This is a genomic window from Pauljensenia sp. OF14-1SRA, assembly GCF_027694595.1.
Taxonomy (GTDB): domain Bacteria; phylum Actinomycetota; class Actinomycetes; order Actinomycetales; family Actinomycetaceae; genus Pauljensenia; species Pauljensenia turicensis_B.
Map to the genome: position 1 here is coordinate 57,672 of NZ_JAQEVQ010000001.1, position 57,671 is coordinate 115,342.

The 57,671-nt window shown below is 57.3% G+C and carries 52 protein-coding genes (2 of these 52 cut by a window edge); 38 read left to right on the forward strand and 14 right to left on the reverse strand.

The genetic code is table 11. From position 1 onward, the window contains the following. The 3 genes from PG731_RS00240 to PG731_RS00250 form a co-directional block, all read right to left on the reverse strand. Positions 1-307 carry the 5' end (the start) of a carbohydrate ABC transporter permease gene (locus tag PG731_RS00240; RefSeq protein ID WP_101627363.1) on the reverse strand. Its footprint begins 569 nt before the window's first position, so the window shows 307 of its 876 coding nt (coding positions 1-307); the start codon lies at positions 305-307; its stop codon lies beyond the left edge, outside the window. After that, positions 304-1,149 (reverse strand): carbohydrate ABC transporter permease, encoded by an 846-nt coding sequence (locus PG731_RS00245; protein WP_270771383.1) that lies wholly within the window; start codon positions 1,147-1,149, stop codon positions 304-306. The genes PG731_RS00240 and PG731_RS00245 overlap by 4 nt, the downstream gene beginning before the upstream one ends. 95 nt (positions 1,150-1,244) lie before the next feature. After that, positions 1,245-2,579: an ABC transporter substrate-binding protein gene (locus PG731_RS00250; RefSeq protein WP_270771385.1), complete on the reverse strand. Its 1,335-nt coding sequence runs from the start codon at positions 2,577-2,579 to the stop codon at positions 1,245-1,247. 362 nt (positions 2,580-2,941) lie between these two features. Between PG731_RS00250 and argS the strand changes: the two genes are divergently transcribed. Together argS and lysA are read left to right on the forward strand one after the other, a co-directional pair. Continuing rightward, entirely contained in the window at positions 2,942-4,621 is a 1,680-nt protein-coding gene (gene argS, locus PG731_RS00255; RefSeq protein WP_270771386.1) for an arginine--tRNA ligase, read from the forward strand. A 1-nt stretch (position 4,622) separates the two neighbouring features. Continuing rightward, positions 4,623-6,074, forward strand: a complete 1,452-nt coding sequence (lysA, locus tag PG731_RS00260; RefSeq protein ID WP_270771387.1) for a diaminopimelate decarboxylase — start codon at positions 4,623-4,625, stop codon at positions 6,072-6,074. Between the two features lie 203 nt (positions 6,075-6,277). Here lysA and hrpB read toward each other — a convergent pair whose 3' ends face one another. Then, complete coding sequence (gene hrpB / locus PG731_RS00265) at positions 6,278-8,824, reverse strand: ATP-dependent helicase HrpB (RefSeq protein ID WP_270771389.1); 2,547 nt, start codon at positions 8,822-8,824, stop codon at positions 6,278-6,280. A 135-nt stretch (positions 8,825-8,959) separates the two neighbouring features. Here hrpB and PG731_RS00270 point away from each other — a divergent pair, with 135 nt between their 5' ends. The 9 genes from PG731_RS00270 to PG731_RS00310 all read left to right on the forward strand — a co-directional run bounded on the left by PG731_RS00270 (position 8,960) and on the right by PG731_RS00310 (position 18,045). After that, a complete protein-coding gene (locus tag PG731_RS00270) occupies positions 8,960-9,985 on the forward strand; it encodes a PhoH family protein (RefSeq protein ID WP_270771648.1) in 1,026 nt (341 codons plus the stop codon). Next, positions 9,978-10,427: an rRNA maturation RNase YbeY gene (gene ybeY, locus PG731_RS00275; RefSeq protein WP_101627356.1), complete on the forward strand. Its 450-nt coding sequence runs from the start codon at positions 9,978-9,980 to the stop codon at positions 10,425-10,427. The genes PG731_RS00270 and ybeY overlap by 8 nt, the downstream gene beginning before the upstream one ends. Continuing rightward, a complete protein-coding gene (locus tag PG731_RS00280; RefSeq protein WP_270771394.1) occupies positions 10,424-11,743 on the forward strand; it encodes a hemolysin family protein in 1,320 nt (439 codons plus the stop codon). The genes ybeY and PG731_RS00280 overlap by 4 nt, the downstream gene beginning before the upstream one ends. After that, entirely contained in the window at positions 11,743-12,942 is a 1,200-nt protein-coding gene (gene era, locus PG731_RS00285; protein ID WP_270771397.1) for a GTPase Era, read from the forward strand. Before PG731_RS00280 ends, era begins: the two co-directional genes overlap by 1 nt. After that, a complete protein-coding gene (locus PG731_RS00290; RefSeq protein ID WP_270771400.1) occupies positions 12,943-13,908 on the forward strand; it encodes an amino acid kinase family protein in 966 nt (321 codons plus the stop codon). Positions 13,909-13,963: 55 nt separating this feature from the next. Next, positions 13,964-14,320, forward strand: a complete 357-nt coding sequence (locus tag PG731_RS00295) for a DUF1304 family protein (RefSeq protein WP_270771403.1) — start codon at positions 13,964-13,966, stop codon at positions 14,318-14,320. 241 nt (positions 14,321-14,561) lie between these two features. Continuing rightward, positions 14,562-16,316: a 2-isopropylmalate synthase gene (gene leuA / locus PG731_RS00300; protein ID WP_270771405.1), complete on the forward strand. Its 1,755-nt coding sequence runs from the start codon at positions 14,562-14,564 to the stop codon at positions 16,314-16,316. Positions 16,317-16,480: 164 nt separating this feature from the next. After that, the gene (gene recO / locus PG731_RS00305) at positions 16,481-17,215 is read left to right on the forward strand and encodes a DNA repair protein RecO (protein WP_270771650.1); all 735 of its coding nucleotides are present in this window, start codon (positions 16,481-16,483) and stop codon (positions 17,213-17,215) included. Then, complete coding sequence (locus PG731_RS00310) at positions 17,215-18,045, forward strand: isoprenyl transferase (protein ID WP_270771407.1); 831 nt, start codon at positions 17,215-17,217, stop codon at positions 18,043-18,045. The genes recO and PG731_RS00310 overlap by 1 nt, the downstream gene beginning before the upstream one ends. A gap of 7 nt (positions 18,046-18,052) precedes the next feature. Here the strand turns inward: PG731_RS00310 and PG731_RS00315 are convergent, their stop codons facing one another. From PG731_RS00315 to PG731_RS00335, 5 genes are all read right to left on the reverse strand, one after another. Further along, positions 18,053-18,562: a VTT domain-containing protein gene (locus tag PG731_RS00315; protein WP_101627349.1), complete on the reverse strand. Its 510-nt coding sequence runs from the start codon at positions 18,560-18,562 to the stop codon at positions 18,053-18,055. Further along, positions 18,559-18,996, reverse strand: a complete 438-nt coding sequence (locus PG731_RS00320; protein ID WP_270771410.1) for a Fur family transcriptional regulator — start codon at positions 18,994-18,996, stop codon at positions 18,559-18,561. The genes PG731_RS00315 and PG731_RS00320 overlap by 4 nt, the downstream gene beginning before the upstream one ends. A 117-nt stretch (positions 18,997-19,113) precedes the next feature. Beyond that, positions 19,114-20,076: a metal ABC transporter permease gene (locus PG731_RS00325; RefSeq protein ID WP_270771412.1), complete on the reverse strand. Its 963-nt coding sequence runs from the start codon at positions 20,074-20,076 to the stop codon at positions 19,114-19,116. Beyond that, positions 20,073-20,852 carry a metal ABC transporter ATP-binding protein gene (locus PG731_RS00330; RefSeq protein WP_270771651.1) on the reverse strand — a complete coding sequence of 260 codons (780 nt, stop codon included), beginning with the start codon at positions 20,850-20,852 and terminating at the stop codon, positions 20,073-20,075. The genes PG731_RS00325 and PG731_RS00330 overlap by 4 nt, the downstream gene beginning before the upstream one ends. A gap of 35 nt (positions 20,853-20,887) precedes the next feature. Further along, positions 20,888-21,943, reverse strand: coding sequence for a metal ABC transporter substrate-binding protein (locus PG731_RS00335; RefSeq protein WP_270771413.1), 1,056 nt, complete (start codon positions 21,941-21,943; stop codon positions 20,888-20,890). 156 nt (positions 21,944-22,099) lie between these two features. Here PG731_RS00335 and PG731_RS00340 point away from each other — a divergent pair, with 156 nt between their 5' ends. Further along, positions 22,100-23,491, forward strand: coding sequence for a glycine--tRNA ligase (locus PG731_RS00340; protein WP_270771414.1), 1,392 nt, complete (start codon positions 22,100-22,102; stop codon positions 23,489-23,491). A 159-nt stretch (positions 23,492-23,650) separates the two neighbouring features. Here the strand turns inward: PG731_RS00340 and PG731_RS00345 are convergent, their stop codons facing one another. Beyond that, positions 23,651-24,931, reverse strand: a complete 1,281-nt coding sequence (locus PG731_RS00345) for a hypothetical protein (RefSeq protein WP_270771416.1) — start codon at positions 24,929-24,931, stop codon at positions 23,651-23,653. A gap of 167 nt (positions 24,932-25,098) precedes the next feature. Next, positions 25,099-25,395, reverse strand: a complete 297-nt coding sequence (locus PG731_RS00350; protein ID WP_270771676.1) for a hypothetical protein — start codon at positions 25,393-25,395, stop codon at positions 25,099-25,101. Positions 25,396-25,408: 13 nt separating this feature from the next. Between PG731_RS00350 and dusB the strand changes: the two genes are divergently transcribed. Beyond that, complete coding sequence (dusB, locus tag PG731_RS00355) at positions 25,409-26,581, forward strand: tRNA dihydrouridine synthase DusB (RefSeq protein WP_270771652.1); 1,173 nt, start codon at positions 25,409-25,411, stop codon at positions 26,579-26,581. A gap of 1 nt (position 26,582) precedes the next feature. Next, entirely contained in the window at positions 26,583-27,383 is an 801-nt protein-coding gene (gene aroD, locus PG731_RS00360) for a type I 3-dehydroquinate dehydratase (protein ID WP_270771418.1), read from the forward strand. 45 nt (positions 27,384-27,428) lie between these two features. On the opposite strand, the gene PG731_RS00365 is transcribed toward aroD, so the two are convergent. Next, positions 27,429-28,556, reverse strand: a complete 1,128-nt coding sequence (locus PG731_RS00365; protein WP_270771419.1) for a hypothetical protein — start codon at positions 28,554-28,556, stop codon at positions 27,429-27,431. 96 nt (positions 28,557-28,652) lie between these two features. Between PG731_RS00365 and PG731_RS00370 the strand changes: the two genes are divergently transcribed. The 3 genes from PG731_RS00370 (at position 28,653) to PG731_RS00380 (ending at position 32,475) form a co-directional block, all read left to right on the forward strand. Continuing rightward, positions 28,653-29,918: a deoxyguanosinetriphosphate triphosphohydrolase gene (locus PG731_RS00370; RefSeq protein ID WP_270771654.1), complete on the forward strand. Its 1,266-nt coding sequence runs from the start codon at positions 28,653-28,655 to the stop codon at positions 29,916-29,918. A 40-nt stretch (positions 29,919-29,958) separates the two neighbouring features. Next, positions 29,959-31,923 (forward strand): DNA primase, encoded by a 1,965-nt coding sequence (gene dnaG, locus PG731_RS00375; protein ID WP_270771420.1) that lies wholly within the window; start codon positions 29,959-29,961, stop codon positions 31,921-31,923. 72 nt (positions 31,924-31,995) lie between these two features. Continuing rightward, positions 31,996-32,475 carry an S-ribosylhomocysteine lyase gene (locus PG731_RS00380; protein ID WP_101627340.1) on the forward strand — a complete coding sequence of 160 codons (480 nt, stop codon included), beginning with the start codon at positions 31,996-31,998 and terminating at the stop codon, positions 32,473-32,475. A 77-nt stretch (positions 32,476-32,552) separates the two neighbouring features. Here PG731_RS00380 and PG731_RS00385 read toward each other — a convergent pair whose 3' ends face one another. Further along, positions 32,553-33,038: a hypothetical protein gene (locus PG731_RS00385; protein WP_270771422.1), complete on the reverse strand. Its 486-nt coding sequence runs from the start codon at positions 33,036-33,038 to the stop codon at positions 32,553-32,555. Between the two features lie 124 nt (positions 33,039-33,162). Next, positions 33,163-34,287, reverse strand: coding sequence for a hypothetical protein (locus tag PG731_RS00390; protein ID WP_270771423.1), 1,125 nt, complete (start codon positions 34,285-34,287; stop codon positions 33,163-33,165). A 69-nt stretch (positions 34,288-34,356) separates the two neighbouring features. On the opposite strand from PG731_RS00390, the gene rimP reads away from it, so the two are divergent. The 21 genes from rimP to PG731_RS00495 all read left to right on the forward strand — a co-directional run. After that, positions 34,357-34,833: a ribosome maturation factor RimP gene (gene rimP / locus PG731_RS00395; RefSeq protein ID WP_270771425.1), complete on the forward strand. Its 477-nt coding sequence runs from the start codon at positions 34,357-34,359 to the stop codon at positions 34,831-34,833. 5 nt (positions 34,834-34,838) lie between these two features. Then, a complete protein-coding gene (nusA, locus tag PG731_RS00400) occupies positions 34,839-35,885 on the forward strand; it encodes a transcription termination factor NusA (RefSeq protein ID WP_270771427.1) in 1,047 nt (348 codons plus the stop codon). A 72-nt stretch (positions 35,886-35,957) separates the two neighbouring features. Next, positions 35,958-36,233 carry a YlxR family protein gene (locus PG731_RS00405; RefSeq protein ID WP_270771657.1) on the forward strand — a complete coding sequence of 92 codons (276 nt, stop codon included), beginning with the start codon at positions 35,958-35,960 and terminating at the stop codon, positions 36,231-36,233. A 107-nt stretch (positions 36,234-36,340) separates the two neighbouring features. After that, positions 36,341-39,124, forward strand: coding sequence for a translation initiation factor IF-2 (infB, locus tag PG731_RS00410; RefSeq protein WP_270771428.1), 2,784 nt, complete (start codon positions 36,341-36,343; stop codon positions 39,122-39,124). Positions 39,125-39,362: 238 nt separating this feature from the next. Next, the gene (gene rbfA, locus PG731_RS00415; protein WP_101627333.1) at positions 39,363-39,839 is read left to right on the forward strand and encodes a 30S ribosome-binding factor RbfA; all 477 of its coding nucleotides are present in this window, start codon (positions 39,363-39,365) and stop codon (positions 39,837-39,839) included. Between the two features lies 1 nt (position 39,840). Next, positions 39,841-40,869, forward strand: coding sequence for a tRNA pseudouridine(55) synthase TruB (gene truB, locus PG731_RS00420; protein ID WP_270771431.1), 1,029 nt, complete (start codon positions 39,841-39,843; stop codon positions 40,867-40,869). Next, positions 40,866-41,855 carry a bifunctional riboflavin kinase/FAD synthetase gene (locus PG731_RS00425; RefSeq protein ID WP_270771433.1) on the forward strand — a complete coding sequence of 330 codons (990 nt, stop codon included), beginning with the start codon at positions 40,866-40,868 and terminating at the stop codon, positions 41,853-41,855. The genes truB and PG731_RS00425 overlap by 4 nt, the downstream gene beginning before the upstream one ends. A 177-nt stretch (positions 41,856-42,032) precedes the next feature. Continuing rightward, on the forward strand, positions 42,033-42,302 hold the full coding sequence (gene rpsO, locus PG731_RS00430; RefSeq protein ID WP_006681724.1) for a 30S ribosomal protein S15: 270 nt from the start codon (positions 42,033-42,035) through the stop codon (positions 42,300-42,302). 227 nt (positions 42,303-42,529) lie between these two features. After that, the gene (locus tag PG731_RS00435; RefSeq protein ID WP_270771436.1) at positions 42,530-44,902 is read left to right on the forward strand and encodes a polyribonucleotide nucleotidyltransferase; all 2,373 of its coding nucleotides are present in this window, start codon (positions 42,530-42,532) and stop codon (positions 44,900-44,902) included. 200 nt (positions 44,903-45,102) lie between these two features. Continuing rightward, the gene (locus PG731_RS00440) at positions 45,103-46,422 is read left to right on the forward strand and encodes a M16 family metallopeptidase (RefSeq protein ID WP_270771437.1); all 1,320 of its coding nucleotides are present in this window, start codon (positions 45,103-45,105) and stop codon (positions 46,420-46,422) included. 22 nt (positions 46,423-46,444) lie between these two features. Then, positions 46,445-47,197, forward strand: a complete 753-nt coding sequence (gene dapB / locus PG731_RS00445; protein ID WP_270771438.1) for a 4-hydroxy-tetrahydrodipicolinate reductase — start codon at positions 46,445-46,447, stop codon at positions 47,195-47,197. After that, the gene (locus PG731_RS00450) at positions 47,194-47,769 is read left to right on the forward strand and encodes a GNAT family N-acetyltransferase (RefSeq protein ID WP_270771440.1); all 576 of its coding nucleotides are present in this window, start codon (positions 47,194-47,196) and stop codon (positions 47,767-47,769) included. The genes dapB and PG731_RS00450 overlap by 4 nt, the downstream gene beginning before the upstream one ends. Positions 47,770-47,829: 60 nt before the next feature. After that, a complete protein-coding gene (gene dapA, locus PG731_RS00455) occupies positions 47,830-48,726 on the forward strand; it encodes a 4-hydroxy-tetrahydrodipicolinate synthase (RefSeq protein ID WP_270771441.1) in 897 nt (298 codons plus the stop codon). 53 nt (positions 48,727-48,779) lie between these two features. Beyond that, positions 48,780-50,471 (forward strand): ribonuclease J, encoded by a 1,692-nt coding sequence (locus tag PG731_RS00460; protein WP_101627326.1) that lies wholly within the window; start codon positions 48,780-48,782, stop codon positions 50,469-50,471. Between the two features lie 113 nt (positions 50,472-50,584). Beyond that, the gene (locus PG731_RS00465; protein WP_270771444.1) at positions 50,585-51,535 is read left to right on the forward strand and encodes a PfkB family carbohydrate kinase; all 951 of its coding nucleotides are present in this window, start codon (positions 50,585-50,587) and stop codon (positions 51,533-51,535) included. 125 nt (positions 51,536-51,660) lie between these two features. Then, positions 51,661-54,438: an FtsK/SpoIIIE family DNA translocase gene (locus PG731_RS00470; RefSeq protein ID WP_270771445.1), complete on the forward strand. Its 2,778-nt coding sequence runs from the start codon at positions 51,661-51,663 to the stop codon at positions 54,436-54,438. A 19-nt stretch (positions 54,439-54,457) separates the two neighbouring features. Continuing rightward, a complete protein-coding gene (gene pgsA, locus PG731_RS00475) occupies positions 54,458-55,096 on the forward strand; it encodes a CDP-diacylglycerol--glycerol-3-phosphate 3-phosphatidyltransferase (RefSeq protein WP_270771446.1) in 639 nt (212 codons plus the stop codon). 158 nt (positions 55,097-55,254) lie between these two features. Further along, a complete protein-coding gene (locus PG731_RS00480; protein ID WP_006681714.1) occupies positions 55,255-55,569 on the forward strand; it encodes a helix-turn-helix domain-containing protein in 315 nt (104 codons plus the stop codon). A gap of 3 nt (positions 55,570-55,572) precedes the next feature. After that, positions 55,573-55,809, forward strand: coding sequence for a DUF3046 domain-containing protein (locus PG731_RS00485; protein WP_270771449.1), 237 nt, complete (start codon positions 55,573-55,575; stop codon positions 55,807-55,809). Positions 55,810-56,026: 217 nt separating this feature from the next. Continuing rightward, entirely contained in the window at positions 56,027-57,121 is a 1,095-nt protein-coding gene (recA, locus tag PG731_RS00490) for a recombinase RecA (RefSeq protein ID WP_101627322.1), read from the forward strand. Positions 57,122-57,126: 5 nt separating this feature from the next. Then, positions 57,127-57,671 carry the 5' portion of a regulatory protein RecX gene (locus PG731_RS00495; RefSeq protein WP_101627321.1) on the forward strand. Its footprint extends 58 nt past the window's final position, so only the first 545 of its 603 coding nucleotides appear in the window; it begins with the start codon at positions 57,127-57,129; its stop codon lies off the right edge, out of view.

Consider the following 57,671-nt stretch of genomic DNA (forward strand, 5'->3'; position numbering starts at 1 on the left):
CGCAGAAGAAGACGATCAGAATCAAAGAACCAATCGTGATGAAGAAGGACCAGCCTGCGGCGGCCAAGAACCCGGTCTGCTCGAGGCCCGTCACGTAGTTCTGAATACCGGCGAAGTAATCGCCCAGTGGCAGAGCAAACGGGTTATCAGAGATGAACAGACGGCCCTTGAACGAGTTCATCAAGATGAAGAACAGAGGGCCAAGGAACACCAGAGTCAGTGCGATCAAAACGATGTAGAGAATCGCCTTGCTGACAGGGTTAGAGCGTTCTTCCGTGGCAACGATGGGGGCAGCCTTTGTGCTCACGCTTCGACCTCCTTGCTACGGGTTGCGCGCAACTGAATGAATGCGATCACGGAAACGATGAGGAAGAAGATCACGGCCTTGGCTTGACCAACGCCCTCGAAACCGACGCGCGAGTAGAATGTGTTAACGATGTTCAGAGCAACCATCTCGGTCATGTCGAGTGGCTGGCCGTTCGTCAATGCGAGGTTCTGGTCGTAGAGCTTGAACGAGTTGGACAGCGTCAGGAACAAGCAGATGGTGATTGACGGCATGACCATCGGGATGGTCACGTTACGAAGAATCGTCCATTTTCCTGCGCCATCGATTTCGGCTGCTTCAATGAGTTCCTTCGGAACACCTTGAAGACCAGCGATGTAGATGATCATCATGTAGCCGACCATCTGCCAGTTGATCAGGATGATCAAACCGACGAAGCCGTAGGTGGCATTGGTGACCAGCGTGGTTTGCCAGTGCAGCAAGATTGCGTTCAGAATTGTCTGCCAGGTGTAGCCCAAGACGATGCCGCCGATCAGGTTCGGCATGAAGAAGACGGTACGGAAGAAGTTCGTACCCTTGAGCTTGCGGGTCAGTGCGTATGCGATTGCGAATGCAAACACGTTGACCGTAATGATGGAAACAATTGTGATGGCGGCGGTGAAGAGCAGAGCACTAACGAAGCCCTGCTTGTCGCTGAATGCATCAATGTAGTTCTGAACGCCGACAAACGTCGCGTTGGTGACGGTCGTGAACTTCGCGAAGGACAGGTACAGACCGATTGCGAACGGGGCAAGGAATGCCAGCGTGTACGCAAGGAATGTGGGTCCGACGAAGAGCAACCCAAATTTCTTAAGAGCTTTAATCATGAAAAGTTCTTCCTTGAACTATGCGAAGGCGGGTGTGCGGGACCCGGTTGGTTCCCGCACACCCGTATTCGGCAGATGAGTGCGGAGCGTTAAGCTCAGGCGCCCTTCTCAGCTGCCCATCCGGTGGTGAAGGTCTCGACGACCTTGTCCCAATCCATCTGGCCTGCTGCGTACTGCGACAGGGCAGCACCGAAGTCATCCTTGAAGGTCTGGCTCGGGAAGGTGGTGAAGACCCACGGAATCGTGGTCAGCTTGGTGTTGGACAGGTAGGAAACAACTTCCTTTGCCAACGGATCGGCCGGCTGCTCAGCATCGGTGAAGGTGTTGAACGGCGGGATGAAGCCGAGGTCTTCGACCATGTACTTCTTGCCCTTTTCGGAGTTGATCAACCAGTTGACGAAGTCGATCGAAGCCTTCTGCTTGGCCTCGGAAACCTTCGAGTTGATCGAGAAGAAGTTCTCGGTGCCGATGTTCAAGCCCTGGGTTTCTTCGCCCTTGTGTCCGGTGTAGATCGGGAGCATCTTGACATCTTCAGGCTTGACAGTGTTGCCTTCAATGTCAGAAATCTGGCCGTATGCCCAGTTGCCATTCTGAACCATAGCGGCCTTGCCGAGGGCGAATTCAGCCATGGAGTCGTTGACTGCCTTGGAGGAAGCGAGCTCGGGAGCAATGGTGGAATTCTGCAGGTAGAGATCGAAGATGTTCTTGAACTCATTGCCGTGCGAGAAGGTCATTTCTGCCTTGTCGTCCACGCCGTCGTCCTGGTACTCGAAGTAGACGGGAAGGTCGGCGAGGTGCGTCTGCCAGCGCCAGTCTTCACCGGGCTTGAGTGAGGTTGAAGCAAAGACACCGTCGATGCCGAGCTCGTCCTTGCGAGCCTGCATGTCCTCAACAACAGTCTTCAGCATGGCGAAGTTGTTGATTTCTTCCATCGAGGTGGCCTTCGCGCCGGAGAGGGCGAAGTACTTGTCCATGATGGACTGGTTGTAGATGATGCCATAGCCTTCGACGACGTAAGGAACGCCGTAGACCTTGCCATCTTCACCCTTGACTGCCATTGAGGGGTCAAGGAGAGCCTTGTTGAAGTCGGTGTCGGTCAGGTCGGCGGTGTAGTCCTGCCAGTTCTTCAGGCCGATGGGGCCGTTGATCTGGAACAGGGTTGGAGCGTCCGACTTGGCAATTTCAGACTTGAGGGTCTGCTCGTAGGTGCCGGAGGCGGCCGTGACAACCTTGACCTCGACGCCGGTTTCCTCGGTGTAAGCCTTGGCGATTTCGTGCCAGGTGGCATCGGATTCAGGCTTGAAGTTCAGGTAGTAGACGGAGCCGGTGGTGTCATCGGCTGAATCTGAACCTGACGAGCAAGCTGCCAGAGTAGAAAGGGCTGCGGCTGCTGCAACAGATGCTGCGGCGACCTTCATGAACTTCGACATCGCAGATGTCCTCCTTTGGACGCTTCGAGTTCGTGACGCTACCTGAAGTGCGTCAAGTTGATGCGATAACGGGGTCACCTCTGAAGAATTTACATCTCCGTCGGTAACGTTTCCGGTGATAGTGAGCATAGGACGATGAAGGCGTTTGCGTCCACATTTTTAAAAGATTGTCAGGTCACAATTTGGTGACGAAAAAATGGCGTGGTTGAGTCATTTAATGGCTGTTGGGTTGTTTTTAAATCATTTACGGATACGTTACCGGTAACGATTCCGTTCCTGACCTGCAGATTTGCTTTCAATTCGTCCTATTTCACCTCGGCGCGCGTAGCTAATCGGGGACGAAAACAACTACCCTAGAAGGCGTGACTCCAGAAGAACTTGCACTCGTTATTCGTCAGGCCATCATCGCTGCTATCGATAATGGTTCGCTTGCTCTGAACGCTGAAGACGTTCCCGACCCTGTGAAGGTTGAGCGTCCGCGCAACCGCGACCACGGCGATTGGGCAACCAACATCGCGATGCAGCTGGGTAAGAAGGCCGGCATGGCGCCTCGTGACTTCGCGCAGCTTCTCACTTCCGCTCTTGTTTCAGTTGAGGGAATCGACGAGGCCGAGATCGCAGGACCGGGCTTTATCAACATTCGGCTCGGTGCCGCATCTGCTGGTGAACTTGCTCGAACGATCATCGAAGCTGGCGATGCCTATGGCACCGGAGACAAGCTTGCTGGCAAGCACGTGAACCTCGAATACGTGTCCGCAAACCCGACCGGTCCGGTTCACCTTGGCGGTGCTCGCTGGGCGGCTGTTGGTGACTCGCTTGCTCGTCTGATGGTTGCAGCGGGTGCACAGGTGACCCGCGAGTACTACTTCAACGATCACGGTTCGCAGATTGATCGCTTCGCGCGTTCCCTCTATGCCCGTGCAATGGGTCAAGAAGCGCCTGAAGACGGCTACGGTGGCCAGTACATCGCCGATATTGCTGCCCAGGTGCGTGCCGATGCGGCTACGGCCGGTCAGCCTGATCCTGTCACCCTCGAAACCGAAGAGGCTGTTGAAGCCTTCCGCGCTCGTGGCGTAGAGCTGATGTTCGCCGAGATCAAACAGCGCTTGTCCGACTTCCGTTCTGAGTTCGATGTGTTCTTCCACGAAGACTCTCTCCACGAATCAGGGGCAGTCGCTCGTGCGATTGAAACCCTGCGCGAACGCGGAGAGGTCTTCGACCAGGATGGCGCCGTGTGGTTGCGCACCACTAAATACGGTGACGACAAGGATCGTGTCCTCATTAAATCGGATGGTCAGGCCGCCTACTTCGCCGGTGACGTTGCCTACTACTTAGATAAGCGCCAGCGTGGCGCAGACGTCGCAATCTACCTGCTCGGTGCTGACCACCACGGTTACATCGGTCGCATGATGGCAATGTGTGAAGCCTTCGGTGATAAGCCGGGTGAAAACATGCAGATCCTCATCGGTCAGATGGTGAACTTGGTGAAGGAGGGCAAGCCGGTTCGTATGTCGAAGCGTGCGGGCACGATCGTGACCCTTGATGACCTTGTTGACGCTGTGGGCGTCGATGCGGCCCGCTATTCGCTGGTCCGCGTGTCGATGGACTCCAACCTCGACATCGACCTTGATCTGCTGTCATCGCGCACGAATGAAAACCCCGTCTACTACGTCCAGTACGCCCATGCTCGTACTCGTAACGTTGCGCGCAATGCCACCGAACACGGCGTGACGCGCGAAGCTGGATTCGAGCCCGCAGCTCTCGATACACAGGCGGATTCGGATCTTCTGGGTGTGCTTGCTCAGTTCCCTGCCCAGGTCGCCCAGGCTGCTGAGCTACGTGAACCGCACCGTGTCGCCCGCTACCTCGAGGGCCTCGCTGCTGCATACCACACGTGGTACGGCCAGTGTCGAGTTACTCCTCGTGGAGATGATCCAGTCGATGCTGGTCACGTTGCCCGCCTCTGGCTAAATGATGCCGTGGCACAAGTTCTGCGTACCGGCCTTGGCTTGCTGGGCGTTGCTGCTCCGGAACGGATGTGACGTGGGGGAAGCGCCAGCATCGTTTGACGCCCGCCCAGTCGGGGATCTGATTTGCCCAGAGCCCGATCAACGGCCCGACATCTGGCCGTGGTCAGCCAAGCGCCTCGACAATGGCGTTCTAGAAATCGGTGGAGTTTCTTTGACGGATCTTGCCGATGACTTTGCCACGCCCGCGTTTGTCCTCGATCGCGCTGATCTTGCTGGACGCGCGAATGTCTGGGCGACCGCGATGGCCGAAGAATTCTGGGACGGCTACGGAATGAATGGTGGCGACGCTTTCTACGCCGGCAAGGCATTCCTTTCATCCGACGTAGTCCGCGTCGTCACGGATGCCGGGATGGGAGTCGACACGGCTTCCCTTGGCGAACTGACAATGGCGTTGCGCTCCGGCGCAAACCCCGCCAAAGTGGGATTGCACGGGAACAACAAGCTTGATAGTGAAATTGAATGTGCGCTGTTGGCAGGCAACAAAGAAGGTATCGAACGAATCTTCATCGATTCCCTCTACGAAGTCGGCCAGCTCGAACGCATCGCCAAGAAGCTGGGTGTCATCGCACGCGTCATGGTGCGCGTGAAGACGGGTGTGCATGCGGGCGGGAACGAATACATTTCCACCGGACACGAGGATCAGAAGTTCGGCGTTGGCGCCTTCGATGGTCAGCTTGACGAGGTTATTGACGCGATTGCCTCCTCGGATCATCTTGAGTTGCGAGGCCTGCATTCGCATATCGGCTCACAGATCATCGGCATTGATGCATTCGTTGAAGCGGCTACGATTATCTGCCGGCTGGCGAAGCAGATCCAGGGGCGTACCGGCCTGACAATTCCCGATATTGATCTTGGCGGCGGGGCTGGCGTTGCCTACACGGGTGATGACGAAACACCGACTTCGCCGCTTGAGGTAGCGCGCGCGATTGCGGGTGCTGTGCGTGACGCGTGCGCTGAGCTGGATTTCCCTGTTCCGCACGTTTCAGTTGAGCCTGGGCGTTCGGTTGTTGGACCCGCGATGGTGAGCCTCTATCGCGTTGGGGCCGTAAAAGACGCGACCCTAGGAGATGGCCTGAAGCGTCGCTACATCGCGGTTGATGGGGGGATGGCTGACAATATTCGACCGGCTTTATACGGGGCACGCTACACGGCGACGCTCGCGAATCGTGTTTCCGATGTCGAACCGGTGCGCTCGCGAATCGTGGGCAAGCACTGCGAAAGTGGCGACGTTATCGTCTGGGATGTTGATCTTCCGAGCGATGTGCAAGCCGGTGACCTTCTCGTCATCCCGGTGACCGGTGCCTACGGTTATTCGATGGCATCGAACTACAACATGGCGACCAAACCGGGTGTCATTGCTGTTGAAAGCGGTCAGGCGAGTTGGATCATGCGTCCTCAAACCATTGATGACCTGCTGGAACTCGATACTGGGCTTGCCAGCCTTGCCGTTGCCAACGACGAGTAGGGGCGAATTCTTCAGCGTATGTTGTTCAGGTTTCTCCCTGAAGAAGATCAGTTAACTGTTGAGCCACGCACTTGAAAAGGAAAGGATGCGCAGTGCGTTCCTGATCGGCCTGTTCAACGTCTGCTACGACGGTTTTCAATCCCGATTTCATCATTTGGTGGTGCGAGTCATGCCTGCGCCTCGTTGAGCACCTTGAGTGGGAACTATCGACGAGGTTTCGCGCGCGACGTCGGCTTCGCACTCATCGGGTCTTCAGGCCATAAATGCTTGGGATAACGACCCCGTAGCTGGGATCGCACCTGCTGGTAAGGCCCTGCCCAAAAACTTGCGAGGTCTGAGGTGACGGCAGTGGGTCTGCCCGCGGGGTCCGTCAGGTGAATAAGAAGGGGAAGACGCCCGTTGGCGAAGGTGGGTGTTGCAGTCCAACCGAAGGCTTCCTGTACCCGCAGTGTCACCGTTGGAGTGCCAGTTGACCAGTCGATTTTCCTTCGCTCTCCGGTGGGAATCTCAATGTCGGCGGGAGCCCACTCATCGAAAGAACCCGCATGTTGCCAAGGGATCAAGCTCCTGATGAGCGACGCAGTGTCAATTCTGGCGATCGATTCGCCCTCTGCCAACGCGGAAATGAAGGGAGCGCACCACGAGTCAGCGTCTCCAATCAGCGCATCATCGCTCACGTCGGGCCACATATCGGGCGCTACCGCGTGCAATGCTGTAAGACGAGCGCGCATATGTGTCGCAGACTCGGTCCACTTCAGCATTGAAAGACCGTGAGTGGCGAACTCATTGGTGAGTAGGCGCATGACATTTTCAGGGCTGGGCTTCACATTGCGTGGTTGCCCAAGTGCAATGGCGCCAAGCATTGTGGTTGCGGTTGCGCGGAAACATCCACCGCTGAACGTGCAGTCCGTGCGCTCCGTGATAAGTGAGTGTCCTAGGGATAGTGCGTCTTCGGCGCTAATCGGAACAGCCGCTCGGATGAGTCCATCGGCCCGACCGACACTGCGCGTCACATCCGTGATTGCCAGCCATTCGCTTCCCGCCAGCAAAGACGAGGGTGGGAGGCAAGCTCCCTGCCCGTCAGCAAAAAGGTAGGTTCCGCTTTGTCCACCTCGAGCGCGAGCAATCCACGTTGGATGAGCAAGCCCAGCAACAAGACCGATTGCCTCGTCGTCAGAGAGCCTACCGGGGTCGGAATGAGGATCCGCCCAGCGTTCGAGGCGCTGTGAAGACTGACGTACCCGACGGGCAATATCGGCGTGCTCCGCCTTCAATCGCCGGGCAAAATGTGCCAGGTCACCGTCGCCAACTCGAGGATTCTCACCGAGAAGAGCGACAAAGTATGCGGCGCGTTTACTCCCGATCAGTGGTGAAGCGGCAATCAAAGCCTTCCCGAGGAAAGGGGAAACAGGCAGTCGAGCAACGCGACGACCAAGTGTCGTCGGAGAATAATCATCGTCTACAAGGTCTGCGGCGTGGAGGCGCTCGCGGGCGCGCTTTAACGCCCCAGGTGGGGCTGGGTCAATAAGTTCCAACGCGTCCAAACCGCCGCTGGTCCAGCAACGTGCTTGAAGCTCAGCGTCTGCAAGATCCGTCGACAGGATTTCCGGGGTGATCTGGTCGGGTCTGCGCGCGAAACTCACCTGATCAAAGCACCGATAAACCGTGCCCGGTCCGAGCCTGGCAGAGCGTCCAGCACGCTGATCGCAACTCGCGCGAGGCGCTGGAACTGTTATCAATGAACCTGCATCGCGTTGAACGTCATACGACGGAACGCGTGCAAGACCAGAATCCACAACACATCCAATGCCCGGTACGGTCAAAGACGACTCTGCGATCGACGTTGTAATAATGATCCGTCGGGCTTTCTGACTATCGTCGACGCTCAGAATCACGTCTTGCTGTCCGGGAGCGAGGTGCCCGTGCAGGCCCCGCACATCCATCATGACCCCGCTAACTTCGTGGGGGCCGAACCCTCCTAAAGCCTGGGCGGCCTCGTCGATTTCTTTGGCGCCGGGCACGAAAACGAGGATGTCGGAATTGGTTTGGCTGACCGCTTGGCGCGTGACTGTCGCGATGTGCGAGATGAACTCACGCGCGACTACCACATTCCCGCTACTTGTCGTTGCAAGCGGTTGGGCAGACGGCGCCATCCAATGCGTCGTGATTGGATGCAGTGCTCCGGGAACATCAACAACGTCGACCTCATTGAGGACGCCACCAAGGAACGAAGCCAAACGCTCAGCATTCAAAGTTGCTGACGTGAGAGTCAGGTGAAGATCTGGGCGTAGGACGCTCATCGTGTCCAAGATGAACGCAAGCGACAGATCCGTTTCAAGATGGCGCTCGTGGAACTCATCGATGACCACGGCGCCAACGCCTTCAAGCTCCGGATCGCCCTGCAGGCGACGAAGCATAATACCGGGCGTGACAAATTCGACCCGAGTACGGTCGGAGACCTTGACGTCGCCTCGTACTCGATATCCGGACGTGTCACCCACCTTTTCGCCGAGGAGCCAGGCAAGACGGCGAGCGGCACTCCGCACCGCGATCTGGCGTGGGGCACAGACGATCACACGAGTATCGAGGCTCGCTTCAAGAAGAGGAGGAAGCACAGTCGTCTTACCCGAGCCAGGCGGAGAAGAAAGAACTAGGGCATGACCTGGCTTGATTGAAGGTGCAATACGATTTAAGGCGTCGGCGATAGGCAGGCGTGGCAGGTTAGCCAGAAGGGGATCGCACGCGCTCATGGGATAAGTATGACGTGAAGTCGCTAGACTGTGGAATACGAAGAAAGAAACGGAGCATCAGTGGCAGACCCCGACGTTGCGCGAATTGTCGCATCAACCCGTCACATTTCAATCCCTGCTGACCTTGATCCTCTGATGCTGCTTGGCACATCAGATCAGGTGTTGCGCGCTCTGGAACACGGTTTCCCGCGCGTGAACTTCCACGTCATTGGCCGCGATATTTCGCTCACCGGCTTTTCTGCGGATCTTGGTGTTGCCGGCGACTTGATCGAAGAACTGATTTCTTTGGCGAAGAAGGGTCAGCCATTGGATGCGCAGGCAGTCGAGCACGCCATCTCACTGCTCACCCGAACATTCGCAACGCCCGCTGTTTCCGACGAAATTCTTTCCGTCCGTGGTCGTTCTATCCGCCCGAAGTCTGCTGGTCAGAAGGCCTATGTTGATGCGATTGATCGGTCGACGATCGTCTTCGGACTCGGCCCGGCGGGTACGGGTAAGACCTATCTTGCGATGGCAGCCGGCGTGCAACGTCTGCTTTCCGGGCAGGTCAAGCGCATTGTGCTGACCCGTCCTGCGGTGGAAGCGGGGGAGAACCTCGGTTTCTTGCCCGGTTCCCTGACCGACAAGATCGACCCGTACCTGCGTCCGCTCTACGATGCGCTGAAAGACATGCTCGATCCCGAGGTCCTGCCAAAACTCATGGCTGCGGGCACAATCGAAGTGGCCCCTCTGGCGTACATGCGCGGTCGCACGCTGAACGACTCCTTCATCATCTTGGATGAGGCGCAGAATACGACGCCGAACCAGATGAAAATGTTTTTGACGAGGCTCGGATTCAACTCTCAGATTGTTGTCACTGGCGACGCGTCTCAGGTGGATTTACCGGGTGCTGGTCAATCCGGTCTTGCGGTCATCTCGAAGATCCTGAGTGACATCGACGGAATTGAATTCTGCTACCTGACCAGCGCAGACGTAGTGCGTCATCAGCTGGTCGGAGAAATCATAGACGCCTACGAGCGTTGGGAAGACCGACTGAGTGCTCAACGCTCCACATCTGGGCGAACACGTACGAATGTTTCACGCTCACGTGCAGCTCGGACGAGAAGGCCGTCATCTGATCGATCACGCACTGGTCGCTACCAGGGAGGAACCGATGACTGAAGTCATCAACGAAACTGATTTCGTCATTGACGGGAGCGAATTCGCAGCTCTTGCTGACCACGTGCTCACGCAGATGCACGTCGCCACCGACGTCGAACTGAACATTCTGTTCATCAATCCCGAACCGATGGAAGACCTGCATTTGCGCTGGCTTGATCTTCCTGGACCGACTGACGTTATGAGCTTCCCGATGGATGAGCTCCGCCCGGGAAGTGCCGACAACCCGACTTTGTCGGGGACGCTTGGTGATATCTGTATTTGCCCGCAGGTCGCCCAGAAACAGGCCCTTGAAGCCGGTCACGCGATGGTTGAAGAAATGCTGATGCTGGCCACCCACGGTATGTTGCATCTGCTCGGCTACGATCACGCCGAAGAAGATGAAAAGAAAGTCATGTTTGACCTGCAACGTAAGCTACTGCTGACTTTCCTGGCAACTCGATGATCTCTTCTACCGCCTCACTTCCTCTTCCTGCTCTGATCATCATTGCGGTTGTCGGGCTTTTCTTAGCTGCGATGCTTCAGTCGATCGAGGTTGCGTTTTCTCGTATGTCGATTGCGCGTGCAACGGATCTGGTTGAGGAAGAACGCCAGAATGCTTCCACACTGTTGACTCTACTGGGCCATCGCAGGCGGGCGACGCTTGTTTTGCGTGGTTTTCGCACGTTTTCCCAAGTGATTGTTGCCGTCTCATTGACGCTTGCGTTTTCTTCGATGTCGTTGGCGTGGTGGGCGACAGCTCTCGTTGCTTTACTAGCGATCACCTTCGTCCATTTCGTCTTCATTTCGCTTGTTCCTTCCCGTTGGGGACAGCGTAGTCCAGAGAAGATTGCTCTGTCGGGAGCACCGTTGGTGTCCTCCCTCGTTACTCTGACAAGATTCCTCGACCCTCTTGTTGAGGCCATCCGTGGGCGTCTTCCCGCATCTGACCTGACGGAAGCCGAAGCACGCGCCGAAATGGCAAATGACCTGCGCGAAATGGTCGACCAGGTGGGTGAAACCGAAGGACTTGAAGACGAGGATCGCGAAATGTTGCGATCCGTTCTGGACCTGGGGCATACGCTTGTCCGCGAAGTGATGGTTCCCAGAACTGAAATGGTGACCGCCCCGGCGGATCTTCCCGCTCATAAAGCCTTGCGCCTGTTTGTCCGCTCGGGCTTTTCACGCATTCCTGTTGAAGGTGACGATGTCGATGACATTCGTGGCATCCTCTATTTCAAGGATGTTGTTGCCCGCTTGCAGACCTACGGGGCGGACATGGACCAGGTGGCAGAGCAGATGATGCGCCCGGTCGAGTTCACCGTCGAAATGAAGCCCGCAGACGATCTGCTTCGTCTGATGCAAGCAGACCACTTCCATATGGCGATCGTCATCGATGAATACGGTGGCGTAGCGGGGCTGGTGACCCTTGAGGACCTCATTGAAGAAGTCGTCGGTGACCTCACCGACGAACATGACAAGGGAATTATTGAGCCCGAACAACGTGACGACGGATCGTGGCGTGTACCTGCACGCTATCCAATTACCGAGCTCGGCGAGCTCTTCGACCTTGAACTTGAAGATGACGACGTGGACTCTGTCGGTGGTTTGCTCGCAAAGGCATTGGGGCGCGTCCCTCTTCCCGGGGCGCAGGGTGACGCATTAGGCATCCACATGCTCGCCGAAGAAGCACGAGGACGCCGTCGCCAAGTTGGTACGATTGTGTGTTCGCTACTCGTGGCGAGCGATGAATCGACCGAAGAAACCAGTGAGGACGCATAATGCATTTCCCCAGCGATGACGAGCTGATGGCAGGCCCAAACGCGTTCGAAAGCGATGAAGTGTTCGTCGATGACAGTGACATTGATGCTGGCGAACTTGGCGCATTAGGGGACGAGGTCGCGCACACCACTGAGTTCGATGATGTTGATGACGCAGATAGCCAGGCCTTCGATGACGTCGATCTCGACGACGCAAGTGACATTGACCCCGAAGATGTGTTCGCTGTCGTCGAGGGGATGAAAGCTCTGCGCGACGAAACGAACGCGGGCGCCGGCCTGATGATCCCAGACTTTCCTCAGGACTTCCGCGCGGGATTCGTCTCTATCGTGGGTCGTCCGAACGTAGGTAAATCAACGCTGACAAACGCGCTCGTCGGCCAGAAGATTGCGATTACATCGGGTCGTCCTGAAACGACGCGTCACAATATTCGTGGCATCGTCCACGGTGAAAAGAGCCAGCTGGTTCTGGTTGATACCCCCGGATATCATCGTCCGCGAACGCTTTTGGGCAAACGCCTGAATGACATGGTTCGCGAGGCGCTCGCGGAAGTTGATGTCGTCGTCTTCTGTTTGCCTGCTGACCAGCGTATTGGTCCTGGCGACAAGTTCATTGCTCGCGAATTGAAGGACGTTCGTCGTCCGATTATTGCTGTTGCGACGAAGTGTGATCTGGTCAGTCGAGAGCGCCTGATGAAGCATCTGCTGTCGATTGACAAGATGGGTGATTTCGCGGCGATCGTTCCCGTCAGTGCTTTTGACGGAAATGGCGTTGACCAGCTGCTTGATGTGCTGACGAAGGCGGTTCCGCTCTCCCCACCGCTCTACCCGGATGGGGATGTGACCGATGAATCGCGTGACACTCTGATTGCAGAGTTCATTCGCGAAGCTGCACTTGAAGGGGTCCGTGATGAGCTTCCGCACTCACTTGCAGTTCAGGTTGAAGAGATCGTTGCCAGGCCTCGTCGCGAGGGTGATACTCGTCCACCGCTGATGAATGTGCACGTCAACGTTTATGTTGAACGCGATTCTCAGAAGGCCATCATCATTGGTAAGAAAGGATCGCGCCTGAAAGAGATTGGCTCAAAATCACGTCCTTTGATCGAGGACTTGCTGAAAGCGCGTGTGTATTTGGATCTGCATGTGCGAACGGCGAAAGACTGGCAGTCAGATCCGAAAATGTTGGGACGTCTCGGGTTCTAGATGAAGAGCGATTACTCTTCTAGTTCCACGACGGTTGTTGCTCTAGGAGGTAATGCTCTAGGGCAGACACCCGACGATCAGTTGCACCTGTTGCGTCAGGCTGCGCCAGTCTTGGTGAGTTTGGCTGATGCGGGCCCTCTTGTGATCGCTCACGGGAATGGGCCCCAGGTTGGTCAGATCACGCGCGCGTTTTCCCTGGGAGTTGCAGCTGACCCCGGTGTGCCCGACGTTGATCTTCCAGAGATGGTTGCGATGAGCCAGGGGTACATTGGCGAGCACCTGGTGCGTTCAATCGACGAGGCTGGGGCGACTCGCGGGTATTCCGGCAAAGTAGCCGGTCTTCTGACTCGTGTGGAAGTAGATCCCAATGATCCAGCATTCGCTGACCCGACCAAACCGATCGGTCAGTTTCTGACTCGGGAAATGGCGGAACAGCGGATGAAGGAAGAGCCCGGATCCGTGTACCGCGAGGATGCTGGGCGTGGATTTAGGAAGTATGTTGCTTCTCCATTGCCACGTCGGATCGTTGAAATTGAGGCGATTCAAGCTCTGGCAAACGCCGGCTTCATCGTCATCGCTTCAGGCGGTGGCGGTATCCCAGTTATTCGCACCGACTATGAAATGAAAGCCGTGGACGCGGTTATCGACAAGGACCGAAGCGCAGCTCTCATGGCTGATGAGTTGGGAGCCTCTGCTCTGGTCATCCTGACTGCAGTTCCGGCGGTTGCCACGGGGTGGGGAACACCAATGCAACACTGGCTTCACCGCATTTCTTTGGATGAAGGACGTGCTCTGATTGAGTCGGGGGAACTTGCTGAAGGTTCCATGCGCCCCAAAGTTGAAGCAATCGTTGACTTCGTATCGAAGGCCCCGGCTGGTACGGGTCGCCGTGGTGTTATTTGCGCGTTGGCGGATGCTGATAGAGCTCTGAGCGGTGAAGTGGGAACAACCATCACCTCGGTGTGACCAATGGTTAAACGCGCGTTGCTACGAAGCGCGGGACAATAGAACCAAGACATCTTTGACGATTATTGGTCTTGCTACGACGATCTATGCTGGTCTTCTGCACTGTTTCAATGTGGAAGCCTTTGCGTGGGAAGAGCCGACCGCGCGTTCAATCTTCGGCGATAGCGCTGAAGAAGCGCGAAAGCACGTGTTCTACGCCTCCAACCAGGGCGTCTACACTCTTTTCTTCGCTCTTGATGGCCTGATTGGTGCCATTCTTGCGTGTGTATCGCATGGTGAGGGCACGCTGTTTGTCGTGGGCAATACACTCGCCATCTTTGCTACCGCTTCCATGCTGCGCTCGCACTCGTTCTGTTTATCACATCCGAGGAGCACCACAGCGCAGCCATCAAACAAGGCATGTCCCCCTTGATTGCGGTGGTCGGCCTCGTGATTGGGCTGGCGATCTGAAAGGCGAAACGTCCACATAACGAAGTGGACGCCTACGCTTACCCCGTCTGTCATACGCTACGAGGCATGAGCCGAAAATGGATGCTCCTGCTTCTTTGCCGTGACGAGGCCTGAAAGGGTCGAAACCTCGCCACGGCTCAACGTGTTTCGACCCGACGCCCACCGATAACCGGGCGAATCAGGATAGCGAAGAAAGAAACACAATGAAGACGACTGGAAACGTCCCCACTCCTTCTGGCTCGCACATGCCGATTGCAAAGTACAAGCCGTTCCTCGACACGAACCCCGTTGTTCTGGACGACCGCACGTGGCCCTCGAATCGGATTACTCACGCACCTCGCTGGATGTCGACGGACCTGCGTGACGGTAACCAGGCACTGATTGAGCCGATGGACCCGAGTCGTAAGCGCAAGATGTTCGACCTGTTGGTCAGTCGCGGATACAAGGAGATAGAAATCGGCTTCCCCGCAGCATCGCAGACTGACTTTGATTTCGTACGATCCCTGATTGACGAAGATGCAGTGCCGGACGATGTGACGATCTCGGTTCTGACCCAGTCTCGCCCTGAAATCATTGAGCGCACCCTTGAAGCCCTCGTCGGTTTCCCGCGCGCGACCGTCCACCTGTACAACGCGACGTCGCCGCTGTTCCGCGAGCTCGTCTTCGGCAACGACAAGGCGCAAACGATCGACTTGGCTGTCTGCGGTGCACGCGAAGTGGTGGCGCAGGCAGAAAAGCGTCTGGGCGACGAAACGATCTTCGGCTTCGAATATTCGCCCGAAATCTTCGTGGATACCGAACTCGACTTTGCTCTCGAAATCTGCGAATCCGTCATGGATATTTGGCAGCCCGAAGACGACCGCGAAATCATTGTGAACCTGCCGGCAACCGTTGAACGTGCAACGCCGAACGTTTATGCCGACCAGATCGAATACATGTCACGCAACCTCAGCCATCGCGAAAACATCGCGATCAGCGTACACCCGCACAACGACCGTGGAACCGGCGTTGCTGCGGCTGAACTGGCATTGCTTGCCGGTGCAGACCGCGTGGAAGGTTGTTTGCTCGGTCAGGGTGAACGCACCGGTAACGTTGACCTGCTGACCCTGGGGCTCAACCTGTTCAGCCAAGGCATTGACCCGGGTGTTGACCTAACGAATATCGATGAGATCCGTCAGATCGTCGAATACTGCACGTCGATGGAAACGTCACCGCGTGCACCTTACGTGGGTGACCTCGTCTACACTTCTTTCTCCGGATCGCACCAGGATGCGATTAAGAAGGGTTTCTTCGCCCGCAAGAAGAAAGTTGGAGAAGCTGGCGGTGACGAAAATGCAGTGGTGTGGGAGTTGCCCTACTTGCCGATCGACCCGCACGACGTGGGTCGTTCCTACGAGGCCGTTGTCCGCGTGAACTCGCAGTCCGGCAAGGGTGGCGTCGCCTACCTCATGTCGACCACCCACAATCTGGAACTGCCACGTCGTCTGCAGATCGAGTTCTCTCGCATCGTTCAGCGACACACGGACTCCTACGGTGGCGAGATCGACGGCGATACCCTCTGGCAGATCTTCGCCGATGAATACCTGCCGAACTCGGCAGCGAAGGACCTCACCGCCTGGGGTCGCTTCGAACTCGGAACTTCTCACGTGACGACCAACGCCGACGAGCAGGTTGATCTGAAGGCGACACTGAAGGATCAAGGTGAGCCCGTCGAGGTCAGGGCACACGCCGGCGGTCCGATCGAAGCATTCGTCAAGACGCTCGGCCAGTTCGATTTGGACGTCCGCGTCCTCGACTACTCCGAACACGCGATGGGCCAGGGTGGTGACGCGAAGGCAGCGTCCTACGTTGAAGCCACCGTCAACGGCCAGATCCTCTGGGGTGTCGGTATCGATTCGTCGATTACACGAGCAACCTATAAAGCAGTTATTTCTGCGGTGAACAGGGCTTTGCGCTGATATACAGTGTAGAAACGGGGCGGGTACGACCACTTCGTTCCCGCCCCGGCCATTTTCCAGTCGCCGTTTTCTCACTCCTATTTCAGCCAGGGACTCGACAGTCGCCTCGTCCCCGCATTGCATAACGCGCCATCAATGCGCCGAAGTGGGACAATTTCACCGTGATGAGAACGTATCGAGACGAAGCGATCGTGCTTCGCACCCACAAACTGGGGGAGGCCGACAGGATCATCACACTGCTTACCGCGAATAACGGTCTGGTTCGCGCAGTCGGTAAGGGCGTACGCAGAACAACGTCGAAGATGGGCGCGCGTCTTGAACCATTCGGCGTGATCGACGTGCAACTCCATCGCGGGAGGAACCTCGATATCATCACCCAAGCTGAAGTCATCACCCAGCACGGTGACGCGTTATCGAAAGATTTTGAGCTGTATGCCCGCGCATGTGTCATGATCGAGATCGCAGAGAAACTGACTGCTGATTCTGATGATGGAGCGCGCTCCCAACATCTTCTGCTGATCGGTGCTCTCTACGCTCTTGCACACGTGCGTCACGACCCCAATCTGGTGCTCGCATCGTATATTCTCCGCGCGCTTGCGATAGCTGGCTGGGCACCGTCGTTCTTCGATTGTGCCGTGTGCGGAGCCCAGGGGCCACACGCTGCTTTTTCCATTCACGAAGGTGGTGCCGTCTGCGAAAACTGCCGGCCCATCGGAGCGTCAGCTCCCTCTTTCGAAGCGATGGAATTGATGGGGGACCTGCTGTCCGGAGAGTGGAACCGAGCCGATAACTCGCCGGATTTCGCTCGCATTGAGGCATACGGGCTTGTCAACGCCTATGCTCAATGGCACGTTGAACATCGCATTCGTTCATTGCGGGTCCTTGAAAGGAACAGTTGATGGCACCTGAAGCGAATCTGACACCGATGGATCGAGCCGGTGGTGATCCCAGCGCGCCTCTGACCGGGCCGGGTCAGTGGCATCAGCCTGTTCCCGAATTTGCTACGGGGGAAGTGCCCGCACACGTTGCGCTGATCATGGATGGTAACGGCCGTTGGGCGAATTCACGAGGCTTAGCGCGCACCGAAGGACACCGTGCCGGTGAATATGCGCTGATGGATACGATCGCGGGTGCCATTGATGCGGGAGTCCGCTACCTGTCGGTGTACACGTTCTCTACGGAAAACTGGAAGCGGAGCCCAGCAGAGGTCCGTTTCATCATGAATTACGCGACCGACGTTCTTGCTCGCCGTACCGATCAACTGAAGGACTGGGGAGTCCACGTGCGCTGGAGTGGGCGTGAACCCCGCCTATGGAAGTCCGTCGTGAAGGCTCTGTCGAAGGCAGACGAGGCCACGAAAGATAACTCCACACTGGACCTCATCATGTGCGTGAACTATGGCGGTCGTGCAGAGATCGCTGATGCTGCGCGAGATATCGCTAGGCAGGTCGCAACGGGGAAGCTCCGCCCAGAGGGCGTGACAGAAAAGTCATTTGCTTATCACCTGTATCTGCCCGATGTTCCTGACGTTGACCTGATGATTCGCACGTCGGGGGAGAAGCGCATCTCCAACTACCTGCTCTGGCAGATGGCGTACTCGGAAATGATGTTCATTGATACGCCGTGGCCTGCGTTCGATCGTGAAGTGCTGTGGGACTGTCTGCTCGAATACGCAGGGCGCGACCGCCGATTCGGGGGAGCGATCGATCAGGTGGGGTCGGCCTCGTAAAAACGAGTCAGTCGACGCGGACGGTAGCAGGCTCGCTGGAGGTGCGCTTGCGCCATGCAATTACTCCAATGGCAACAGCGGCGACGGCAAGCAGTCCCGCGCGACCCCACCAAGAGCCAGCAACTGCGCCAAGCAATGCCATCCAAATAGCCAGCATCCCCATGCCGTACAGGATTGCCCATGCGATGCAACCAGGAATCATCGCTAGTGTGTACGTGCGCCACTTCATGGAGACTAAGCCGGCACCGGCGTTTACCGCAGTTTGGATACCAACGGTCAGGAAACACAGGGGAATGATGATTAACCCCCACTTGTCCAACAGCTTCGCACCGCGCTTCGGCGTAGGGCCGTTAAACCAGTGGGCAATCGAACCCCACACACCATCTTTGCCGACGCCAGCCAACGCGCCACGCGCGGCAAGCCGACCCAACCAATAGGTTCCCTGGGCTCGGCAAAAAACGATCACGAAGAGGGCAATAAAAAGCGCCAGGCCGTGATCGGCCCACGAAGGGATCACTGAGCATCCTGAGACGACTGAGTACCCGCAGGGCCCTTATCATCTGCCGCGCTAGCTGAACATGTCTGGCATAGGCCAAACAATTCAACCGAATGCTCGACAGCCGTAAAACCGTGCGCGGATGCAATATCGTGAATCCACTTCTCGGTCATATCCAGTTCGATCTCTTCAGTATGCCCACAGTTGCGACAGACCAAATGGTGGTGGTGCGTGGATGAATGGCATACGCGGAACAAGGATTCTCCATCGACGCTACGCAACACGTCCACATCGCGGCCGTCAGCAAGAGCCTGCAGGTTCCTGTAGACGGTCGCAAGACCGACCTTGTGTCCCTGCTTGTGCAGGTCTTCGAAAATCTGTTGGGCGCTACGGAAATCAGGTACCCGAGTGAGCTCGGCGAAAACCGCCTGACGTTGCTTGGTCATGCGTTGCATTTTCGGTCCTCCAGTTTTGCATCGGGTCAATCGGGTGGATGGGTGGTTCACGTGCTCAGCCTGAGCATATCGGTTCGGTTCGTTTCTGTCCGACCGTGATAGTGACACTGCGTCTGATCAAAGCCGGGTACGGGAGCGATTCTGTTGTGTTGAGTGGTTGTTGTGGTGTTCGGGGTGAGCGACGCGGGCGCGCACATTTGCCATTTTTGACGCACGTTGGCGCCTGTCGACCAGCCCCTTGATGATGAATCCGATCGCGTACAGGGCAATTGCGAATACAACGATGGATGCGCCCGGGGACAGATCGATGAAGTATGTGAAAGACAGTCCCGTGATGCAGATGATCGCGCCGAAAACCATGGCCCATGCCATCGTTGATCGAAATGACTTAGCCATCAGCTGTGAGATGGCAACGGGAATGATCATGAGTGCGGACACCAGTAGCGACCCCACAACGCGCATCGCAACAGCCACGGTCAGGGCAGACAGGATGGCAATAATCATCGACAGTGTCTTTGTGGGTAGCCCGGTTGAACGCGCGAAATCTTCATCGTTCGTCACTGAGAAAAGAGCTGGTGCAATACCGACTCCCACTGCCAAGATGAGGATTCCGAGGACTGAAATCAGCCTGATATCGGTCCATGTCACGGTAGCAATCGAGCCGAAGAGGTAAGAACTCAGCTGGGCTGAAGTGCCACCGGCAAGACCGATAAGAAGGACGCCGCCGGCAATGCCACCGTAGAACAGCATTGCGAGCGCCACGTCAGCAGACGTGCGCCCAGACTGGCGAACCAATTCGATCGCGATAGCTCCCACAAGCGAAATAATCATCGCCCCTGGGATCGCCCACGAATCTTGCGGGTTCGCGTTCGCCATTGTGCCGGCAAACCAGCCGAGCGCTACGCCGGTCAGCGAAATATGCCCGATTCCGTCACCGAGCATTGCCAGTCGGCGATGCACCAAGTAGGTGCCGACAACCGGTGCTGACAAGCCGACGATGAGAGCGGCAAGAAGTGAGCGTTGCATGAGGGACGAGGTCAGCAGTGAAGTGAGTCCGTCGATAATTGTCGCGATCATCATGCCTGCCAAATATCGTCGATGAAGCCTGGCCCGGCCTGCGGATGCCCGTGATGGTGGCCGCCACCATCGGAATGCTGTTCGTGGTCGTCACTGATGTGAGGTGGTCCGTCGTAGGTGACGTGTCCGCCACCGATGTGGAGTTCCCTATCGAGAAGCGGACCGAGTTCGCCGAGCTCGTGGAGCACGACAAGAATCGTTGTTCCCTCAGCTTTTGCTTCGCTAACGATTCGTGCGAGGCGCTCTCGAGATGTTCGGTCGATGCCGGCCATGGGTTCGTCCATGATAAGCAAATCGGGATTGCGGACGAGTGCTCGAGCGATGAGGACTCGCTGTTGCTGTCCACCCGAAAGAATCGACATCGAGTCTTTGGCACGGTGTGCCAACCCGACTCTCTTCAGTGCAGTCATTGCCTTCTTTGTATCTCCGGGAAGGCTCCACCACTTCTTTGGGCCCAGAAGACCCGACTTTACAACTTCCAGAGCGCTGGATGTGACTGCGCCACCAACGCTGATGCGCTGAGGGACATAGCCGATTCGATCCCAGTTGAGCGCGCGACGCTGAGTGTTATTAACACCGAAGAGGTGAATCGATCCGCGGGTAATCGGAGCGGTACCAAGAATGGCGTGGAGAGTTGTGGACTTTCCTGATCCATTCGCTCCCGTCAGTGCAACAGCTTGCCCGGGGTGAACATCGAATTCGATCCCGTGGAGAACGAGGTGAGAATCCCACGCAACGTGGACATTATCCAGTGAAATGACGGGAGCGGATATCCCCATCTCAGGGACATCCGCTCCCGAGTTTTTAGTGTTGCTCACTTGCAGGACAAAGCCGTCTGAAGAGCGGTGATGTTGTCACGCATGACCGCTGCGTAGTCCTTGGATGAATCAACCTGGCTTTCGATCGGATCGAGAACCGCGGTCTGGATTCCAAGATCGTCAGCAAGAGTCTGCTCAACCTTCGGGTCGATGAGAGCTTCAGTGAAGATCGTCGTGATACCTTCGGACTTCACGAGCTTGGAGATTTCTTCCAGGCGGGCCGGCGAGGGCGAGGACTCAGGATCCAGACCCGAGATGCCCACCTGTGTCAGGCCGGTGCGGTCTGCAAGGTAGCCGAATGCGGTGTGAGCAGTGACGAAGGTCTGGTGTTTGCAGGTTGCTGTTGCGTCAACGAGTTCGGTCGACAGATCCTTCATGTTCTTGGTGACCGTTGCCGCGTTGGATGTGTAGGTCTGAGCATTTTCCGGATCAGCCTTGGCAAGAGACTGGCCGATAGCCGTTGCTGCCTGGCCCATGCGTTCCGGATCCAGCCAGAAGTGAGGGTCAGTCGCCATGTCGTGGTGGTGATGGTGCTCAGCTTCTTCAGCGGTTTCGCTCGAGGCCATGTGATCGGCGTCGTCATGATCTGCTTCATGATCGTGCGAATCAGACTCGGTAGCGTCGCCTTCTTCTTCCTCTTCGGCCGGGTGATTGCCGTCTTCTGCAACATCAACAAGCTGAACAGCCTTAGCGACGTCGATGACCGTTTCCGGAGCGTTGTGCTCAACAGCTTCGTCCACTGCCGACTGGAAACCCCCCAGATAAACGACAGCATCGGCCTTGCCAAGCTGGTCGACGGTGGCGGGAGAAAGCTCAAGATCGTGCGGTTCAGCGCCATCGGGGGTCAACGAGGTGACCTTGACGAGGTCGCCACCGATTTCTTCGGTCAGATACTTCAGTGGGTAGAAGGACGCCATCACATTCAGAGGTGATGACGAACCGGATGTGGAGGCATCTGACGCCGACTGGGTGGTCGTCGTGGACGAACATGCGGCCAAAGCGAAAGAGCCAGCGAGCGCGCTAGCGATAACAACAGAACGAGATAACTTCATGCTTCAAGTTTCACCCTTAATGGTAATCATTGCCAATAGTGGGAAGGAGGATGTGCGTCACACTGAGCCTGTCAACGAAGCCGTCGCTAAGTTCGGTAGACTCCCACTATCGCAGGCTGCGCCAGCCAGGTGTGGCCGCCAAACAAGGAGCACAAAGTGGCAGCGCCTTCTCGTCTTGATTCCGTTATCTCCCTAGCCAAGCGTCGTGGATTCGTCTTCCCATGTGGCGATATTTACGGTGGTACTCGCTCCGCGTGGGACTACGGCCCGCTCGGCGTTGAACTGAAGGAAAACATTAAGAAGCAGTGGTGGCAGTACATGGTTCGCTCCCGCGAAGACGTCGTGGGTCTGGACTCCTCCGTCATCCTTCCTCGTCAGACTTGGGTTGCTTCCGGTCACGTCAAGGCATTCACCGATCCGCTCGTTGAGTGCACCTCCTGTCACAAGCGCCTCCGTGCAGACAATCTGCAGGAAGCTCACGCTGCTAAGCACGGCCTCGACAACCCGGATGACGTCGCTCTCGGAGACGTCGCATGCCCCAACTGTGGCACCCGCGGTCAGTTCACCGAGCCTCGCGCATTCTCTGGCCTGCTCAAGACCTACCTCGGCCCGGTCGACGACGAGTCTGGTCTGCACTACCTGCGCCCCGAAACCGCTCAGGGTATCTTCATCAACTACGGAAACGTTGCGGCCGCCTCGCGCAAGAAGCCACCGTTTGGCATCGGCCAGATCGGCAAGTCCTTCCGTAACGAAATCACCCCCGGTAACTTCATCTTCCGTACCCGCGAATTTGAGCAGATGGAACTCGAGTTCTTCTGCGCACCGGGCACCGACGAAGAATGGCATCAGTACTGGATCGACTACCGTCGCGACTGGTATACCGACCTTGGCATCAACCCCGACAACCTGCGCTTCTACGAGCACCCAAAGGAAAAGCTCTCGCACTACTCCAAGCGCACCGTCGACATCGAATACCGCTTCGGATTCCAGGGCTCCGAATGGGGTGAACTCGAAGGCATCGCAAACCGTACCGACTACGACCTGGGTGTCCACTCCGAAGCCTCCGGCTCGAAGCTCGACTACTTCGACCAGACCACCGGCGAACGTTGGACTCCCTACGTCATCGAGCCGTCCGCTGGCCTGACCCGCTCGCTCATGGCATTCCTCGTCGAGGCCTACCACGAGGACGAAGCCCCCAACACCAAGGGCGGCGTCGACAAGCGCACCGTTCTGCGCCTCGACTCGCGTCTTGCCCCCGTGAAGGCAGCTGTCCTGCCACTATCGCGTAAGCCCGAGCTAACCGGCCCGGCACGCGAACTTGCAGCAGACCTCCGCTCCATCTGGAATGTCGAATACGACGATGCGGGCGCCGTTGGCCGTCGCTACCGTCGCCAAGACGAAATCGGCACCCCGTACTGCATCACCTACGACTTCGACTCGGTTGAAGACAAGGCAGTGACCGTCCGCGACCGCGACACCATGACGCAGGAGCGCATCCCGCTCGACCAGGTGAAGCCTTGGCTCGCGTCCAAGCTCCTCGACTGCTGACGAGCCGCCGGCGCGCTGACACGCAGATGTCATGCTCTCGCGAGTAACTCCCGCGAGAGCATGACGTTTCCGGCTCGAAATCCTGACTTCCTGCGCTCGTGCCGCGTCAGGCCGGCCTCCCATCGGTGAAGAGTTCGTCTAAGGACCCTCGAAGCGGCCTTAAGACAGGGCCTTCTCCCAGACCGGATTCACGGCGATCCCTTCGATATTGAGACCGCCCCGCCGATACGGCGCAAGGCTCTCCACGTCGAACAGATGCTCGAAGCGTTCCGTGTCGAAGACGTATCGGGAGAAGTCGAGAACCGAATCGTCGTTCATTCCGTTGTCGAGCCGGTAGATCGCCCGTGTTGTCGCATCGTATCGGGGAACGCTCCCTCCTTCCGGGGAGCGCTCGAAGGTGTAGAGATGAGTCCCGATCCCCGTATCGATATCGACTGAGAACACCTTGCCCGTCATCGTGACGAAACGGAAGGTCGAACCGTCCAGAGTGCCCGTCGGGATCGTCAGGTCGTCCCGCGTCAGATCCAGGAATGCTCCGTCATTGTCGGTGAGGTCGAGCGAGCGCCGCTCGTGAGTCCGAAGATTCCACGACTCGAGAACCGCGTGCCCGGCGGAGGGATCGCGTCCATCCCCGCGCTGGGCATCAGGATGATCGAGGAGGAAACTGAGAAGGGAGATGGTCTCGCCGTAGCAGAGGAACTCCCGATTGCCCCGGGAGAATCGTTCGTCGTGGGGGAGGGCTTCGAGGACCGTCGGATTCTGCGGATCGTCTGAGGGGAAAAGCTGAACGAGAACGTCGAATTCCTCGTTCTGTGAAGAATCCCCCGTATTCTCCCGGTGAACGGCCTTCGCCTGTTCGAGAAGATTGGGCGCAAACTTCGTCTCCGTCACTGCGTAGAGCGTGTCGGAGCAAGCGCCCATATTCATGTAGGCGCCTCTTACATCGAGGCTCTCCGTGCCCTCGGGATGCCCGATGAGGACAGGCTGCTGGTAGCCCCCGGGATCCGCTCCGCCGTTGTAGACGCTCATGAAGCCTCGTCCGCCGTCGTGCGGGTACCTAGCCAACTCTCCATCCGGTTCGATATCGCGGGTGATCTCCCGAGTTCCTTCATCCGTGGTGAGGAGCTCAGAGGCGGCGCCTCCGTAGAACAAACCGGACTCGGTCCACAGGGGCTGGGCGCCGAACATCTGCCCCGATTGGAAGGCGCGCGTTCGACCCGAAGGATCGGCGAGGACCATGTATCCGGTCTTCGAGGGCGTACCTTCATAGCGAATGGCGGACTTGCTGAGCTGTATCGCCAGGGCTTCCCCCTGAGTCGTGAACTCCGCTGCTGGAAGAGATCGGGGGCTTCCTGCGATGCAGGCGCTCAGGGAAAGAGCGCTCAATACGGCGTACGTGGCGAGTGTCCAGTGCTTCATCGTCTCTCCGGGTCTCATCATTCCTCCGCTCCGGAGGGGCGAATGTCTTAGTGATATCCGCGCCTCCGTCTGGATCTGTCGATCAAATACGCCGAACTATTCGACGGTCCAATTCACTTTCGTGTAAGGGGAAGTTAGCAAGAATGCCTGATCGTGGATAGAGGTTCGCTTCGACTGTTAACAAAATGTTACTGTGGTGGATGGGCATCGAATACGGCGGAGGTGCGAATGATCCCATTTCCCGCGGAGCGCTCGGAGGAGGAAGAAGACAGCGGCGCTGATGCGCTCCCGACGTTGTCATCGGGATGTATGAGGCGGGAGGCGACGAGGAAGCCCATGAGGGAGTTCACCTCTCCGGCGAATTCGAGTTGTTCAATCGAGGGCAGAATGGGCACCATGACTTCACTGGAAGCGACCCGGGGAACGACGCGCAGCCGCGCCGTGAATCCGCTCCGGATCGGCCCGCTGCGCGTATGGTCGCCCATCGTTCTTGCCCCGATGGCGGGAGTAACCGATGTGCCATTTCGGCGTTTATGTCGGCTAATGGGCGAAGAAGGACTGCCGGATTGGTTGAATCCTGCCAGTCCGAACGCTCAGGTCACTCCAGAAAAAGGCGTGGACGCGCTCTCCGGCCTATACGTGTGCGAGATGGTAACGTCGCGCGCCCTCGTTGAAGGTAATGTGCGCACATTGCAAATGGTGCGCCCAGACCCCGTCGAGCGCGTGCGCTCCATCCAGCTCTACGGCGTTGATCCAGCCACGATGGCTCAGGCTACATCGATCCTTATTGACCGTGACCTGGTGGATCACATTGACCTGAACTTTGGGTGCCCGGTTCCGAAAGTGACGAAGAAGGGTGGGGGAGCTGCCCTTCCGTGGAAGCGCGACCTGTTCGACGATCTTGTACACGCGGTTGTTGGTGCTGCGGACACGGCCGGAGCAGCAGTTGGCCGCGATATTCCCGTCACAGTGAAAATGCGCGTTGGTATTGACGACGATCACATTACGTTCCTCGACGCTGCAAAAGTGGCTGAAAATCGCGGTGTCGCAGCGGTTGCCCTCCACGCGCGCACGCAAACCCAGCACTACGCGGGTCACGCTGACTGGAAGCAGATCAAGCGTTTGAAAGACGCGATGCGTATTCCTGTCTTCGGAAACGGCGATATTTTCTCCGGCGCAGATGCACAGCGAATGATGGATGAAACCGGTTGCGATGCAGTTGTAGTCGGTCGAGGATGCCAGGGGCGCCCCTGGCTGTTTACCGACCTGACTTCGACACTAATGGGTGGCCCTGCCTTTACTGACCCGAGTCTTTCCGACATCGCGGATATCATCGAAAAGCACGCCGCATGGGTCGTTGAAGACCAGGGCGATGAACTGCGGGCTCTCCGCGAAATGCGCAAGCATGTCGGCTGGTATCTGCGAGGCTTCGCGGTCGGAGGGCCAACTCGTCACGCGCTCGCAATGGTGTCGACCCTCGAAGAACTCCACGATCTTCTCCACACGCTGGACCTTGAGCAGGAGTATCCGCAGGCGGCGCTGGGTGCTCGCGGTCGCGCCGGCGGTGAAAAGACGCCACACCTGCCCGATGGCTGGTTGGACTCTCCCTATCTGAGCGATGCTGAACGCCAGACCCTTCATCTTGCTGAATCCGATGTCAGTGGAGGTTGATATGTTGAATCCTTGCGATGATTTCATCCCAACTGAAGTGACGATTGGTCATGCGTCGACTCCGCGAGGAATGCTCAAGATCGGAGGTGGCGCTCCAACGGCCGTCATCTCTCCGCTGATGAGCGCTTCACTGGAATCGCTGACAACCGAGATCGCGGATGTCGCTGGCGCTCAGCCCGACTTGATTGAATGGCGCGTTGACCCACTCCTTGCCTCGGTGCAAGCGAGCGAGCGTGAAGGCCTATTACGCACTGGACTCAAGCTCGTGATGGATCAGAGCCCGCTTCCTCTGCTGGCAACAATTCGCACAGCCACCGAAGGAGGCCTCGTCGATTTTTCTGATGCTCAATACGCGGACTTTCTTGCCATTCTGGCCACCTTCGCCGACGCAGTCGACCTTGAAATCTGTCGCCCGGGTGCATTCGACATAGTTGAAGAGATTCACGAGGCCGGGAGCATCGCCGTGGCGTCGCACCATGATTTTGCCCGAACGCCCTCAGCCGTCGACATGGATCGAGTATTCGCATTGATGGCAAAAGCTGGCGCCGACGTGCTCAAAGTTGCCTATATGACTCATCGGCCCGAGGACGCGCTGAGGATCATGGACGCGCAAGTAAAAGCATCACGAACCTATACCCTCCCTGTTATCGGCATTGGAATGGGTGAATTCGGTGCGATCACCAGGATCTGCGGTCAAACATTCGCCAACGCGGCAACATTCGCTTCCGCGTCGTCCTCCAGCGCCCCAGGTCAGCTCAGCGTTGAAGAAACCCGGCGTGGCCTCGTCACCCTTCAGCGCTGAAAAGGCACGTACGAAAGCGAAAACCGAAACGGTGGTCGTGGATTGTCAGTCAGAGAACTCGGCGGTCGGTGCCGGCTGGATGCGGGCGACGCTCACCCACGCGCACGACCTGGGAGCAACCACCCCATCGCTACCCTGGGAACTCGCCACAAGGATCTGGGAACCGGGCGGAAGAGCGAGAGGCTGATCGGCGGTGTTCACAACGATCATCACGTCGGAGTTCAGATATACAAGAGTATCGGGGCGCGCCCACTCCAACCCGTGCAGTACGCCCAGCGCGTGTGTTCCCAGCTTGCGTTCGGATCGCAGGGCAAGCGCCGTCCGAATGTACGAGGCCGCACTGACCTGCTCGACTACGTTTTCTTCACGAAGGCGACCGTGGAACACACCCGGCAGACCAAGTGCAAGTAGCGTTAACGCACGATCCGTATCCGACTGGCGATCGGCGGGCAGACAATCAACGTTCCACGGAGCAACCGCACCAATACGATCGCGGATAGACAGCGAATCTGAAACAACCAACTCAAGGCTTGGAGCGTCAAAAGAAGCAGTGAGTAGCGCATCATCGTGCAGATGATGGAACCACTCGTCTTCAAGGTGAGACATAATCGCGGGAGTATCAAAGCCAGACAGGTGTGCCGTCACAATCGGCTGAGAATCAAACGTTGCACACTCTGCTTCAACTTGGCGGACAAGAGAAGTGAAACGCTCTCGCGCAAGCGCCCTGCGGACCGGGGAGTCTTCATACTCTTCGGCGCACACGCCCAAATCAACACCATCCGCGCCAGCGTTGAGGGCGCCGCGCGTCCTCAGAAGAAGCGTCGTGACGCGGTTTTCCATATCCGCTCCGCGCGCCCCCAAAGACACGAATGTTTCATTCGGGATACGCACAATCACACGCTGGTGGCGCGCTTTCAACTGATGAATAAACTCCGGCAACGGCGAACTCGGATGAACCAGCAGAACCGGGTCATTAACAGTGACAAGAACGGTATCAAAACCGGCATTGTGTAAAGCCAGTGCATCACCGGAAATCTGAGCAACGTTATCCGCAGATAGAGGAGTAGGGATCGTCGCGAGCGCACAGGAATGCCACCAGGGACTGGGGCCGCGCCTGGATCGATGAACGAGCAGGGTGCGGACGGCGTGTGGGCGAGGCTCGTGGTGTTGCACCCGTTCATCGTGTCACAGATGTGGATAACTCGTCTGCCCATTCCCAAGAGATAGGCTTATGTGGTGAATGAAAGCCTTGAAATGACTCGGAGTGCTATGGTGCTCGTGCCCGTGTATTCGTCCCAGGATCAGTCACGTATGTGGCCCGAACCTTCGAAGTCAGCGATGCGGACGCCGTTCGAACGCGACAGGGCTCGAATTGTGCACTCGTCGGGTTTGCGTCGTCTGGGTGAGAAGACTCAGGTGTTAGGCCCGGCCACCGACGACTTTGTTCGTACGCGTCTGACGCACTCTCTTGAGGTTGCGCAGGTTGGTCGTGAACTGGGTAAAGAATTGGGCGCGAATCCTGACGTGGTCGATGCAGCGTGCCTGAGCCACGATCTTGGGCACCCGCCGTTTGGGCATAATGGCGAGAGGGTTTTGGATGAGCTTGCCGACGATTGCGGTGGTTTTGAAGGAAACGCACAGACCCTGCGTCTGGTGACCCGACTTGAGCCGAAAGTGCTGACCGATGATGGGCATCCGGCGGGGTTGAATCTGACGAAGGCGACACTGGATGCGATCTGTAAATACCCGTGGGCGAAGGGCCAGGGGCCGGATCCGGTGAAGTCAGCAAAGAAGTTCTCCGTCTATTCAGATGATGCTCACGTTTTCGAGTGGATGCGTCAGGGCACGCCCGTTGGTCGACGTTGCTTGGAAGCGCAGATCATGGATCTCTCAGACGACATTGCCTACTCTGTGCATGACGTTGAAGATGCCATTGCAACGGGTAAATGCGACGTTGCATCCCTCAGTGATGAATCGACACTGAATGCGATTATTGACTCGACGATCAATTGGTACGGGACAGGGGTTGCCCGCACCGATTTGGAACTGGCAATTGACCGTCTGCTTCGTATGCCCGAATGGCCACAATCCTTTGATGGCTCCTATCGTGCGCTCGCGGAATTAAAAGATTTCACATCCGAACTGATCGGACGTTTCTGTGCCTCTACAGTCAGCGCGACTCGTGTTGAGTTTGGTGCCGGTCCGTTGGGACGATACCGTGCGGATCTGGTTGTTCCTCCCGAGGCCCGTGCGGAGATCCAGATCCTGAAGGGGCTGGCTGTTCACTTCGTAATGAGCCCGCGTGAGAACGAGCCGGTGTATTACCAGCAGCGCACGCTTTTGGCGGACTTGGTGGATGCTCTTTTCAAGGCTGGACCGTCAGCTTTGGAACCTCTTTTTGCTGAAAATTGGCGTCAAACGAACGATGATAATGAGCGTTTGCGCGTGGTGATTGACCAGGTTGCGTCGCTGACGGATGCGTCCGCGTCACGCTGGCACGCCCAGCGGTGTGGCATGCTTTCAACCCAATTGTGAGCGTGCGCTAAATGGTGAACAGATCGGTAGACTAGCGTCTATGGCCGGACGCATTCTTGAAGAAGACAAGGAACGCTTACGACAGGCAATTGATGTTGCTCGTGTCGTAGGTGAACACGTCACTTTGCGTAGCGGCGGAATGAACTCTTTGAAGGGGTTGTGCCCTTTTCACGATGAACGCACTCCGAGTTTTACCGTTAATCCGACGACGGGTCTCTGGCATTGCTTCGGGTGTGGAGAAGGCGGAGACATCTTCGCTTTTGTTCAGAAGATCAATAATTTTTCCTTCCCAGAGACTCTTGAATACCTGTCTCAAATGACGGGTGTCCCTCTTCGCTACGAAGAGGGAAGCTCTCAGACGGTGCGTGAACAGCCCGGCAGGCGCCAGCGTCTGATCGACATGCATCGGATTGCTGAAGAGTTCTATCAAAAACAGCTTGAAACTCCAGAGGCCTTGCCTGCCCGTAAGTTCTTAGGCAACCGCGGGTTCGGACCTGCAGAGTGTCGGCATTTTGGCGTCGGTTACTCATCCGATTCCTGGGACACTCTGACGCGCATGCTTCGCTCAAGTGGTTTTACCGATGAAGAGATTGAAAAGTCCGGCTTGGCGTCGCGTGGGCAGCGGGGTCTGATTGATCGTTTCCGCGGTCGCGTCATGTGGCCGATCCGGGATATCACAGGAACAACCGTTGGTTTTGGCGCCAGGCGTTTGAACGACGAAGACAAGCAGAGCCCGAAGTACTTGAATACCCCCGAAACTCCGCTGTATAAGAAGTCCACGTTGCTGTACGGGCTGGATTTGGCGAAGAAAGAGATTTCCAAGAACCGTAAGGTCGTCATCGTCGAGGGATACACGGACGTGATGGCTGCTCATATGGCCGGTGTGACCTGCGCGGTTGCTACCTGCGGTACGGCTTTCGGATCCGAGCACGTTCGCGTTGTCCGCCGACTGCTGGGCGACTCGGCGGATTCTGCTGCCGGGGTTGTCCTGTCCAGTGGACAGGCACGAGGCTCCGAAGTGATCTTTACCTTTGACGGTGACGAGGCGGGTCAAAAGGCTGCTCTTCGCGCCTTTAAAGAAGACCAGAACTTTGCGTCTCAAACGTTTGTTGCAGTTGATCCTCAGGGGATGGATCCGTGCGACATTATGATTAATCGAGGGAAGAACGCGGTTGTTGAATTGATTCGCTCGCGTATTCCACTGTTTGAATTCGTCTTGCGTTCGATCCTTCGCCAATCGAACCTCAATTTCCCCGAAGGACGCGTTCGGGCTTTGGAAGCATCTGCTCCCATCGTTGCTGACATTAAAGATCGCGCATTGCGGATGGAGTACGAACGCCTGCTAGCCGGCTGGCTTGGCATGGAGCCTCGTTTCGTTCACAACCAGATTCGTTCACTATCACGCGGGAGATATCAGCGTTTCGACAGTGCACAGAATAACCACATGGCCAGAGCTGGTCGCCCGCAACCTCAAGCACGCCCTGAACCCGAAGATCTCGTCTCGCGCGTGGAGCGCCAGGCGTTGGAAGCAGTTTTGCAACAGCCGATTTATTTCATTGGCACGCAGTTCGATTCCATCGATGGTGCGACATTTACTCATCCAACGCGCAGAGCCGTATTCGATGCGATTAAAGCGGTTGGTGGCGTTGATGCGTTTGCTCGTCAGCTGAAGAAAGCACAGGACGAAACAGGCGATAGTGCCTATGCACAAGAGGTGGCGACACGTCGTTTCGTGGATGATATTCGCCAAGAAGCAGGCGAACTGATCGAACCGATTATCACCAAACTTGCAGTCGTCGAACTTCCTCAGGATCGCGAAGACGAAATGCGTTCTTACTGCAAGGGAGTTGTGAACGCGCTGGTTCGATTGGACCTGAATCGCAAAACAGCCGACATTCGCTCGCAGCTTCAGCGTATGAATGAAGATGACCCGAAGTATCAAGAAACATTCGAATATCTGGTCACTCTTGAACAGCGACGACGTTCTTTGCGTGAACGCGACTAGATTGTTGATCGTTTCTCGCACTGGCTTTCCCGGTGCCGTGCTACCGACATGTTCGACCCCAAGGAGGCCACCATGGCTGAAGTTGAGAGCTTCGCGCTGGATCACACCGCAGTGAAAGCACCCTATGTTCGCCTGATTGCCGTTGAACACGGCCCGAAGGGGGATGCGATTTCTAACTTTGATCTGCGTTTCGTCCAGCCGAATGAAAACGCGATCCCAACCGGTGGTCTGCACACGATCGAACACCTCATGGCCTCCCTTCTGCGGGACCGCATGGATGGAGTGATTGACTGCTCGCCGTTCGGTTGCCGAACCGGTTTCCACCTGATTACGTGGGGCACCCCAAGCATTGAAGAAGTCACGCGAGCCGTTGTCTCCAGCCTTGAAGCAATCGCTGACCAGGTCACTTGGGATGACGTTCCCGGCACCGACATCGTGTCCTGCGGTAACTACCGTGATCACTCACTGTTCTCCGCCAAAGAATGGACGCGAGCCATCCTGGATAAGAAATTCTCCATTGATCCTTTCGTGCGCACTCTGCTGGACGACTAAGGGCACGTTGTAGCGACTGAAAAACGTATCGGCGAGGTCATGGACTTCGCCGACACGTGTGTTGCTGGGGAACAGACCTAATCGAGGCCTACGCTCTCGCGCAAATCGCGTTCGAAGGCCTCTGCTTCCTTCTGGGAAGCCTCGTCAAGCGGGCCAAGCGCAATCAGAACAGAAAACAGCTTTCCGTCTTCCGCGCGCCGAATCCACGCCGCTACTTGCGTTCCATTCGACACCTTCAAGGCCTTGTGAATCACGATCGAATGATTGACGTGGTCACTGATGGTTCGCATCAGAACGTGCGGATCTTCAGACACTGTTGTCAGCGTCCAATCCGGGCGTTGAGGATCAACCCAGGTGACCGACAACTGACGAGTTTCAGCCTCCCATTGAGCGGTCGCGACCTCGTACCACATTGCGGAATCGATGACCGCGGTGGCGGAAGTCAGGATCAGCGCATGAGTGCCGGCGACAACCCAGAGGTCATCTCCTACTTGTTCAGCGACGGGGTTGCGATCAATGTCGGGGAGTAGGCCAAGAGCGGACGCGGGCAGAACGGTAGTCATGGGCTCATTGTAGGCAAACGCCACCTGCCTCGGCTGGGCGAGGTGGCGTCCTGCGAAAAGCAGGCTTCCAAGAAGGACAGTTAGTTGCTCTGTCCGTCTTGGTGCTTGTAGCGGCTTGAGATGACTAGGAATTGTCAGTTCCCTCGGCGGGAACGGGGGTCGGCAATGGAAGAGAGCTCATCGTGGCGGCACCCATCCATGAGCGAATGTCATCGAGAGCAGCCTGAATGCCGATTGTTCGCAGGCCTTCGTCAGACGTATTCACCAAGTGAAGGTCGGCTTCAATCAGAGTCAAGAAAATAGCGTCAGCGCTGGACGTATCGATTGAACACCTCATGGCGCGCGTGTCCGTTGCACCATTCTCTAATGTTGCATCGACTCGGCTGAATAGTTCATCAGCTTTGATGCTGGCATCAGAAATGACTTGGTTCTTTAACTGAGCAGCCGGCAGTGATTGAGCGACACAATCCCAGCGTGCGACAGAATCGGAGAGCTCCGTGGAAACCGCAAGCTTTTCACCTGTTTCGTCGCTCACTTCGAGCGTGGGCATCAGGGTGCCATTCTCAAGTTGTTCTTGGTCAAGCCCCCATGTTGCCAGTTCCTCGAGATCCTTATTGTCTGTTTTCAGGCTGAAGCGAGAGTTGAGAGTCTGGAGGCTGAGACTCTGCGTGCTTTCACCAATCCCGTACGTCAGAGCAAGCCCTTGAGTATCGGCGTAGCGACTCAAAGCCACTTGAGCTAGGGCAACGGCTTGTCCGCCGTCAAGAGCCTCGGGATTTGATGCGGTTGCAAGGTCTCGAAGAGCAGTTGTTTCGTTCCACGCGATGAATTCGTCAATCGAAAGTGGGGCGTCGGCAATATCTGGCACGTTCTCGGTATTGTCTGGCACCTGTGTTCCCCACGGCTCCCAGACCCCACCCAAGGAATCCGCGCGTCCTTGAGCCTGCGTAGAAAAAGTTGAAAGCGCAGTGGCACATGACTCACACGATGAAGCAAGGGAAGCAAAACCTTGAGCGCGAATTGCTGCTGCCTGGTCAGCGCGCGCAGCGCGATCGCGAACGACGTCGGTGTCAGACATCTGTGGGATCTGAAGTGTTCGCGTCAAAAACGGGATATTCGTTGAGGTGCAGGCGCTGAGGATCAAGGCAGAAGCGACACCGATGCTCACCGAAGTGCCGATTCGGCGATGCTGAAGTGGTCGCGACGAGGGGGCGCGGTCAGTCTGAGTGTGATGATCAACAAGATGCACTCTCAAATCATGTCATGTTTCAAGGCGGGTACGATGGGGAGCTAATGCCGTGTTGGACACGTAGGAGGAATGGTGGCGAAGCCACAACATCACTTTGAGGCGCTCGAAGAACGCTTAGCGCCTATCGCTTCAGGGTTCGGACTCGAACTTGATTCTGTTATCGGAGTCAAAGAATCTGGAATGCAGATTGTTCGAGTGATCGTCGAAGCAATCGAGCCCGGTGCAAGTGTTGATTCGGAAGCTCTTGCCGATATGTCACGTGCAGTCAGCCCGATTTTGGATGAAGTCGATCCCGTCGACGGCGAATATTTCCTTGAAGTGTCAACGCCGGGCGCGGAGCGTGAACTGGTCACTCCTCGTCATTGGCAGCGCCAAATTGGGCGTCTCGTCGCCGTGAAGCTGAAAGACGCCACGAAGCTGGCCGGACGTGTCGAATCCGCCACTGATTCCCATGCTGTGCTGAACGTTGATGGAACGCCCACTACCATTGAGTACACACAGGTTAAGAAGGCGCGTCCGCGCGTCGAATTCGGTTCGGAGGAATGAGACGCATGGAAATCGATATGACAGCACTGCGCATGGTTGAGCAGGAAAAGGGCGTGTCCCTAGACCGGCTCGTCGATGCCATTGAAGAAGCCCTTCTCAAGGCCTACCACAATCTTCCCGGCGCCATCTCTCAGGCTCGAATCGAAATCGATAAGAAGACTGGTAGCGTCGCGGTGATTGCCACCGAAGAAGACGAAGAGGGCAACCCGATCGGCGAATTCGACGACACCCCGAAGAACTTCGGTCGTATCGCCCAGGCGACCGCTCGTTCGATCATCATTGCGCGCCTGCGTGATGCAGACGATCAGAAGGTCCTCGGCGACTTTGCTTCCCAGAAGGGACAGGTCGTCACCGGCGTCGTTGACCAGTCGCGTGACGGGCGCATCACCATCGTCAAGGTCGGCGATGACTTCGAAGCAGTTCTTCCCGACTCGGAAAAGACTCCCGGCGAAACCTATCGTCACGGAGACCGTATTCGCGCGTTCGTCGTCAACGTTGAACGCACCGAAAAAGGCGCACGCATCACGCTTTCGCGCACTCACCCGGGCCTCGTTTCCGGTCTCTTCGAGCGCGAGGTCCCCGAAATTCAGCAGGGCCTGGTCAAGATCAAGTCGATCGCACGCGAAGCTGGACACCGCACGAAGATCGCCGTTGCACCGACCCGTGACGGCATTAACGCCAAGGGCGCATGCATCGGTCCGATGGGTGCACGTGTGCGCGCGGTCATGAACGAACTCGGTGGCGAAAAGATCGATATTGTCGACTGGTCGGCAGATCCGGCACGCTACGTCGCAAACGCCCTGTCGCCTGCACGCGTTGCCCGCGTTGTCGTTCACTCGATCGACAATCGCACCGCAACCGCGATCGTCCCGGACTTCCAGCTGTCGCTGGCGATCGGTAAGGAAGGCCAGAATGCTCGCCTTGCTGCGCGCTTGACCGAATTCCATATCGACATTCACTCCGATACGGAAAACGGTGAAGAAGCAGACGTTTCGCGCTCCTCTTTGCCTGATGACGTGACCAGTCGCTCATACGTGGGCGACGAGGAATAAGCCCAGCTCGATTAGACTAATCATGTGTCGCATTCTGCGCTGAACCAGATCACCGTGCCACATGGCGCGGTAATGGTGCGTACATGCGTGGGATGTTCACGTCGAGCGTTACGCGCGGATCTTATCCGCGTTGTTGTTTCGAAAGATGGGGTTTGCACCGTAGACCCCACAAGCGCGCAACCCGGTCGAGGTGCGTGGATTCACCCGGATCCAACGTGTATCGAAACCGCCCGCAAGCGTCGGGCATTTCAACGAGCACTCTCATGCGAGGGCGACATTGACGCCCACATGTGGGACCAGCTTGGCCAGGTTGCCTCATCACGAGCACACAGTGCTCTCGTCGAGTAATGAAAGCGGGTTGGAAGCCGATGGGCACCCGATGAGTACCCAGCGATGAGCTGCCAGCAATACAAGTAACGCGTCTCCGTCCGGAGGCGCTTCCGGACAGGAGAAAAGTGGCAAAGTTGCGTGTCCACGAGCTCGCCAAAGAGCTCGGAATCACCAGCAAGGAACTTTTGACGTACCTCAACGACCACGGTGAGTTCGTCAAAGCCTCAGGCTCAGCATTGGAATCGCCAGTTGTGCGTTCCGTGCGTGAGCACTACGGATCGAAGGGCCCGACTGAAGCCCCTTCAACGAAGAAGACCGCTACCAAGAGCGAAAAGAAGCCCGCCGAAAAGAAGACTGTGGCATCGAAGGCTTCTTCTTCACAATCTTCCGCTCCGAAGCCTGCCTCACCGAAGGCAACAAAGAGCGCTGAGAAGACCTCGGCCCCCAAGCCGGGTGCTCCTAAGCCTGCAGCCCCCAAGCCGGCAGGCAAGCAAAAAGCTGAAAGCAAGGACGACGCTAGCGCGCCACGTCCTTCTATGCCTCGTCCCGGCCCTCGTTCGGGTGGCCCGCGTCCGGGTAACAACCCGTATGCGTCCAGCCAAGGCATGCCTCGGCCGGGTGGCACCGGTGGCCCCCGCCCCGGTCCTCGTCCGGGCCCGCGCCCCGGTGGTAGCCGTCCGCAGGGTGGCAATGATCGCCCGACACGTGGCAATTCCAACCGTTCCGGTAGCCCTCGTCCGAGTGGTAACCGTTCCGGTGGTGGTAATCGCCCGAACCCCGGCATGATGCCAGGACAAGCAAACTTTGCTCGCAACGCTTCCGGCGGCGTGCCCGCAAACGATCGCCCCGCACGTAGTGGTGGTGGCCGTGGTCGCGGTGGCGCACGTCCCGCTGGGGGTCACTCTGCGGGCGGTCCCGGTGCAAACGCCGGTGGCGGTTTCTCAGGTGCTCCCCGCGGTGGTGGCCGTGGTGGACGTGGCTCAACTCCGGGCGCATTCGGTCGCGGAGGCGGTCGCAGTCAGCGCGGACGCAAGTCGAAGCGCGCAAAACGTCAAGAGTTCGAACAGCAGAATGCACCCGTCATTGGTGGCGTTCAGATTCCTCGCGGAAACGGCAAGGTTATCCGTATCCGCCAGGGTGCATCCCTCGCAGACTTCGCCGAGAAGATCGAGGTCAATCCCGCAGCACTGGTCACCGTTCTGTTCCATCTTGGTGAAATGGCAACCGCAACCCAGTCGCTCGACCAGGACACCTTTGAAACACTCGGTGCAGAACTCGGTTACGACGTCAAGGTCGTTTCTCCCGAAGAAGAAGACCGCGAACTACTGGAGTCCTTCGATATTGACCTCGAGGCCGAAGAACTCGACGACGTCGAAAACCTCATGCCTCGTCCGCCGGTCGTCACCGTCATGGGCCACGTCGACCACGGCAAGACCAAGCTGCTTGACGCGATCCGTCACACCGACGTGGTCGACACCGAGCACGGTGGAATTACGCAGCACATCGGCGCCTACCAGGTTAACGTTGAACATGAAGGTCGCAAGCGTCCGATCACGTTCATCGATACCCCCGGTCACGAAGCATTCACGGCTATGCGTGCCCGCGGTGCTCAGGTCACTGACATCGCGATTCTGGTTGTCGCAGCCGACGACGGAGTCATGCCACAGACGGTCGAAGCAATCAACCACGCTCAGGCAGCAAACGTTCCGATCGTTGTCGCGGTCAACAAGGTCGATAAGGAAGGCGCAAGCCCGGACAAGATCCGTGGCCAGCTGACCGAATACGGTCTGGTTGCCGAGGAATACGGTGGCGACATCATGTTTGTCGACATCTCGGCAAAGCAACGTACCGGTATCCGCGAACTGCTCGAAGCAGTTCTGTTGACCGCAGACGCTGCTTTGACCCTGGAAGCTAACCCCGATACCGCAGCACGTGGCGTTGCCATTGAAGCGAACCTCGATAAGGGTCGTGGCGCCGTTGCAACCATGCTGGTTCAGCGTGGCACCCTGCGCATCGGTGACGCGCTGGTCGTCGGTTCCTCCTACGGTCGCGTCCGCGCCATGTTCGATGACACGGGGAATGACGTTTCTGAAGCCGGTCCGTCGCGTCCGGTTGCTGTCCTTGGTCTGACCTCCGTTCCGCGTGCAGGCGACTCCTTCTTGGTTGCCCCTGATGACCGTACTGCTCGCCAGATTGCTAGCAAGCGTGAGGCAGCAGAACGTCAGGCAATGCTTGCCAAGCGTCGTAAGCGTGTCTCCCTTGAAGACTTCGATAAGGTCCTCAAGGAAGGCGAGGTTGATACCCTCAACCTCATCATCAAGGGTGACGTTTCCGGTGCCGTCGAGGCCCTGGAAGATTCGCTCCTCAGCATCGATGTGGGCGAAGAGGTCGCACTGCGCATCATCCACCGCGGTGTTGGGGCAATCACGCAGAACGACGTCAACCTGGCAACGGTCGACAACGCCGTCATCATCGGCTTCAACGTTCGCCCCGCAGAACGCGTGGCAGAACTGGCCGACTCCGAAGGCGTCGAGATCAAGTACTACAACGTCATCTACTCGGCGATCGACGACATTGAGGCCGCTCTTAAGGGGATGCTCAAGCCGATCTACGAAGAGGTCTCACTCGGTAGCGCAGAGATCCGTCAGGTCTTCCGCTCCGGCAAGTTCGGCAACATCGCAGGTTCGATCATCCGCTCTGGCACGATCAAGCGTGGAACCAAGGCTCGCTTGGTTCGCGACGGCGTGGTTGTCGCAGACAACCTCGAAATCGCATCGCTACGTCGCGAGAAGGACGATGTCACCGAGGTCCGCGAAGGCTACGAATGTGGTATTACGCTGGGCTACAAGGACATCGCCGAAGGCGACATCATCGAAACCTGGGAAATGCGCGAAAAGCCGCGTGACTGAGGTCGTGATGGTCCGCTTGTAGGACATACGTAGTGTCGGGTGGAAGCGAGTTTCGCTTCCACCCGACCTTTGTGTTCCAAGCAGCTAACGCGTTTGGATAGGTGCGTTGAACGTGAGGTATCCAGCAGCATTCAGCCGATGAGGGTGAGACCCTCTACGATGGGATACCAGCAAGTACGCCAGTTCGACTGAAATCATGAGCCACCGAATGGGTGACAGAAGAAAAAAGGGGAGTGCCATGGCAGACGAAGCACGCCAACGTAAAGTTCAAGACCGTATTCACCAGACCGTCGCGCGTATGCTCGGCCGTCGAATCAAGGATCCGCGTCTCAGCTTCGTCACGATCACCGACGTGCGAGTGACCGGCGACCTTCAGCATGCTTCGATCTTCTACACAGTCCTGGGCGATGACGGCGACCGCGCAGGTGCCGGTCGCGCATTCGAATCTGCAAAGGGCATTATTCGCTCCGAAGTGGGTAAGGCTCTAGGCATTCGCCTGACTCCGACCCTTGAATTCATCCTGGATGGTCTGCCCGAGTCTGCGGCAGCTCTCGAAGACGCGCTGGCAGCAGCGAAGAAGCGCGATGAAGAGATCGCGGCCTCGTCAATCGGGGCTACCTACGCTGGAGATGCAGATCCCTACCGTCGCGACGACGAAGATGAAGGCGGCGAGGAAGCCGACGGCTTCGACGAAAATGACCAGGACCTCGCCTGAGATGGCGAAAAAACCTGACACTTCCATCCCAGGCATCGTTCTTGTCGATAAGCCAGCTGGGATGACCAGCCACGATGTCGTGTCGAAGATGCGACGCGTGGCGCATACTCGTAAGGTCGGCCACGGAGGAACCCTTGATCCGATGGCGACCGGCGTTTTGGTAATCGGCATCGGTCAAGCAACGCGACTGCTGACCTACATTACCGCCGGCTCGAAGGCTTATGACGCGACGATTCGTTTCGGCGTCGCAATGACCACGGATGATGCGCAAGGCCAGCCGATTTCGATTGCCGGATGCGAACAGCTGGACCTAGAAGCGCTCGAATCTGCAATGGCAAGCCTGCGCGGTGAGATCATGCAGGTTCCTGCAACGGTCTCGGCGATCAAGGTCGATGGTAAGCGAGCCTACGCCTTAGCACGCGAAGGCCACTTCGTTGAGCTGAAAGCGCGTCCGATTACAATCCACGCCTTCGAACGACTGGGCGATCCGCGCATTCAAATGGCGGAGTATGCGATTGCCACAGATGATGATTCGACTGAAATGACGGCTATTCCAGTCAGTGTCGTTGATGTTGACGTTCACGTCGATTGCTCGTCTGGCACGTATATTCGTTCCCTCGCCCGCGACCTCGGGCAGATGCTGGGGTGTGGCGCGCACTTGACGGCGTTGCGTCGTACGCGCGTTGCCTCGTTCACCCTTTCGGGCGCCCACCAGCTGGCTGATCTGCAAGCAGAAACCGAAGCGCGAGGGGAGTTTTCGCCAGGCGCGCCCTCGTTGCCGTCTCCCGGCCTGATTCCGATTGACAAGGCCGCGACCTCATTGTTCCCCTCCATTGTTCTGAGCGCGGAAGAAGAACAGCGTTTCTCCCACGGTCAGGCACCGACGCGTGACGCGCAGGAAGTAATGGCATTAGGGAACCCCGGCGATGTCATCGCAGCGTGCAATACATCTGGAGTGCTCTGTGGGTTGCTGGCCATTAAGAATCATTCTTTGAAGACTCTCAACGTATTTTCTGGAGCAACACAATGAAGGTCTGGACCGACCTGTCTGAGATTCCCGGCGACGAAAAGTCGGTGGTCACCATCGGTAACTTTGACGGTATGCACAATGGGCACCGCCGAGTCGTTGCCTCGTGCGTTGAGCGCGCACGCAAACGCGGTGTGGATGCCGTGGCGATTACTTTCGACCCGCATCCGACCCAGGTGCATCGCCCGGAAGTAAACCTCCAGCTGATTTCGCCGTTGCGGGATCGACTTGATGCCATGGCCTCGTGCGGACTGGATGCAACACTTGTGCAGCACTACGACCAAAGCGTGTACACGCTGGAACCCGAAGATTTCGTCACCGAGTACCTCGTTGACCGTTTGGGTGCGGTTGAAGTTGTTGTCGGTGAAGACTTCCGTTTTGGCGCCCACAACTTAGGCACAATCGATACGCTTCGGGCGCTGGGACGCACCTACGGTTTTGACGTTGTGATGGTCACCGATATTCAGGCTCCCGAAGGGCGTCGCTGGTCCTCATCGTGGGTGCGTGAACTGCTCGCCGAAGGCGATGTCGCTGGCGCTGCCCGGGTTTTGGGGCATTTGCACCGAATCCGTGGCACGGTCGAACACGGTTTTAAACGAGGCCGTACCCTGGGATTCCCCACCGCCAATTTGCGCGGCGGAATTGAAGGCGTTGTGCCTGCTGATGGCGTGTATGCCGGCTGGGTTGTGCGTAACGTTCCGGGAACGCAGTCCGCAGAATTCTTGCCCGCAGCGATCTCGGTGGGAACAAACCCACAGTTCGACGGGGTAGAGCGCACCGTTGAAGCTCACGTGCTGGGCCGATCTGACCTGAACCTCTACGGCGAGAAAATCGCGGTCACCTTTGTGTCACGCATTCGCGAAATGATGACCTTCGATTCTCTCGATGAACTACTTTTCCAGATGGATAATGACTTGCTGAAGACCGCGTCCGTGCTCGGAATCGCCGTGGCGAATCGCGTGGATCCCGATTCGGTGACCGCCGTCTGAAACCAACGGGGTTCCCTCGGGTGTGATTGTCCTTTCACAAGGTGAGTCTGCCCACGTAGATACGGGGAAAAGCCCGTATCATGCTAACCTTGAAAAGCCGTCAAAACGGCCGCGGATCCGATGCTGTAAAGGAAAGCTTTACAGCTCCGCGCAACGAGTGAAGCAAAGGAGACGCCTGTGCCGCTGAGCAAGGACGTTAAAGACCAGATCATCGCCGAGTACGCGACCCATGAGGGTGACACCGGTTCCCCCGAGGTTCAGATTGCACTGCTGACCCAGCGCATCAAGGATCTGACCGAGCACTTCAAGTACCACACGCACGATCACCACTCACGTCGTGGCCTTCTGCTGCTTGTTGGTCGTCGTCGTCGTCTCCTTGGCTACTTGGCTTCGGTCGACATCGAACGCTACCGTTCGCTCATCGAGCGTCTCGGCCTGCGTCGCTGAACTTGTGCCGGCCCGATCCCGTAGGGGACCGGGCCGGTTCACTACGTGTGGCGTATTCACCCACACACCCACAACCTAATAGGAAAGAACCACGAACGCGTCGCCGGTTTTCGACAGTGGTTCACGGACCCCCGCTTGTTTGTCGGGTGCGACGCCGTGGACTTCGATCGAAGGCCGAAGCGTGACGTGAGTTCTTCAGTTGAGAATCACAAAGGAGAATCCCCATCATGATGGAAGGATCAGACATCACCGCCGCAGAGGCGATTATTGATAACGGCCGTTTCGGCAAGCGCACCGTGCGCTTCGAAACGGGTCGCCTTGCCAAGCAGGCCGCAGGCTCCGCTCTGGCATACCTGGACGACGAGACCACCGTCCTGTCGGCCACCACAGTCGGCAAGTCGCCTCGCGATCAGTTCGATTTCTTCCCGCTGACCGTCGACGTTGAAGAACGTTCGTACGCTGCGGGTCGTATCCCCGGATCGTTCTTCCGTCGCGAAGGTCGCGCCGGCACCGAGGCAATTCTCGCAGCTCGCCTGATTGACCGCCCGCTGCGCCCCGGCTTCGTCAAGGGCCTGCGCAACGAGGTCCAGGTTGTCGAGACAGTCCTGACTGTTCACCCCGATGACGCTTATGACGTTCTGGCAATCAACGCAGCATCCATGTCCACCCAGATCGCAGGCTTGCCCTTCACCGGCCCGATCGGTGGCACCCGTCTTGCTCTGATCGACGGACAGTGGGTGGCATTCCCGCGTTGGTCTGAGCTTGAGCGCTCCGTCTTCAACATCGTTGTCGCCGGTCGTATCGTGACCGGCGAAGACGGCACCGAAGACGTCGCAATCATGATGGTTGAGGCCGGTGGCGGAAAGAACCAGTGGGAACTCATCCAGGGGGGCGCCATTGCTCCGACCGAAGATGTTGTTGCCGATGGTCTTGAAGCAGCAAAGCCCTTCATCAAAGTCCTCTGCGAGGCCCAGATTGAGGTCGCCAAGACCGCTTCGAAGGAAACTGCAGAGTTCCCGCTGTTCATCGACTACACCGATGAAGAATACGCAGCAGTCGAGGAATGGGTTGGCGACAAGCTTGCCAAGGCGCTCCTGACCGAAGGCAAGCTGGCGCGCGACGAAGCCGTTGACGCCGTTAAGGCCGAGATGCTCGAGGCACTGCTTGCGCGCTTTGAACATGAAGACGCTGAGAAGGAGCTGAAGGCAGCCTTCCGTTCGCTCGAAAAGTACACGATCCGTCAGCGCACGCTGCGCGAAGAAATCCGCATGGATGGTCGTACTCCGCGCCAGATTCGTTCCCTCTCCGCAGAGGTCGAGGTTCTGCCTCGCGTCCACGGTTCCGCCATCTTCCAACGTGGCGAAACCCAGATCCTGGGTGTTACCACACTGGCAATGCTCCGCATGGAACAGCAGCTCGACAACCTGAGCCCTGTCACCGCGAAGCGCTACATGCACCAGTACAACTTCGCTCCCTTCTCGACCGGTGAAACCGGCCGAGTGGGTGCCCCGAAGCGCCGTGAAATCGGCCACGGTGACCTTGCAGAGCGCGCTCTGATCCCGGTTCTGCCATCGCGCGAAGAGTTCCCCTACGCAATCCGCCAGGTCTCCGAGACCATGGGCTCCAACGGCTCGTCCTCGATGGGCTCCGTCTGCGCATCGACCCTGTCGCTGCTCCAGGCTGGCGTCCCGTTGCGCGCACCCGTCGCCGGTATCGCCATGGGCCTCATGACCGGTGAAGTTGATGGCGTTCAGAAGGCTGTTACCCTGACCGACATTCTCGGCGCAGAAGACGGCTTCGGCGACATGGACTTCAAGGTAGCTGGCACCAAGGACTTCATCACCGCACTCCAGCTCGACACCAAGCTCGACGGTATTGATTCCCAGGTTCTGCGTGGCGCCCTTGCTCAGGCCCGCGACGCTCGCCTGAGAATCCTTGATCTGATCAACCAGGCTATTGACGGTCCTGATGAAATGAGCCCGAACGCTCCTCGCATCATCACCGTCCAGGTTCCCGTGGATAAGATCGGTGAGGTCATTGGCCCGAAGGGCAAGATGATCAACCAGATCCAGGAAGACACCGGCGCAGATCTGACGATCGAAGATGACGGCACCGTCTACATTGCTGCCGCTGCTGGCGAAGCCGCTGAAGCTGCGCGCCAGATGGTCAACCAGATCGCTAACCCGCAGATGCCTGAGGTCGGCGAACGCTTCATCGGCACGGTCGTCAAGACCACGTCGTTTGGTGCATTCATCTCCCTGACCCCGGGCAAGGATGGCCTGCTCCACATTTCCCAGGTTCGTCGCCTGGTCGGTGGCAAGCGCGTCGAGTCTGTCGACGACGTTCTGCAGGTTGGCCAGCAGGTTGAGGTCGAGATCGCTGAAATCGGCGATCGTGGCAAGCTCTCCCTGCACGCTGTCCTTGATGACGAAGCTGCAGCCGCTGAAGCTGCCAATGCTTCCAATTCCGAGTCCGAAGGTCGCCCCGAGCGTCGCGAACGCCGTGACCGCTCCGAGCGTCGTGAGCGTCGTCCGCGCACCCGCACGCGTCGCAAGCGTGAGGACGAGGGCGAAGCAACCCAGGCTCCGTCTGAAGACTGATAGTTCTTCATAACCTCGTTGGGCCGGTGGCTAAGCCACCGGCCCAACAGTGTTTTTCAGCCAATGGTGCTCTGCCTGAACGTCTCCAACCGGTTGAGCATTGAGCAAGTAGACTCACACACATGGACGCTTTGATCCTCCGCCTGAACAATCGGGGGAACATCGCGTGAACGGCGAGAAGAAAAGGAATTGGAAGACCCGTGAGCGAACCGATCGAACTGACACTCGATGCGATCGACAATCAGCTACTGGATGACACTGATGGCGATCTGCGACGGACAGTGACCTCGTTTGGTACGCGTATCATCACCCAGCACATTCCTGCCACGCATTCTGCCGGAGTCAGCATGTGGGTTCCTGTGGGATCTCGCGATGAAACCCCCGAAGTCGCAGGTTCGACCCACTTCCTTGAACACCTGTTGTTTAAAGGGACGGATACTCGCTCCGCTTTTGACATCGCCGAAAGTTTCGACCGCGTGGGCGGAGAAACGAATGCGGAAACCGCGAAGGAACACACCGCATACTGGGCTCGCGTCGTTTCGACCGATCTCACAATGGCGGTGGGTACGATCGCTGACATGCTGACCAACTCGCTCTTGGATCCGGCAGAGTTTGAAATGGAACGAGGGGTCATCCTCGATGAGCTTGCGATGTCAAAAGACTCTCCGACCGAGAACGTCCACGAAGCATTCCAGCAGGCAATTCACGGTGATACTCCGCTTGGTCGCCCGGTGGGTGGCACCCCTGACATCATCAGCGCGCTCAGTCGTGACAAGGTGCTTGAGCACTATCACCGCCACTATGCGCCGAATAACTTGATCGTTGCGGTTGCCGGCGATATCGAGCATGAAGCAGTCGTGAACATGGTGACCGATGCTCTGTCGGCGTCCAATTGGGCATCACAGCTGAAATCATCCAGTCGGCCTCGTCAGCGTCGCTCGAAGCTTGCAACCAGCGAAGGCGCACAGTCGGCGGAAATGGTCAGGCGTCGCGATGTTGAACAAGCTCACGTTGTGATTGGCACCAAGGGGTTTTGCGCACTCGCTGATGAACTCCCGACCTTTAACGTTTTGCTCAATGTGCTGGGCGGGTCGATGTCGTCGCGCTTGTTCCAGGAAGTTCGCGAGAAACGAGGCTTGGCCTACACGACCTATGCTTTCGGTTCCTCCTACGCGGAAACCGGTAGCTTCGGCATGTACGCGGGCACATCGCCGGCGAAGGTAGACGAGGTCGAAAAACTCATGCGGGCCCAATTGGAGTTGCTCGCAAGCGAAGGCCCGACCGCCTTAGAAATGGAGCGCGTACGAGGCCAAGTGCGGGGCTCCGTCGTGCTGGGCCAAGAAGATAACTGGTCGCGCATGATGCTCATTGGTCGCGCTGAAGTGTCTGGCCGATACAAGTCCATCGAACAAGCAATTGACGCGATCAACCAGGTGAGCGCTGAAGACGTGAAGGCCATGGCCACCGACCTTGTAAGCCGTGACTTCTCTCGTGCTCTCGTCCTTCCGAACAACGCCTAAAAGACAAGAAGAGGAACTCATCATGATTCACGTAGCAGTCATTGGTGCTCAAGGCCGTATGGGTGCGACCGTCGTTGAAGCTGTGAACGGTGCAGACGACATGGAGTTCGTCGCTGGTCTTGATGCTTCGGATCAGATCATCGCCAGCAACCTTGGTGGCGCCGAGGTTGCCGTCGACTTTTCAACGCCGTCTGTTACCGAAGCAAACGTCCACGCACTGCTGGACGCTGGGGTGAACGTCGTTGTGGGCACAACAGGGTGGAGTGACGAATCCTATGAGCGTGTGCGCGTGCACGCTGAAGAATCCGGCCGTTGCGTCCTGATCGCACCGAACTTCGCGATGTCTGCCGTGCTGGCGATGAAGTTCGCTGCGCTGGCCGCTCCGTACTTCGAGTCCGCTGAGGTTATCGAAATGCACCACCCGAACAAGGTGGATGCGCCTTCCGGTACTGCGGTTGCCACTGCGAAGGGGATCGCAGCGTCGCGCGGAAAGGCCGGATGTAGTCCCATGCCGGATGCCACCCAGTCGGATCCACTGGGCGCTCGCGGAGGAGCTGTAGACGGCGTGCCCGTCCACGCTGTCCGCCTGCGTGGCCTGACAGCCTCGGAAGAGATCCTGCTGGGCAACCCTGGTGAACAGCTGGTGATTCGCACGGATTCCTTCGACCGTTTCTCTTTCATGCCCGGCGTTTTGTTGGGCGTGCGCGAAGTGAGCAAGCATCCGGGTCTGTCGATTGGCTTGGATACTGTCCTTGACCTGCCGGGACTTCCATGAGCATCGACCTTGGTATGCCGCAAGCAGGTGCACCTGGGTCCGCTCCGAAGTCACCCGGCCGATCGGTTCGCCCCGCATTGGCTCAGGATGCGCCACAGATCGCGCGTATTCAGGCGGCCTCGCTCAAGAGGCTCTTCGGCGCGAGCGCACAGGTGGACGAACAGGTTCTTGCCCAACAGTGGGCAACAACATTGACTGCTCCTGCTCCCGCTGGGTGCTTCACTCTTGTTGCCCTCCACGCCAACGCGGTCGCCGGTTATGCTCTGGTTGTTCCCGCCGATGATTTCACCGCCGGTGATGGTAGCGCCATCACGGGGCCCTCGTTGATCGCCGAAATGGACGTGGACGAAAGTTTCCGTCGAAGCGGACATGCCTCTCGCTTGGTGCAGGCGTGCGTCGACGTTTCGCGTGCGACCGCCCTCAGTACGTGGATTGATTCAAGGGACGAGGCCCGGATCCGTTTCTTCACCTCATGCGGGTTCGGACCGGCAGGGCTCAGGCGCACATTCCCCGACATGCCTGACGTTGTCCAGCACCTGTGGTGGACTTCGACGCAGACACCTGACGAGTAATAGGCGTTCACCTAGTGAACTTTGGGCTGTGTCGATGTGTTCTCGTCATATGCTCAACCCATGAGCTACACCCCGCGCCGTCTTTTCGGCTCCCTCGCAACCGCAATGGTGACCCCGTTCCACGCTGACGGGGCAATCGACCTCGACTCCGCGGTCCGTTTGGCGAAGAAGCTCGTCGACGACGGGTCGGACACAATTGTACTGTCTGGAACGACTGGCGAATCTCCGACGACCCATCAGCCTGAGAAGAATGAACTGACGGTTGCCGTGAAGGAAGCCGTGGGTGAACGCGCGTTTATTCTCTGCGGTGCGTGCTCGAACGATACCGCGCACGCTGTGCGCATTGGCCAGGGGGCGCAGGCGTCGGGGGCTGACGGCCTACTGGTTGTTTCCCCGTATTACAACCGTCCCTCTCAGGTGGGTCTGCGTGCCCACGTTCGCGCTATTGCGGACGCAACTGATCTTCCCGTCATGCTCTACGACATTCCGGGACGTACCGGCTTGGCGTTCAGTGATGAGACACTGGACGACCTTGCCACCCACCCGCGTATCAAAGCTGTTAAAGATGCTACGGGGAACGTTGAACAGGGCGTCGAACGAATGCACCGAACCAAACTTGAGTACTACTCGGGTGATGACGGCTTGAACTTCGCTTGGATGACCGGCGGAGCCTCCGGTTTCGTGTCGGTCGTGTCACATGTTGCCTCGTCGCACTACCGGAAAATGATCGACCTGCTGGATGCCGATAAGGTCTGGGAAGCCCGCGAACTCGCCTACTCGCTCCGCCCGCTGGTGACTGCCATCATGGGCGGGGGACAGGGTGCTGTCATGGCAAAAGCAGCCATGTACCTGCAGGGCGTCATTGAAACGCCGGTTCTGCGTCTGCCGTTGGTGGGAGCCTCGGATGACGAAATGGAATCCTTGAAGTCTGCGCTGAAAGTGGCCGAACTGCTCTGACGTGGGTCTGAGTGCTTACGGATTTCCCCCGAGGTCGTGGCACACTTAGACCTATGAAGTCCCTGTATGAGAACCTTTCCGAACCCGCACCCCTAGAAGAGGGCGCTATTCGCATCATCCCACTTGGTGGCTTGGGCGAAGTCGGTCGCAACATGAACGTGCTGGAGTTCGACTCCAAACTCCTCGTCGTCGACTGTGGTGTTCTTTTCCCTGAAGAAACCCAGCCGGGTGTTGACCTGATTCTCCCGGACTTTTCTTGGATTGAAGACCGCATGGACGACGTTGTCGGCATGGTCCTCACCCACGGTCACGAAGACCATATCGGCGCTGTTCCGTACCTGTTGAAACTCCGCGAAGACATCCCAATCTACGGTTCGGAACTGACGCTGGCATTCGTCGAACCGAAGCTTCGTGAGCACAAGCTGACCTGCGACAACCTGCACGTCGTAGCAGAAGGTGACCGAATCACTATCGGTGACTTCGATCTTGAATTCGTCTCCGTGACCCACTCGATTCCCGACGCTCTGGCTGTCTTTGTCCGCACCCCGGCAGGAAAACTGCTGATCACCGGTGATTTTAAGATGGACCAGCTTCCCCTTGACTCCCGCCTGACCGACCTTCGTGCCTTTGCTCGCTTCGGTGAAGAAGGCGTGGACCTGTTCATGGTTGACTCCACGAACGCTGAGGTTCCCGGCTTCATCACTCCCGAACGTGAAATCGGCCCGGTTCTTGATCGAGTATTTGGTGAAGCTCCGGGACAGATCGTCGTTGCATCCTTCGCCTCGCACGTCCACCGCGTCCAGCAGGTTATTCAGGCTGCGGCGCACCACGGGCGGCACGTTTGCCTGGTGGGGCGCTCAATGGAACGCAATATGCGCATCGCCCAGGAAAAGGGCTACCTGACTATTCCCGAGGGCGTTATCGTCGACGCGCGCACCATCGAAATGCTTGAACCCTCCAAGCGTGTCTACATGGCAACCGGCTCGCAGGGTGAACCAATGGCAGCGCTGTCTCGTATGAGCCTTGGAACTCACCGTAGCGTCTCCATTGAGCCCGGCGACATGGTGGTCCTAGCGTCCTCTCTGATTCCTGGAAACGAAAACTCTGTCTACCGCGTCATCAACGACCTCATGCGCCTGGGTGCACGCGTCGTGCACAAGGCGAACGCGAAGGTTCACGTATCCGGCCACGCCGCTGCAGGCGAGCTGATTTACTGCTACAACATCGTGCAACCCACCAACGTCATGCCGATTCACGGCGAGGTCCGCCACCTGGTCGCTAACGGACAACTCGCCGTGAAGACCGGTATCTCACCCGACAATGTGGTGCTGGCAGAAGACGGCGTCTGCGTCGACTTGAAGGACGGCACGGCACGCGTCAGTGGAGCCGTTCCCTGCGAATACGTGTACGTCGACGGTCGCTCCATCGGCGAAATCTCTGAACACGAGCTTGAAACTAGACGCACGCTCGGCTCCGAAGGCTTTATCTCCGTCTATGCCGTCGTTGAACACGATTCAGGTATGGTGCTCTCTGCGCCGACCATCCGCGCAATCGGTATGGCAGAAGATGATTCGGTCTTTGAAGAGATTCAGCCGGACGTCGAAGAAGCGCTCGTGGACGCGGCTGCTCCCGGTGGAGTTGACCCCTATGTTCTCCAGCAGGCAATGCGTCGTGTGATCGGTCGTTGGGTGGCGCGCAAGCTCCGCCGTCGTCCGATGATCGTCCCAGTCGTTGTAGAACAATAGGAGAGGCACGTGGGGACCTCTTTACCGCGCGAGCGTTTGAGGGCCTCCCTATCGCGTACTCTGGTGTCAGCAACCTCAACGAAGAGCCTCAAACTCGAAGAAGCGTGGAAGAAATGACAGGTCGTTTTATCTCAACCCACTCGGTGGTGCTTGTTCTTCCGATGCACATTTCACATTCACCGGTTCGTGGCGCTTCCATCCATGCCGACGCTTCTAGCTCGCGTCCCGGGGGTGGTTTTACAACCCTATCCGCGGTGGCAGCTCTCGGTATCCCGGCTGCGCTGGCTTCCCCGTTAGGCACTGGACCGAACTCGTTCACTGTTCGTCGCCAGCTCGTTGAAGCTGGAGTTGAGGTTCTTATTCCAGAACTGGTGGGTGACATCGGCGTCGCAATGCAGTTGATCGAACCCGATGGGTCGATGACCTCGATTGTGACGTCCGGTGTTGAGTCAGAGCCGTCGCGTACAGCGTTGGACTCTCTTGTTCTTACCCCTGGCGACTTGATCCATATTACTGCCTCTGACTTGACGAATCCTCATTCTGCGAAGGTCCTTGCGGGATGGGCTGCAGCCCTGCCGTCATCTGTCACACTTGTTGTGGCTGTTTCCCCGGCAGTTGAGCAAGTTCCCGTTGAACTATGGCGCCAGCTGTTGCATCGTGCTGACGTCGTGACAATGAATGTCCGTGAATCGAACACCTTAGCGTCGATCCTCGACTCTTTTGAGCCCGGCACGGGAGTGCGTCACCTGATGCGACCCGAAGCTGCGCTGGTTCGTCGCACGGGCGCGTCGGGGTGCGAATTGCAACGCACACAGACTGATGAACCCGTTACGATCCCCGCCTACGAGACGCATGTCGTCGACACCGCTGGTGTCGGTGATACACACATCGCGACAATGTGCGCCACTCTGATCGCCGGCAAAGACGTTGCGGAAGCATGTCGTATCGCGAACGCGGCTGCCGCGATTGCGCTCTCTCACGAATCTGCTCTTCCTGTTCCCTCACGCGAACAGATTGATATCGTCATAGAAACAGGAACAGTCGAGAGCCTCGCGGCGCTGTAAAGACTGCACGTGCGTCTCTTTCCTCTATTCGCAGACGTGTCATGAGTGTGAGATCCGCGTGAGACTGCGCTTTAACGGCGCGCCGATCACGATTCGCCAGGTCTACGGGTAGCGTTTTGATCATCATGGCTAAAAGCAACCCATCTGCCCGAAATGGCTCGAACGCCAAGTCGCGCCAGCGCACGTCGAATCAGAAGCAGGCTCAACCCGAGATAACGGAGAAGCCGGGGCTCCTCGCCTCGTTCTTCTCAGCAATCGGGCGTGGCATTGCCTCGATGGTTCGCGCGTTCATTGCAGCTGATGTGCAAGTAAAGCGCGACGGCCTTGCGTTTGTACTTCTTGCGCTAGCGATCGTTGTCGCCCTACGCGAGTGGTTCCACATTTCCGGCCAGGCTGGGGATGTATTGCACCACGGGGCAGCCGGCCTCGTCGGTCTATTCTCTGTCGTTGTCCCACTGGCACTTGTCGCACAAGCCGTAGAACTCTTCCGTGCGCGCTCGGGAAACCACGCTGTGCCACACCACACTGCAGGTGGCATTGGGTTGACGGTTGCCCTGACCGGTTTGGTGCATATCAGTCAAGGAAATCCGGCATTCGATGACCTAGCAGCTATTGAATCGGCCGGTGGCATTATCGGCTGGTTTATCGCGCGCCCACTGACACTTCTGCTATCAGGGTGGGGGGCTGGCGGAATCCTCATTCTTTTGGGAATTTACTCGATCTTGCTGGCAACTCGTACGCGTGTTGCCGATGCTCCGGCTGCTCTCGCCTCCTTCTTCCGTTCGCTGACCCACCGCGGTGGCGATGAAGAAATGAGCGATGAAGAACGTGCACGCGAACGCAGGCGTCGTGCGCGCGAAGATCTTGCTGCCGGCGATGATCCTTTCCTTGAACAATATGACGGTGATGAGTCGTTCCGTTCCCCGCAGATCAGCGATGACCCGACGGTTGTCCTTGAACAGGATGCGAATGCGGAAAAGTATGTTGATAAGCCGGCGCGCAAGTCTCGGTTTGCGAAGAAGGCTGAGCCTTCCCCCGATCCGCAGGACATACCAACTCAGGTGATTTCCCTGCCTGATGCGACTGCTGGCATCGATGAGCTGACCGCTGATATAGCGACCTCCGAAGTCGATGTGCATGGGGGAGCGACAAGTATTCCTGCTCCGCCGATCACCGATCCTCCCGCTCAGCCCGGTTTCCAGCCAAACCTGGACGATGCAATCACGTACACGCTTCCCCAGGCCAATCTTCTTGTTGCCGGCCCGCCGCACAAGACGCGCTCCGAGGTCAATGATCAGGTTGTCAATGCGCTGATGCAGGTGTTCGCTGACTTCAACATTGATGCGAAGGTCACCGGTTTTTCACGAGGTCCGACAGTGACGCGCTACGAAGTCGTTCTTGGCGCCGGCGTCAAGGTTGACAAACTGATGAACCTGACGAAGAACATCGCGTATGCGGTGGCTTCAGCTGACGTGCGTATCCTTGCTCCGATTCCTGGAAAGTCCGCGATCGGCATTGAAATTCCGAACGCTGACCGCGAAAACGTGGCGCTGGGTGACGTGTTGCGTTCCGGCGCTGCCATGCGCAACCAGCATCCGCTGGTCGTCGGCGTGGGTAAGGACGTCGAAGGCGGGTACGTTGTCACGAACCTCGCAAAGACTCCTCACATGCTGGTTGCTGGCCAGACGGGTTCCGGTAAGTCGAGCTTCGTGAATTCGATGATTACGTCGATCATGATGCGTGCGACGCCTCAGCAGGTGCGCATGATCCTGGTTGATCCCAAGCGCGTGGAACTGACGATTTACGAAGGCATTCCGCACCTGATTTCGCCGATTATCACCGATCCGAAGAAGGCCGCCGAGGCTCTCGAATGGGTCGTGCGCGAAATGGATGCGCGTTACGATGATCTGGCTGAGTATGGCTTCAAGCACATTGACGATTTCAATAAGGCTGTAGCGTCTGGTCAGGTTCAGGCAAAGCCCGGCCTGCAACGCACGCTTCACCCGTACCCGTATTTGCTGGTTGTGGTTGATGAGCTCGCCGACATGATGATGGTCGCTCCGCGCGATGTTGAAGCCTCGATTCAGCGCATCACTCAGCTGGCGCGTGCCGCTGGCATCCACTTGGTGCTGGCGACGCAGCGTCCGTCTGTTGACGTTGTGACCGGCTTGATTAAGGCGAATATCCCCTCGCGTTTGGCGTTTGCTACCTCGTCCCTGACTGACTCTCGCACGATTCTCGACCAGCCGGGTGCTGAGAAGCTGATTGGTCAGGGCGATGCTCTCTACCTTCCTGCCGGCGCTTCGAAGCCGTTGCGCGTCCAGGGCGCGTGGGTCAGCGAGTCGGAGATTCACAAGGTTGTCGCGCACGTGAAGTCGCAGATGCAACCCACGTACCGCGAGGATGTGGTTGCGCCGGCAAAGAAGGTCAAGGTCGCCGAGGATATTGGCGATGACCTCGATGATCTGTTGCAGGCAGCTGAGCTGGTTGTTTCCTCGCAGCTGGGTTCGACGTCGATGCTTCAGCGCAAGTTGCGTGTCGGTTTTGCCAGAGCAGGTCGCCTGATGGACTTGCTCGAGTCGCGCGAAATCGTCGGCCCATCCGAAGGGTCGAAGGCGCGCCAGGTGTTGGTTGCGCCCGAGCAGTTGCCTCAGGTCCTCGCCATGCTACGAGGCGAAGCAGAGACGCTAGATGAAGCAGCCGAGGTTGTGCCTTCCATGGGTGACGCGGCCACGTCAACTGATGATGGTGTTCCCGGCACGGATGCGCGCACTGGTGTGGTCGATGGTGCTATGTCGGCACCGGACCCATATTCAGGACATGATTTTGGCGGGAATGCACCACAATGGGTAGATGAAGAGCCCGAAGATGATGAGGACGCTTGGCAGCTGACCGGTCGCTAAGCCCAAAAAGGGGGTTGCTATGGGAAGTAATGTTTCTCGTGTTGATCATGAACACCATGTTTCTTCATGGAACGTGCCCAATGCCCTGACCGTTTTCCGTCTGGTTCTGGTCCCGGTATTCATCTGGCTGATGTTCCTTGAGGCTTCTGCTGCACGCTGGTGGGCTGTTTTAGTCTTCATGATTGCTGCCGCAACAGATCAGCTTGATGGGCATATTGCGCGTTCGCGAAATCTCATCACCGACTTCGGTCGTTTGATGGATCCGATTGCAGATAAGGCACTTACGCTGGGCGCATTCATCATGCTCTCGATTGCTGGATTGTTGCCGTGGTGGGTGACGATTCTGATTGCTATTCGCGAGCTTGGTATTACCGCTTTGCGTGCAGTTTTGTTGCGACGTGACATTGTTGTGTCGGCAAATAAGGGTGGCAAGCTGAAGACGCTTCTGCAGATTTTCGCGATCTGGTTGCTTCTGATTCCGTGGCAGTCTCTGGGTGCCTCGTGGCCCGCATATGCTTCGCTGACCCACGGAATGCTGATCTTCGGTTGGGTTGTCGCAGGCCTGGCGTTGTTGATGACTGTCTGGTCTGGCCTGGTTTATGTTGTCGAGGGCGCGAAGCTCTGGAAGGCAAGTTCGCCTCAAATTGAGTCAAAGTGACTCAACTTATTTAATGATGAGACACACTTCGCCTTTCGCATCTTATCGTTGAAATTTCGCGGATAAGGTTCGCATTTCTTGCGCTATCCAGTCGTCGGATTGGTCTTATCACGTGGTCTGCACGCGCATTTCTATATGGTGGGGGATACTCTTTTCTTATGAATGCTTCACTGACTACCGCACCTTTATTGAGGACTGAGCTTGGCGACGTCCTGCGTGGTATCCGTCAGCGTCAAAAGCGCACGCTCAGAGAGGTCTCTGCCGGTGCTCAAGTTTCGCTGGGATATCTGTCAGAGGTAGAGCGCGGTCAGAAGGAAGCGTCGTCAGAGTTGCTTGAAGCTATTTGCGAGGCCCTCGATGTCCCGCTGTGGTTTGTTTTGCGTGAAGTCTCTGACCGCCTTGCCGTTGTGGATGGCGTTGTTGTTCCGGATACTGTTCCGGACGATCTTGTCCCTGTTACCTTGATCAGCTGACGCGTGAAGGTATCTGAATTCTGGGAGGGCGTCGACACTGTCTTTGGGGCGACGCTCGGTCGTTCATACACGTCTGACCTCTATCTTACTTCGCTACGTGGAACGTGCGAAGAGGCCCTTGATTGCGGGGTCGCTCCTCAGGAAGTGTGGAATGCGTTGGTCGACGAAGCGGGTGTCGACCCGTCCATGAAGTGGATTCATCGACTGGAGCAAAAAGAGCGACGTAGGTCTCGTTCGTAGCTTTCGGCGCGTCGCTTGAGGGTATAGAACACCTGTTCCATCTATCATTTCTTGTAGATGACGCATTTTGCCCCCACTTATCCACAGATAAGCAGGTGTGCAATGTGGTTTGCCCATGGTCAGGCATACCGTCATTGTGTGTCCTCGGAGAGGGGATCACACTTCAAAGGCCAGAATAATCGTCAGCCGGTGAGGCTCGGATCTTAAGAAGGACATCATGGCAGGTCGCAAGAATGCACCCGTGTCTGCTCCCAAGGGAAATGACCGCAACAAGGCGCTCGAAGTAGCGCTTTCTCAGATTGATAAGCAATTCGGTAAGGGCTCTGTCATGCGCTTGGGCGACGACTCGCGTCCGCCGGTACAGGTGATCCCCACCGGTTCGCTTGCTCTGGATGTTGCTCTCGGCATCGGTGGCTTGCCACGTGGTCGCGTCATCGAAATCTACGGACCCGAATCCTCCGGTAAGACCACCGTTGCTCTCCACGCTGTCGCCAGCGCTCAAAAGGCTGGCGGTAACGCAGCGTTCATTGACGCTGAACATGCTCTTGACCCGGTATATGCAAAGGCGCTGGGTGTTGATACGGACGCTCTGCTGGTTTCTCAGCCCGACACCGGTGAACAGGCCCTTGAAATTGCGGATATGCTGATCCGCTCCGGTGGCATCGACATTATTGTTATTGACTCGGTTGCAGCCCTCGTTCCTAAGGCTGAAATCGAAGGAGAAATGGGCGATTCCCACGTTGGTCTTCAGGCTCGCCTGATGAGCCAAGCACTTCGTAAGATCACGGGTGCACTTTCCGCCACCGGGACCACGGCCATTTTCATTAACCAGCTACGTGAAAAGATCGGCGTCTTCTTCGGCTCTCCCGAAACGACAACCGGTGGCAAGGCTCTGAAGTTCTACGCATCGGTTCGCATTGACGTTCGTCGTATTGAAACCTTGAAGGAAGCGGGAGCCCCGGTCGGTAACCGCACGCGTGCCAAGATCGTAAAGAACAAGATGGCACCGCCGTTCAAGCAGGCCGAATTCGACATCGTCTACGGCAAGGGCATCTCGCGTGAAGGTTCGATTATCGACATGGGTGTTCAGGCTGGCGTCGTGCGTAAGTCGGGATCCTGGTTTACCTACGGGGACGATCAGCTTGGACAGGGCAAAGAAAACGTCCGTCAGTTCCTGATCGATAACCCTGAACTTGCCACAGAGATCGAAAACAAAATTCTGGCAGCCTTGGGAATCGGTGAACCACTTGAGCCCGAAGACGAAAACCAGGATCTTCCTGACATCGATCCGATGGAAGATGCAGGTTTCTAACAACAATGGTTCGTTATCTGGATCCTGAAGATCATCCGGAGCTCGAACGAACTCGCAAGGCGCGCTCCTCAGTCGGAGAGCGTCTTGCGCGTTTAAAAGAGAAGAATGCTGCTCTAAGGGGCACTGAAGCGATCGAAGCAGCGCGTGAAGTTGCTCTTCGACAGCTTGATTCTCGAAGCCGTTCGACTGGCGAATTGCGTAGCGCTATCGTCGCAAAAGGTTTCTCAACCGAGACTGCCAACGAAGTGATTGATCGCCTCCAACAGGTTGGGTTGGTTGATGATGCTACTTTTGCTCGCATGCTTGTTCATGATCGTTTTGAACTTAGCGGGAAGACTGGGCGAGCACTCGTTGAAGAACTACGACGTAAAGGACTGTCGCGCGCCGACATTGAGCAAGCACTTGCTTTGATAAACCCTGATGATGAAGCGAACAAGGCATTCGATCTTGCCTTGCGAAAGCGCAGGTCAATGGGCAGTGTCAGTCGCCAAGTTGCCTATCGTCGGCTGGTTGGTATGTTGAGCAGAAAAGGGTATTCGCCTTCGGTTGT

Bases quoted from the DNA above. Each gene is read 5' to 3' on its own strand.
- PG731_RS00245 (WP_270771383.1), bottom strand. From the start codon at position 1,149: ATGATTAAAGCTCTTAAGAAATTTGGGTTGCTCTTCGTCGGACCCACA.
- PG731_RS00250 (WP_270771385.1), bottom strand. From the start codon at position 2,579: ATGTCGAAGTTCATGAAGGTCGCCGCAGCATCTGTTGCAGCAGCCGCA.
- hrpB (WP_270771389.1), bottom strand. From the start codon at position 8,824: ATGAGCGCGTGCGATCCCCTTCTGGCTAACCTGCCACGCCTGCCTATC.
- PG731_RS00270 (WP_270771648.1), top strand. From the start codon at position 8,960: ATGCTGCTTGGCACATCAGATCAGGTGTTGCGCGCTCTGGAACACGGT.
- ybeY (WP_101627356.1), top strand. From the start codon at position 9,978: ATGACTGAAGTCATCAACGAAACTGATTTCGTCATTGACGGGAGCGAA.
- PG731_RS00280 (WP_270771394.1), top strand. From the start codon at position 10,424: ATGATCTCTTCTACCGCCTCACTTCCTCTTCCTGCTCTGATCATCATT.
- era (WP_270771397.1), top strand. From the start codon at position 11,743: ATGCATTTCCCCAGCGATGACGAGCTGATGGCAGGCCCAAACGCGTTC.
- PG731_RS00290 (WP_270771400.1), top strand. From the start codon at position 12,943: ATGAAGAGCGATTACTCTTCTAGTTCCACGACGGTTGTTGCTCTAGGA.
- leuA (WP_270771405.1), top strand. From the start codon at position 14,562: ATGAAGACGACTGGAAACGTCCCCACTCCTTCTGGCTCGCACATGCCG.
- recO (WP_270771650.1), top strand. From the start codon at position 16,481: ATGAGAACGTATCGAGACGAAGCGATCGTGCTTCGCACCCACAAACTG.
- PG731_RS00310 (WP_270771407.1), top strand. From the start codon at position 17,215: ATGGCACCTGAAGCGAATCTGACACCGATGGATCGAGCCGGTGGTGAT.
- PG731_RS00320 (WP_270771410.1), bottom strand. From the start codon at position 18,996: ATGCAACGCATGACCAAGCAACGTCAGGCGGTTTTCGCCGAGCTCACT.
- PG731_RS00325 (WP_270771412.1), bottom strand. From the start codon at position 20,076: ATGATGATCGCGACAATTATCGACGGACTCACTTCACTGCTGACCTCG.
- PG731_RS00330 (WP_270771651.1), bottom strand. From the start codon at position 20,852: ATGGGGATATCCGCTCCCGTCATTTCACTGGATAATGTCCACGTTGCG.
- PG731_RS00335 (WP_270771413.1), bottom strand. From the start codon at position 21,943: ATGAAGTTATCTCGTTCTGTTGTTATCGCTAGCGCGCTCGCTGGCTCT.
- PG731_RS00345 (WP_270771416.1), bottom strand. From the start codon at position 24,931: ATGATGAGACCCGGAGAGACGATGAAGCACTGGACACTCGCCACGTAC.
- PG731_RS00350 (WP_270771676.1), bottom strand. From the start codon at position 25,395: ATGGGCGACCATACGCGCAGCGGGCCGATCCGGAGCGGATTCACGGCG.
- dusB (WP_270771652.1), top strand. From the start codon at position 25,409: ATGGCGGGAGTAACCGATGTGCCATTTCGGCGTTTATGTCGGCTAATG.
- aroD (WP_270771418.1), top strand. From the start codon at position 26,583: ATGTTGAATCCTTGCGATGATTTCATCCCAACTGAAGTGACGATTGGT.
- PG731_RS00370 (WP_270771654.1), top strand. From the start codon at position 28,653: ATGGTGCTCGTGCCCGTGTATTCGTCCCAGGATCAGTCACGTATGTGG.
- dnaG (WP_270771420.1), top strand. From the start codon at position 29,959: ATGGCCGGACGCATTCTTGAAGAAGACAAGGAACGCTTACGACAGGCA.
- PG731_RS00380 (WP_101627340.1), top strand. From the start codon at position 31,996: ATGGCTGAAGTTGAGAGCTTCGCGCTGGATCACACCGCAGTGAAAGCA.
- PG731_RS00385 (WP_270771422.1), bottom strand. From the start codon at position 33,038: ATGACTACCGTTCTGCCCGCGTCCGCTCTTGGCCTACTCCCCGACATT.
- rimP (WP_270771425.1), top strand. From the start codon at position 34,357: ATGGTGGCGAAGCCACAACATCACTTTGAGGCGCTCGAAGAACGCTTA.
- nusA (WP_270771427.1), top strand. From the start codon at position 34,839: ATGGAAATCGATATGACAGCACTGCGCATGGTTGAGCAGGAAAAGGGC.
- PG731_RS00405 (WP_270771657.1), top strand. From the start codon at position 35,958: ATGGTGCGTACATGCGTGGGATGTTCACGTCGAGCGTTACGCGCGGAT.
- rbfA (WP_101627333.1), top strand. From the start codon at position 39,363: ATGGCAGACGAAGCACGCCAACGTAAAGTTCAAGACCGTATTCACCAG.
- truB (WP_270771431.1), top strand. From the start codon at position 39,841: ATGGCGAAAAAACCTGACACTTCCATCCCAGGCATCGTTCTTGTCGAT.
- PG731_RS00425 (WP_270771433.1), top strand. From the start codon at position 40,866: ATGAAGGTCTGGACCGACCTGTCTGAGATTCCCGGCGACGAAAAGTCG.
- PG731_RS00435 (WP_270771436.1), top strand. From the start codon at position 42,530: ATGATGGAAGGATCAGACATCACCGCCGCAGAGGCGATTATTGATAAC.
- dapB (WP_270771438.1), top strand. From the start codon at position 46,445: ATGATTCACGTAGCAGTCATTGGTGCTCAAGGCCGTATGGGTGCGACC.
- PG731_RS00450 (WP_270771440.1), top strand. From the start codon at position 47,194: ATGAGCATCGACCTTGGTATGCCGCAAGCAGGTGCACCTGGGTCCGCT.
- dapA (WP_270771441.1), top strand. From the start codon at position 47,830: ATGAGCTACACCCCGCGCCGTCTTTTCGGCTCCCTCGCAACCGCAATG.
- PG731_RS00460 (WP_101627326.1), top strand. From the start codon at position 48,780: ATGAAGTCCCTGTATGAGAACCTTTCCGAACCCGCACCCCTAGAAGAG.
- PG731_RS00465 (WP_270771444.1), top strand. From the start codon at position 50,585: ATGACAGGTCGTTTTATCTCAACCCACTCGGTGGTGCTTGTTCTTCCG.
- PG731_RS00470 (WP_270771445.1), top strand. From the start codon at position 51,661: ATGGCTAAAAGCAACCCATCTGCCCGAAATGGCTCGAACGCCAAGTCG.
- pgsA (WP_270771446.1), top strand. From the start codon at position 54,458: ATGGGAAGTAATGTTTCTCGTGTTGATCATGAACACCATGTTTCTTCA.
- PG731_RS00480 (WP_006681714.1), top strand. From the start codon at position 55,255: ATGAATGCTTCACTGACTACCGCACCTTTATTGAGGACTGAGCTTGGC.
- recA (WP_101627322.1), top strand. From the start codon at position 56,027: ATGGCAGGTCGCAAGAATGCACCCGTGTCTGCTCCCAAGGGAAATGAC.